Here is a 54,856-nt window from a genome sequence, read left to right on the forward strand (position 1 = left end):
TGCGGGTGGCCAGCTCGACGACCTCGTCGCGCGCGGGGCGATCGGCATAGGCCAGCTCGAGCGCGGCTTCGATCACCGCCTGCTGCTGTTCGGGCGAAGGCGCATCCGGCATCTCGGCCGGGGCGCCGGGACGCTCGGCGAGCACGCCGCGGGCGATGTCGTACATCTCCTCGCGCGTGCGCGTGATGTCGGCCTCGACGCGGGTGCGGATCTCCTGCCGGCTCAGCGGGGAGTTCAGCGCGAAGGCGAGCTTCTGGTCGTAAAGCGCCTCGCCGATGCGGAATTCGCCCTTGGCATTCGGTACCAGCACGTCCTCGAGCCAGGCCTGGTGCTCGGTGACCGCCTTGCGCAGGGTTTCGACGGCGAGGTCGAGCTTCTTGCGGTCCTCGCCCTGCAACTGGTCCGCGTTCGGCAGCACCAGGCTGTCGACGATGCTGATGAGACCGGCGTTCTGCCGCGCCACGGTCTCGGCATGGATGCGCGGGACCCGGGCGGGGTCGAGGTTGGTGCGCATCTGGGTGAACAGTGCCGGGATCTGCTGCATGCGCGCGGTGGCGGACTTCAGGCGCTCCGGCATCGGCGCGAACTCGCGGGACATCAGGCCATACAGCGCGCCGCCGGCGATGCTGTTGTAGACCTGCGGGTCCCAGGCCCAGCCCTGCAGGGTCTCGTTCGCCCAGATGTCGTAGCGCAGCTGGTTGCGCAGGATCGCGGCGTCGATCTGGTTCTCGCGCGAGAGCCCGGCGACATCGATGGCCTCGAGTTCGGCCAGGAACTTCTTCGAATGCTCGAGCGCGCGGCTGATCCCGCCCTTGCTCAGGTCGTCGATGCGGCCGTCGAAGCGGTGGTCGCCGACCTGGGTTGCCCAGACCGGCGACAGTTCCATCGCCTTGTCGAGGTAGCGCTTGGAGAAGATCTCGAACTGGCTGTCCACCTGTCCCGCGGGCCGGGACGCGGACGGGGCGGTGTGGGCGTTGTCCGGGGCGGAGGCGGGCTGGCAGGCGGCCAGCGCCACGAGGAGCGCGGACGCCAGCGGCAGGATGCGGAAACGGGTCATGGAAGGGCCTTGGTACGCAGCTCGATCGGATGCACGCAGGATACTGTGCCCCGACATGGGCTGCATGGCCCTCAGCGTTCTTCTTCCTCCTCGAACTCGACCATGGCCTCGAGTTCCTCCGACAGCAGTTCCACGGCGCGGCGGACCCGGTTGGCGGAGTAGGCATTGGAGGCTTCGACCTCGATCTCGTGCACGCCGGGGCCGGCGTCGTCGGGCAGCCCCGCCGAACTGGAGTCGGGATCGTCCATCCGCGGCATCAGGTCGGCGATCTCCTCGACGTGGTCGACGCCCTCCAGGCTGGAGAGCAGGTTGACGATGGCGCGGGTGGCGTCCTCGTTTCCGGTCACGCGCATTCGCAGCAGGGGCATGGGGGACTCCGGGGCTTCCGTTGGGGGCGGGAGGCTCAGGCTAGGAACGCCCCGGGAAAGGAGGCGTGAACACCGCCGGCGTCCGTTCATCCCGGTGCGCCCCGGGCTGGTCTAAGCTCGCCGCATGCCGACCGCGTCCAAGCCCGCCGACGAACCCCGCACCGACGGTGCCGCACGCGTCACCCTGCGCCCGCTGGAGCGCGACGACCTGCATTTCGTGCACGTGCTGAACAACAACCGCAGCGTGATGGCGTACTGGTTCGAGGAGCCCTACGAGTCCTTCGTCGAGCTGGAGGAGCTGTACCGCAAGCACATCCACGACCAGTCCGAGCGCCGCTTCATCATCGAGGGCGACATGCGGCAGCCGGTCGGGCTGGTGGAGCTGGTGGAGATCGACCACCTCCACCGGCGCGCGGAATTCCTGATCATGGTGTCGCCGCAGCACCAGGGCCGCGGGTATGCGCGCGCCGCCACCGGGCGCGCGGTGAACTACGCATTCCGCGTGCTCAACCTGCACAAGCTGTACCTGCTGGTCGACGTGGACAACGCCGCGGCGATCCACATCTACGAGAGCCTTGGCTTCAAGCGCGAGGGCGTGCTGCTGGACGAGTACTTCAGCGACGGCCGCTACCACAGCGCGATCCGGATGTGCCTGTTCCAGCACGAGGTGCTGGGCAGCGAGGCCGGCCGGCGCGACGCCTGACCGGCCGGCGCATGCTCATTCCACGGCGCGGGTCGGGATGGGCACGTTACAGAGGTCGATGTGGCCCGCGGGGCGTTTGTACCAGCCGTCGCGACGGTTGCGTCGGGCTTCGACCAGCTCATCGAACAGCGGCGTGTCGGTACGCAGCACTTCCAGCGCGCTGCGCTCGGCGTCGGGCACGTCGGATGCGAGGTGGATCGCGCGGATCGGCGTGCGCTGGCCGGCGTCCTCGTAGAAGCCCAGCGGGCCGGTGCCGCGCGGCAGCACCGACAGGCGTTCCATGCCGTCGATCACCCGGCCGACCACGGTGATGTTGCGGTCGAGCTGGCGCGGCGACTGGCCGGTGACGACGTAGAGTTCGGTACCGTTGCTGGAGTCCGCGGCGACATCGCGGCCGGCGCCGACCGCGCCGTAGCAGTGCGCCATCCAGGCGAGACCGGCTGCGGTGTCGCGGCCGGCCGGGAAGCCGCCGGCGAAACCCACCTGCGCCGCCCAGCCGTCGGCATCGGGCAGGACATGGAAGGCGAGCCCATCGGCATCGCGCTCAAACTCGGCGGGCAGGGTGGCGCGGGCCTCGCCCAACGGCTTGCGATCGGCCTCGTTTTCGGCGGCATCGCCCCACTGCACGACGAAGTTGTCCTGCGAGCGGTTGATGCTGAGGCCGTCCCAGTAGCCCTCCTTCGCCAGTTGCTCGATGTTGGCGACGTGCGCGGGGGCGAAGGCGGGCGCGAGTTCGATCACCACGCGGCCGCTGTCGAGTTCCAGGTACAGCGTGTGCGCCGGATCGGGGCGGCGCCAGTCCGAGGCCTGCGAGGCATCGAGGATCTCCTGCATCGAACGCGCCGGTGGCGCTTCCGGTTCCGCTTCCTGCGCCGCAAGGGGCAGGGCGGTGGCGAGGCAGGCGGCGAGCAGGGCGAGGGTCGGGCGACGCTGGGCCACGGCGGGACTCCGTTCGGTGGAGTCCCGATTCTGGCCCAGGCCGGGGGTCGCGGCCAGCGTCAGCCGGCGTGGCCGGCGATGAAGTCGCGGACCTTCGGGTAGACCTGGGTGCGCCAGCGTCGGCCGCTGAAGATGCCGTAGTGGCCCGCGCCCTTCACTTCGATGTGGTGGCGTTCTTCCTTCGGGATACCGGTGCACAGATCGTGCGCGGCGCGGGTCTGGCCCTGGCCGGAGATGTCGTCCAGCTCGCCCTCGATCGTCAGCAGCGCAGTGCCCTTGATCGCCGACGGGTCGACGCGCACGCCGCCGACGTCCCACTCGCCGCGCGGCAGCAGGTGCTCCTGGAAGACGATCCGCACGGTCTCGAGGTAGTACTCGGCGGGCATGTCGAGCACGGCGTTGTATTCGTCGTAGAAGCGGCGGTGCGATTCGGCATCGTCCAGGTCGCCCTTGACCAGGTGCTGGTAGTAGTCCCAGTGCGACTGCGCGTGGCGTTCGGGGTTCATCGCCAGGAAGCCGGTGTGCTGGAGGAAGCCCGGGTAGACCAGGCGGCCATGCCCGGGGTAGTTGGCCGGTACCGGGTGGATCACCGTGTTCTCGAACCACCACAGCGGCTTGGTCGTCGCCAGGTTGTTGACCTCGGTCGGGCTGAGGCGGGTGTCGATCGGGCCGCCCATCATCACCATCGTGCGCGGGACCTCCTCGCCGGCCTGCGCCATCAGCGAGATCGCCGCGAGCACCGGTACGGTCGGCTGGCAGACGCTGATCACGTGCAGGTCCTTCGCACCGATGGTGCGGATGAAGTCCTGTACGTAGGCGATGTAGTCGTCGAGCCCGAAGTCGCCCTCGGACGTCGGCACCATGCGTGCGTCGATCCAGTCGGTGATGTAGACCTTGTGGTCGCGCAGCAGGGTGCGCACGGTGTCGCGAAGCAGCGTGGCGTGGTGGCCGGACAGCGGCGCCACTACCAGCACCGGGGGCTGTCCGCGCATTTCCTGCAGGTTGCCGGCGTGGTCGGTGTAGCGCTTGAAGCGCAGCAGGCGGCAGAACGGCTTGACCGCGACCTCGCGCTCGACCACCGGATAGGTGTTGCCGTCCATCTCCATCGAGTGGATGCCGAACTCGGGCTTCTCGTAGTCCTTGCCGATCCGGTAGAGCAGGTCGAAGCCGGCGGAGACGCGCTGCGCACCCGGCAGGCTGGACAACCAGCTGGCGGGGGTGCCGAACATCTTGGCGTTGGCGTCGGCCCAGTAAGTGACGGGCGCCATCCATGCGCGGCCGAGTTCGTGCAGCTGATAGAGCATCATCGGGTGGCGTACTCCGGGAAACCGGTTACTTGCTGCGTCGCAGCATACCCGAGCCGGCGCCCGGGTTTGTGAATCCGGATGTCCGGCGCTAGGCGGGTGTCTCGAGGGCGGTGCTACCGCTGGCCAGGGCCGGAGAGAGCCACAGGTGCGACCCCAGCGGCACGAAGCCGGCCGCGGCGAAGCGTTCGCGATAGAAGCGCGCGGGGCGGCGCTTGAAGCCGAGGGTGTCGCCTTCGATCCCGTCCTCGCGACAGAAGGTTTCGAGGAAGGCGATGCCGCCGCACAACTCGGCCAGGCCGGGCAGGCCTCGGTCGAGCTCCCGTGCATCCAGGTAATGCAGCACGTCCGAGCAGACCAGCAGGTCCACCGGCGGGCAGGGTCGCAGGTGCTGGAAGTCGGCGAATCGCGCGAAGTGCAGGTTGCGACGGCGGCCGTGACGTTCGATCGCGTATCCGCTGCTGTCGAAGCCCAGGTAGGTGGCCTTTGGCCGGAGCCTGAGCAGCGGCGAGCGCCACGCGCCTTCGCCGCAGCCGACGTCGAGCACGCTGCGCAGCGGGCGCTCGAGGTGGTATTCGGCGGTCGCCACCGCCAGTGCGACCTTGCGTGCGAGGCGGGCGCGGCCGCCGATGGCCTCGGCCTTCAGCGCCGGGTCGCGGTACCAGCGGTCGAAATAGACGCGGTCGTACGCTTTGCTCATGGGAAGGCCGTCATGGGATGGCGCCGGGGCGCCTGCGACGGCATCCTAGTGCACATGACCGCCTATCTCATCACCAAGACCGCCCATCTCGTGTTCGTGATCGCGTGGATGGCCGCCGTGTTCTACCTTCCGCGCATCCTCGTCAACCTGGTCGAGGCCGGCGACGCGCCCGACGTGCGTGCGCGCTTGGTGCTGATGGGGCGCCGGCTGTACCGCTTCGGCCATGTGATGTTCGGGCTGGCGGTGGCACTCGGGCTGGCGCTTTGGCTGCACTTCGGCGTGATGGGCGGCTGGCTGCACGCCAAGCTTTTGCTGGTGGCGCTGGTGCTGGCGCACTACATCGTGGCCGGTCGCTGGCTGAAGGGCGTCGATGCGGGGCGCGCGCTTCCGTCGGCGCGCGCGCTGCGCTGGTTCAATGAACTGCCGGTGCTGCTGCTGGTCGGCATCGTCTGGCTGGTGCTGGCCAAGCCGTTCTGAGCCTGGAGCCGCTCAACGGGCCTTGAACGCCTCGAAATCGGGCAAATCCACCGGGACGCCATCGGTGTTGCATCCGCCCTGCGCGCACAGCGCCTCGCGAAGCCGTGGGGTGGCCTGCAGCATCATGTGGTGGATCGCGTTCTGCTCGATCGAACCGCGCACCGCGTCGCTGCCCGGGCCGCGTGCCCACACGCCGACGTCGTCGCCACCGTGGCTTTCGTCGACGAGCGGCAGCATGGACTCCTGCAGGTAGTCGGGGTCGCGGGTATCGACGTCGGTCAGGTCCGGCCGGCCGTTGGCCTGCCGGGCGCGCTGGACCTTGTGCATGAAGCGCTTCGGCCCTTCGGGCTGGTGCGCGGTCTCGCCGGCGTAGCCGGGGCCGTTGGCGTAGCTGAGCGTGGTGTAGGGCAGGCCGGTCGCGTCGGTCGACAACGGTTTGGCGGAGTCGCTGGCGATCGGTACCACCTTGCCGAGGATCGGGTTGCCGCGGCGCGGATAACCGACGAAGGTCAGCGTATGCGAGTGGTCGGCGGTGACCAGGACGAGCGTGTCGTCTGACGAGGTCATGTCGACCGCCGCCTGCACCGCGTCGCTCATCGCGATGGTATCGGTGAGGGCGCGGTGGGCGTTGCCGTAGTGGTTGCCGTGGTCGATGCGGCCGCCTTCGATCAGCAGCACGTAGCCCTGCGGTGCGTTCTCCAGGCGCCGGATGGCGATGCGGGTCATCTCGGCCAGGCTGGGTTCACCGGCGGCATCGCCCGCCCGGTCGTGCTCGAACTGCATGTGGCCCGGCTGGAACAACGCCAGCAGCGGCCCGTCCGCAGGGGCCGCCGCCAGCTGGCCGGCATTCCATGCGTAGTGGCCATCGGGGTGGCGGGCCTGCCAGTCGGCGACGAGGTCATGGCCGTCACGACGTGCGCCGCGAAGCGCCGGGTACTCGGGATCCGGCTGGTCGGCGCGCATGAACTTCGCGCGACCCCCGCCCATCAGCAGCTCCGGACCGTCGCCGAAGGGGGTTTCGATCATCTGGCGGGCGATGTCGGTGCAGCCGACGGCGCGTGCGGTGGCGGGCAGGTCCGCATCGGACTCCCAGTCGCGGTCGGCGGAATGGCTGAAGGTGGCGCCGGGGGTCGCATGGGTCAGGCGGGCGGTGGTGACCACGCCGGTCGCCATGCCGGCGCTCTCGGCGAGCTCCCACAGGCTCAGGAGCGGGACCTGCAGGGCGCCCTGGCAGTCCCGGCGGACCGGCTGTTGGCCGATGCTGAGCACGCCTGCCCGGGTCTTTACCCCGGTGGCCATGGCGCTCATCGTGCCGGCCGAATCCGGGGTCTGCGCGTCGGTGTTGTAGGTGCGGCTGAGCGCAGTGGCCGGGAACCGCTCCCAGGCCAGGCGATGTTCTTCGCCGGGCTGGCCCGCCCGCTGGCCGGCGAGGATGCGTGCGGCGGCGACCGTGGTGAGGCTCATGCCGTCGCCGACGAACAGGATCACGTTGCGGGCCCGTCCATCCATCGCGCCGCGCGCGGCGGCCTGAGCGGCGCCGTCGCGATACCACCACGCCGGGGTTTCACCTTCCGGGCGCTGGATCGCGGGAACCTCCACCTGCAGGGGGCCGGACGGCGGGACGACGGTGGGCGTGGTGGCGCAGGCGACGAGCAGGCAGGCAGCCCCAAGGCAGCCGGCGGGAAGGAATCGGGACATGGTGTGCGGCATCGATACGTAGCCGTACATTATGCCGGCGCACATGTTTCAGTATCGGGCGACTGGCACCCGCGGGCCTTGGACCTTGGTCGGGTTCCGGGGGCGCGGTGCCTTGAAGCGCGGCTGGAACGGGCCCATCTTGCCGGGAACAGGCAGTGATTCCGGAGGCGCCCATGGCCGGCGGATGGACCAGCGATACCTCGGTGCAGGACCAGATCGACGCGACCGTCGAGGATGCGATCAAGCGCGCGCGCAGCCAGTTGGCGCGAGGGCCGGGCCTGAGCCATTGCGAAGAATGCGAGGCGCCGATCCCGCAGGCGCGACGCGACGCGGTGCCGGGCGTACGCCTGTGCGTCCGCTGCCAGGAGGCCGAGGACCGCGATGCCCAGGCGGGGAGCGGGTTCAACCGTCGGGGCAGCAAGGACAGCCAGTTGCGCTGAGCGCCGCTTCAGAGGCGGTCGCTTCAGATGCGGTGGCTTCAGATGCGTGAGTACCGCCAGGACACCATGCGGCCGTCGCGGTAGGGCATGACCCCGTGGAACGGCCGGGGGTCCTCGTCGAACACCATGGGCAGGAAATGCCGGTCGCCTTCCCACATGGGCAGGTCCGGCAGACGCGCGATAGGCACCCATTCAAGCGTGCCTTCCGGGTTGCGCTCGAACGGCGTGCCGGTGAAGGCCGTGATGGTGAAGATGAAGCCCAGCCAGTCCTCGCCGTGCTTGCCGAAGCCGGGCCAGCTGACGCTGCCGCGCAGTTGCATCGCCTGGCAATCGATGCCCGCCTCCTCGTGGATCTCGCGACGCATGCCGGCGACGATGTCCTCGTCCGCTTCGAGCTTGCCGCCCAGCCCGTTGTATTTGCCGAGCTGGTGGTCCTCGGGACGCGCGTTGCGGTGGACCATCAGCACTTCGCCGCGGTCGGGCGAGAGCACGAAGCCCAGCGTGGCGACGATCGGCGTGTACGGCATCAGCGGCCTCCTTGGGCGGCGCGCTGCGTCTCCAGCGCCGCGTCCAGCCGGGCCTCGGCGGCATCGGCGTAGGCGGCGCAGGTCATGGGGTGCGGGTGGCGGTTGCCGGCGTCCTGGGGTGTCCAGCCGCTGGCATCGGGGTGTGGGGTGACCAGCAGGTCGCAGGGCAGGGCGCGCATCGTCGCGAAGCCCCGGCGGTAGTCATCGACGATCCGCGGATAGCGCGGGTTGTCGAGCAGGTCGTAGCCCGGTGCCGTGGCGCTGTCGGCATAGGCGATGGCCAGCGGCTTGCCGTCGCGGGTGTCGGTCCAGGTCCAGCTCGTCGAGCCGGGCGTGTGGGCCGGGGTCGCGTGCGCGGTGAAGGCCATGCCCCCCAGTTCGATCGTCTCCCCGTCCATCACGATCCTGTCCACCTCGACCGGAGGAAACACGATGCCGTCGCCGAAGTGGATGTCGTCGCTGCCGCCCCGTGCCAGCAGGACGGCGGTTTCGGCATTGCCGGCGAGCGTGGCGCCGGTCGCCCGCTTGAGCGCGGCCATTGGGCCGGCGTGGTCCCCGTGGGCGTGGCTGGTGAGCAGGTAGCGGACCTCGGCGGGGGCGATGCCCAGCCCGGCCAGGTGCTCGAGCAGCATCGGGGCGGCCTGCGGCATGCCGCCGTCGATCACCACGGCGCCGTCGTCGGTGCGGACGACCAGGGCCGCCAGGCCGGCGGTGCCGATGTACCAGGTGCGGTCGGCGATGGCGAAGGGCGCGATGGGCTGGCGCCAGCTTTCCCGCACCTCGTAGGCCTGCAATTGCGGAAGCGGTTCGGCGGCGACGAGCGTGCGCGGCATGGCCGCGAGCAGGCAGGCGGCGGCGATGGGGAGGGCGCGGGTCAACGTCGGCACGGCATCGGGTCCACGGAGAGGGGCCGCACAGTGTGGGCGAACGGGCCGGGCGGAGCCAGTCAACACGGGCGGTGCACATCGCGCGATGCACGATGGCCGGACCCTGGCGATGACGAGGTGGGCCGATGCCCGGTGAGCAACGCGAGTTGACCATGCGCTTCCTGGCCGAGCCGACCGACGTGAACTACGGCGGCAAGGTGCACGGTGGCGTGGTGATGAAGTGGATCGACCAGGCCGGCTATGCCGCCGCGGTGGGCTGGAGCGGGCGTTACAGCGTGACGGTGGCGGTGGGCGGGATCCGCTTCGTGTCGCCGATCCGCACCAGCGACCTGGTGACCGTGCGTACCCAGCTCGTCCACACCGGGACCACCAGCATGCACTTCGCGGTCGACGTGATGGCGCGCGATCCGGGACTGGTGCCGGGCGAGGCGTCGCGTCCACGCTTGTGCACGCACTGCGTCATCGTGTTCGTTGCGCTGGATGGCGTCGAGGGCCAGCCGACGCCGGTGCCGAGCTGGGTCCCGAGGAGCGAGGACGACAAGCGCCTGGCGGAGTACGCGCTCAAGGTCATGGAGCTCAGCAAGGGCATCGAGCAGACCGTGCAGCGCTACCGGGGTCCGGCGGTGCCGCCCGACGCCTGAAACGAACAAGGCCGCCCGGAGGCGGCCTTGGCGGATGCGACCCGTACGCGTCAGATGCCTTCGACGCGACGCGCTTCCATGAACTTGTTGGCCCAGTAGCCGCTGTCCAGCCGCGACACGCTGACGGTGCGGCCCGTGCGCGGCGCATGCACGAAGCGGCCTTCACCCAGGTAGATGCCAACGTGGTCGACGCGACCGCGACGCCCGAAGAAGACCAGGTCGCCGGCCACCATCTCCTGCTGGTCCTTCACTTCCTCGCCGTTGCGCGCCATCTCGCGCGACACGCGCGGCAGTTCGATGCCGAGGGCATTGCGGAACACGTAGCCCACCAGCCCGCTGCAGTCGAAGCCGCTCTCCGGGCTGGTACCGCCCCAGCGGTAGGGCGTGCCGAGCAGCGCCAGCGCCTTGCGCAGCACGGCGCCGGTACGGCCGGAGCGATCTTCGACCTGGAGGTCTTCGTCCGTGGCGGACGGTTGGCCCATCAGGCGGTTCAGGTCGTTCGCCAGCAGCAGGGCCCGGTCGGACATGCCCATGGCATCCGGGAGCATGGTGCTGGTGACGGCCGAGGGGGCATCCGCGGAGTCCGCCGCCAGCGAGGGGCTGGGCAGCTGCTGGGCCAGGGCGGGCAGGGCCAGCAGCGCGAGCAGGGCGGATGCGGAGAGGCGTTGGAGGAGCCGCGTGCGGCGGATTTCGAGGTGGCTTCGGGGGCCAGGTCGGAAGGCGTCGGATTTCACGCGGTCATCACAAAGTGGAGCAATGCGGACGATGATGCCTGCACATGGCCGTCACGTCGTTAAAAAAATCGTAAAGATCGACGTGAAAGTGTGACGCGTGCCGCGCTTCGTCCCGGCAATGGAGCCCCGGCCGACGGTCGGTTCACTCCAGGACGCGTCTGGAACCGGTGTAGTGGTCGCGCCAGTACGGCCCGTCCAGACGGTCGAGGCGGACCGTGCCGCCCGTGCTGGGCGCATGCACGAAACGTCCTTCGCCGACATAGATCCCGACGTGCGTGACGCGCCCGCCGCTGCCGAAGAACACCAGGTCGGCCGCGGCGAGTTCCTTCGGCCGGATCCGCGGCCCCTGGTAGTCGGCGAGCTGGCTGGAAGTGCGGGGCAGGTGCAGGGCGAGCATGTCCCGGTACACGTAGTTCACCAGTCCGCTGCAGTCGAAGCCGCCCTCCGGCGTGCTGCCGCCGTAGCGGTAGGGCGTGCCGACGAGGCTCAGCGCGCGCATCATCACCGCGTTGGCCGCGGCCGGGTCTTCCGGTGCGACCACGGGCCATGCCGTGGCATCGCCCGGCGGCGGTGTCCGCACCCGGTCGCCCCCGCCGCAGGCCGCCACCAGCAGCACGACGGGCAGGGCCAGGCCGAGCGGGCGGAGGGCGCCGGCTGGCGCCGGACGTGGCTTGTCGGGATAATGCGCGGTCCTGTCCACGGCCACAGCTTGGCGTCTGCACGCCGCGCGGCGCAAGCCCCGCCCCCCGCCAACGGCCCCGACCATCGAGTCCGCAACCTGCCATGAAGATCGAGAAAGACCGCGTCGTCCGCTTCCACTACACCGTTTCCGAGCAGGGCCAGGCGCCGCTGGAGAGTTCCGAAGGGCGCGACCCGCTGGCGATCCTCGTCGGCCACAACAACATCATCCCGGGCCTGGAAAAGGCGATGGACGGGCATGAGGCCGGCGACACCTTCGAGGTCGACGTGGCCGCGGCCGATGCCTACGGCGAGCGTCGCGAGGGCCTCACCCAGCGCGTCCCGAAGAAGTACTTCAAGGGCCAGAAGATCGCCGTGGGCGCGCAGACCGTGCTGCAGACCAACATGGGGCCGCGCGCGGTCACCGTGTCCAAGGTCGGCATGAGCGTGGTGGATGTCGACCTGAACCACCCGATGGCCGGCAAGGACCTGCATTTTGCGATCGAGATCGTCGATGTCCGCGAGGCGCAGGAAGAAGAGATCAAGCACGGCCACGTGCATGGCGAGGGCGGCGTCGAGCACTGACCGGCACCGCCGACGACGTCCCGACGGCCCGCCTTGCGCGGGCCGTTTTCGTTCCCGGGACCGTACACTGCACGTCCTTTGGGGCGCACGGACGACACGATGGAGCAAGGCGCATGGCGACCGGTGACGCCAGGGCAGCGGATCGAAGCGATGGACGTGCTGCGGGGGTTCGCGTTGTTCGGCATCCTGCTGATGAACATCGAGTGGTTCACCTCGCCCATGGTCGGGCGTGCCGACGGGATCGACCCCGGCCTGCATGGGCTGGCCCGTGGACTGGATGCGCTGACGTACGTGTTCGCCAGCGGCAAGTTCTGGACGCTGTTCTCCCTGCTGTTCGGAATGGGTTTCGCGGTGATGCAGGCCCGCGCCGACGCGGCCGGGCGCCCGTTCGTGCCCGTCTACCTGCGACGTACCGTGGGTCTGCTGGTGATCGGACTGGCGCATGCCTGGCTGCTCTGGGCCGGCGACATCCTGGTGGCCTATGCATTGGCGGCGCTGCTGTTGATGGCGTTCGCACGCGCTCCCGTGGCCGGTCTGTGGGCAGGGGGGGCGGCGCTGTACCTGTCGATCGCGGGACTGATGGCCCTGTCCGCGTTGGTGGCGGGCGCCCCGGGCGGGTGGGCGGACAATCCGGAGCGCCTGCGCGATGCAACCGAACAACTTGCGCTTCAGGCCGCCGAGATCCGGGCCTATGGCGCAGGGTCCTATGCGGAGGCCACGGCGTTCCGGCTGCGGTTCTTCGTTGAATACCTGCCCTCAGGGGTGCTGTTCATGCTGCCGATGGCGCTCGGCATGTTCCTCGTCGGGGCTGGCCTGGTCCGCAGCGGGGCGATGGCGGATCCAGTCGCGCATCGGGCATTGTTTCGCACGCTGGCCTTCGTCTGTGGTCCGGCGGGTCTGCTGCTCACGATCGTGGGACTCGCGATCGACCCCCAGCCGGATATGCATGGGGCGGATATTGCATCGGCCCTGTGGGCGATGACCCTGCACATGATCGGAGCACCGCTGATGAGCCTGGGCTATGTCGGTCTGGTCGTCCTCGCACCGCGACGGGGGCACGCCGGGCTGGCGGTGCTTGCGCCCGCGGGACGCATGGCCCTGACGCTCTATCTGATGCAGTCGCTGGTCTGCACCTGGGTCTTCTACGGATACGGCCTGGGACTGTGGGGCACCATGGGCCGCGTTGCGCAGGTCGTGCTGGTGCTGGCGATATTCTGCGCGCAGCTGGCGTTCGCCCATGCGTGGATGGCACGCTTCCGTCTCGGTCCTGTCGAATGGCTGTGGCGGGCATTCACCTACCTGCGATGGCCACCCATGCGTCATGTCCCGCCTTCCCACTCCGTCCGTCCCTGAGTCCGCGCATGAGCCACACGCCTGCTGAAGCCCCTTGGCCCGATGGCCGGTTCGACGTGGTCGTGGTGGGCTCGGGGGTGGTGGGGCTGGCCTGCGCGCTGGCCCTGACCGAGGCCGGACGCCGGGTCTGCGTGCTCGACGCGGGCCGGATCGGCGGCGGAAGTTCGCATGGCAACTGCGGCACGATCACCCCCAGCCACGCGCCGCCGCTTGCGGCGCCGGGCATGGTCGCGACCGCACTGCGCTGGATGTTCACGCCGGACGCACCGCTGTACATCAAACCGCGCTTCGATCCGGTGCTGTGGCGCTGGCTGCTCGCGTTCGCAAGCCGTTGCAATGAGCGCGACTGGCGCGCCAGCACGGTGGCCAAGGCGGCGATGCTCAACGACTCGCGCACGCGCCTGCAGGACTGGGTCGAGCGTTTCGGCCTGCAGTGCGAGTTCGGCGCGACCGGCGAAGACTACGTCTTCCGGGACACCGCGGAGTTCGTGCACGGGCAGAAGGAGCTGGCCCTGCTGGACGAGGTCGGCGTGCCCTGGCGCCGCATCGATGGCGAGGCGTATGAAGCGGGCGAGCCGGCGGTGAAGCCTGGCGTGGTCGGTGCGATCCGCTTCGACGGCGATGCCTCTTTGCGGCCGGATCGCTATGTCGCCGAGTTGGCCCGGGTGTTTCGCGAGCGTGGTGGCACGATCGTCGAGCACTGTGCGGTCGAGCGGATCGAGGGGGACACGGTCCATGCGACGCGCGGCGCCCTGCAGGCGCGCGACATCGTGCTGGCAGTGGGTGCGTGGTCGCCGAAGATGGCCGACGCCTTCGGCGTGCCCGCGCTCAAGGCGGTCATGCAGCCGGGCAAGGGGTATTCGATCACCTACAGCCGGCCCGCCATCGTGCCGAAGCGGCCGCTGGTGCTGATGGAGCGCTCGGTCTGCGTGACCGTGTGGGAGGACGGTTTCCGCCTCGGCAGCACCATGGAGTTCAGTGGCTACGACGGGACGCTCAACGCCAGGCGGCTCGCGGCCCTGGAACGCGGTGCCGCCGAGTACCTGCACGCACCGGTGGGCCCGGAGGTGCGCGAGCGCTGGTACGGCTGGCGCCCGATGAGCCGCGACGACGTGCCCGTGATCGACACCGCGCCGGGCCGCCCGGGACTCTGGATCGCCACCGGCCACGGCATGATGGGCGTCAGCATGAGCGCTTCGACCGGCCAGCTGGTGGCCGACCTGGTCACCGGTGCCACCCCGGCGATCGATCCGGCACCCTACCGGCTGGACCGCTTCCACCGCTGAGCCGTCGCGCGCACCGCCTTACAATGGGCAGATGGACATCTGCACCCTCCACCGCGGGAATGCGCCGCTGCTGGTCAGCCTGCCCCACGACGGCAGCCTGATCCCCGAGGCCCTGGCCGAACGCATGGTGCCGGAGGCGCGCAGGGCCCCGGACACCGACTGGCACGTGTCGCGGCTGTACGATTTCGCGCGCGAGCTGGGCGCCTCCATCCTCGTCCCGCGTTTCTCCCGCTACGTGGTCGACCTCAACCGGCCGCCTGACGATGTATCGCTGTATCCGGGCCAGAACACCACCGGTCTGTGCCCGGTGGTGCAATTCAGTGGCGCGCCGGTCTACCTGGAGGGCCAGCAGCCCGACGAGGCCGAGGTCGCGGCCCGCGTCGATACCTACTGGCGGCCCTACCATGACGCCCTGCGCGGGGAGCTCGACCGACTCAAGGCCGTGCATGCCCGCGCGGTGCTGTGGGAAGGGCACTCGATCCGCAGTGCCGTCCCGTTCCTGTTCGAGGGCCGCCTGCCCGACCTGAACCTCGGCACCGCGGCCGGCAGCAGTTGCTCGCCTGCGCTGGCGGCAAGGCTGGAAGCGGTGATGGCCGCGCAATCACGCTACACCCACGTCAGTAACGGGCGCTTCAAGGGCGGGCATATCACCCGGCACTACGGCGACCCGGCGAGCGGCATCGACGCCGTGCAGATGGAGCTGGCCCAGCTCAACTACATGGACGAGGACAGTTTCGAGTACGACGCGGGGCGCGCCGCGCAGCTGCAGCCCCTGCTCCGGCGCCTGCTCGAAGCCACGCTCTGAACCCGATGCCGTCGCGCGAGGACACCGCGGCCGACGCGGAACTGGCCCAGCCGCTGGACGTCGCACCCGCGTCTGCCGGGGACGGGGCAGGCACCCTGCACGCTGCGCCGGTGCCCAGTGTCGACCTGCGTGGCGTGCTGCTCGCCGCCTTCGGCGCGATCGCGTTCTCGGGCAAGGCGATCATCGTCAAGCTGGCCTACCGCTTCGACGTGGATGCGGTCACCCTGCTGGCGCTGCGGATGGCAGTCGCGCTGCCGCTATTCCTGGCGATGGCGGTCTGGGCGGCACGCCGATCCGCGCCCCTGGAGCGGGGCGACGGCGGGCGGATCGTCCTGCTCGGGTTCCTGGGTTACTACCTGGCGAGCTTCCTCGACTTCGCCGGCCTGGCGTACATCACCGCGACGCTGGAGCGCCTGATCCTGTATCTCAACCCGACCCTGGTCCTGCTGCTGGGGGTGTGCTTCCTCGGCCAGAAGGCCAGTCCCGCGCAATGGTGGGCGCTCGCGGTCAGCTATGCCGGCGTCGCCCTGGCGGTGGGACACGACCTCGATGTGGGCGGCCGCAACATCATGCTCGGGAGCATCCTCGTGTTCGGCAGCGCGCTGGCCTACGCGTTCTACCTGCTCGGCAGTGGTGCGCTCGTGCAGCGCGTGGGCGCGGTGCGCCTGACGGCCTACGCCAGTACCGTCGCCTGCGTGCTGTGCATCGGCCAGTTCCTGCTGCTGCGTCCGCTGGGCAGCCTGCGGCTGGCGCCGGAGGTGTACGGCCTTTCGCTGGTCAACGGCACACTGTGCACGGTGCTCCCGGTCCTGATGGTGATGATGGCGGTGGCGCGGATCGGATCGGCGCGCGCCGCGCAGATCGGCATGCTCGGGCCCGTTTCGACCATCGTCCTGAGCGTGTTCCTGCTCGGCGAACCGATGGGCCCGTGGCAGGTGGCCGGTACCGTACTGGTGCTGGCCGGCGTGTTCATGGTGGGGCGCCGTGCCTGAGCCTCAAGCGACCAGCCAGACCGTCAGCACATAGCCACCAACCGAAAGGAAGGCGAACAGCGCCGCGGCCAGCAGCAATGGTCGGGGCCCGGCTGCGCGCAGGCTGGACAGGCGGATGCCGGCGCCCAGCGCGGCCATCGCTGCGGCCAGTAGCACGGTGTCCAGCACGAGCAGGGCATCGCGCAGCGCACCGGGGATCGGCAGCCAGGTATTGGCGGCGGTCATCGCCAGGAACCCCAAAGCGAACCAGGGCATGCCGGCCGCCAACCCGCCGCTCGCCTCGCCGGGTGCGCGGCGCCAGCCGAGCAGCAGCAGGAAGGGCACCAGCATCAGCACCCGGGCCAGCTTCACCACCACGGCGGTGTCGGCGGCGCCGTCGCCGACCTGCTGGCCGATCGCCACCACCTGGGCGACTTCGTGCACGGTCGCACCGGTGTAGATGCCGAACAGGCGGGGCTCCAGGCCGGTCCACGCCTGCAGCAGGGGGTACAGGAAGACATTGAGGGTGCCGAACACCACCACGGTCGCTACCGCCACCGCCACCTTGTGCGGTTCCGCGCGTAGTGTGCGCTCGGTCGCGAGCACGGCGGCGGCCCCGCATATCGCACTGCCGGCGGCGGTCAGCAGCGCCGTCTCCCGGTCGAGGCCCAGCCAGCGACGGCCCAGCCACAGGCCGAGCGAAAGCGTGCCGACGACCATGACGACGTCGAGCAGCAGCACCGCCGCGCCCAGACCGAGCAGGTCGCCGAGGTCGAGCCGCAATCCGTAGAGCACCACCCCGAGGCGTAGCCAGTGACGTTGGGCGATGCCCAGGCCCGGCGCGAACCGGGTGCCGGTGCGCGCGCCGGCCAGCTGGCCCCAGACGATGCCGAGGACAATCGCCAGCGTGAGTCCGCCGAGGTGCAGCCGCGCGAGTGGCGTCGAGCTGGCGAGCGCAAGGGCCGACAGGCCAATGCCCAGCGCCAGCAACTGGCCGGGGAGGGTGGGCAGGGAAAAGGCGCGACGCACGGCGGGTCCGGATGGCGGGGTGGCGCCACGGTAGAGGAATCGATTGCCCGACAAAATCAAATAGTGATTGACTATGTGTTCTATTGAGTAGAACGGTAATGCCCTCTATGTCGAACGAGTCCCGCGCCCCCGGTTTCGGCGCGCGCCAGCTCCGGGTGTTCTGCGCGGTGGCTCGCGAGGGCGGTGTACGCCGTGCCGCCGAGGTCCTCCACCTGAGCCAGTCTGCGGTCAGTGCTTCGCTGGCCGAGCTGGAGCGGCAGCTCGGTGCGCCGCTGTTCGACCGGGTCGGGCGCGGCCTGCAGCTCAACGGCGACGGCCGTGCGCTGCTGCCGCGCGCGGAGGACGTCCTGTCGCGGATCGCGGACATCCAGCATGCCTTCGACCCGGAGGGCCCCGCGCTGGCCGGTGAACTGCGGGTCGGGGCCAGCAACACCGTTGGCAACTACATGGTGGCCGACCTGCTGGGGAGTTTCGTACGCGCGCATCCGGCGGTGCGACTGCGCCTCGAGGTCGACAACACGGCGGCCATTTCCGCTGCGCTGGCGCGGTTTGCGCTGGACGTTGGCGTGGTCGAAGGGCCGACCCACCGGCCGGAGCTGGTCGAACATCGCTGGCGGCGGGACTGCCTGGTGGTGTGCGCGCCGCAGGGGCACGTGCTGGCGGGCCGGCGATTATCGCCCGACGACCTGCAGGGTGAGCGCTGGGTGCTGCGGGAGGCGGGATCGGCCAGTCGCGAGCAGTTCGAGCAGGTCGCCGCAGGCGCGCTCGGGCCCATCGACGTGGCGATCGAGCTCGGCCAGAACGAAGCGGTCAAGCAGGCGGTGCTGGCCGGCCTCGGCCTGGCCTGCCTCCCGGGAGTGGCCCTGCGCGGTGCGGCCGGCGAGGGGCTCGTGGTGCTCGAGACGCCCTTCCTCGACCTGGAGCGCTGGCTCAGCGTTGCCGTGCACCGCGACAAGCACCGCGACCGCGTGCTGACGGCGTTCCTCGAGGGCCTGGGCGTGGCCCCGCCCCGCTGAGCGGACCTCGGGTACGGACGCGCGCTAGACCTCCAGCGTCGCCAGGTCGCCCTTGCTCTCCAGCCACGCCTTGCGGTCGGGCGCGCGCTTCTTCGCCAGCAGCATGTCCATCAGCGAAGACGTGCCGTCGGCATCCTCGACGGTCAGCTGCACGAGCCGGCGCGTGTCGGGGTGGATGGTCGACTCGCGCAGCTGCGAGGGGTTCATCTCGCCGAGGCCCTTGAAGCGGGTCACGCTGACCTGGCCACCGGAGCCCTTCTTCTTCTCCGCTTTCTCGCGTTCGATCTTCTCGAGGATGATCCGCTTCTCTTCCTCGTCCAGGGCGTAGTGCACCTGCTTGCCCTGGTCGATGCGGAACAGCGGCGGCATCGCCACGAACACGTGGCCGGCAGCGACCAGCGCGGGGAAGTGGCGCAGGAACAGCGCCGACAGCAGGGTGGCGATGTGCAGGCCGTCGGAGTCGGCGTCGGCCAGGACCACGACCTTGCCGTAGCGCAGGCCGCTGATGTCGTCCTTGCCCGGGTCGCACCCGATGGCGACGGCCAGGTCGTGCACTTCCTGCGAGGCCAGCACGCTGTTGGACGAGACCTCCCAGGTGTTCAGGATCTTGCCGCGCAAGGGCATGATCGCCTGGAAATCTTTGTCGCGCGCCTGCTTGGCGCTGCCGCCGGCCGAGTCGCCCTCGACCAGGAACAGCTCGGTGCGCGACAGGTCCTGGCTGGTGCAGTCGGCGAGCTTGCCGGGCAGGGCGGGGCCCTGGGTGACCTTCTTGCGGGTCACCTGCTTCTCGGTCTTCAGGCGGGCGGACGCGCGCTCGATCGCCAGCTGGGCGATCTTCTCGCCCAGTTCGACATGCTGGTTGAGCCACAGACTGAAGGCGTCGTGCGCGGCGCCTTCGACGAAGCCCGCGGCCTGGCGCGACGACAGCCGCTCCTTGGTCTGGCCACTGAACTGCGGGTCGGTCATCTTCACCGACAGCACGAAGGCCACGCGGTCCCACACGTCCTCCGGCGCGAGCTTGACGCCGCGAGGCAGCAGGTTGCGGAAATCGCAGAACTCGCGCAGCGCATCGGTGAAGCCGGTGCGAAGGCCGTTGACGTGGGTACCGTGCTGGGCGGTCGGGATCAGGTTGACGTAGCTCTCCTGCACCAGTTCGCCGTCCGGTACCCAGGCCACCGCCCAGTCGGCGGTCTCGGTGTCCTTGGCCAGGTGGCCGACGAACAGGTCAGGCGGCAGCAGCTCGCGCTCGACCAGTTCGCCGCGCAGGTAGTCACGCAGGCCGTCTTCGTAATACCACTCGAACGACTCCCCGCTGGCCGCGTCGTTCAACTTCACGGTCAGGCCCGGGCACAGCACCGCCTTGGCGCGCAGCAGGTGGCGCAGCGCGCGCAGGTTGAACTTCGGCGTGTCGAAGTACTTCGGGTCCGGCCAGAAATGCACGCGGGTGCCGGTGTTCTTGCGGCCAACGCTGCCGACCACCTCCAGCGGGCTGTGGCGGTCGCCGTCCTTGAACGACATCCGGTACTCGTTGCCGTCGCGCTTGATGAAGACGTCGACATGCTTCGACAGCGCGTTGACCACGCTGACGCCGACGCCGTGCAGGCCGCCGGAGAAGGTGTAGTTCTTGTTGCTGAACTTTCCGCCCGCATGCAGGCGGGTCAGGATCAGCTCCACGCCGGGGATGCCTTCCTCGGGATGGATGTCGACCGGCATGCCGCGGCCGTCGTCGGCGACCTCGCAACTGCCATCGGCGTGCAGGGTGACCTCGATCGACTTCGCATGCCCCGCCAGGGCCTCGTCGACCGCGTTGTCGATGACCTCCTGCGCCAGGTGGTTCGGCCGCGCGGTGTCGGTGTACATGCCGGGACGGCGCTTGACGGGGTCCAGGCCGGACAGGACTTCGATATCGGCGGCGTTGTAGCGGGAGCTCATTCGGGTCGGGCAGGGGCAGTCGGTGCGTCAGGCGATGGTCGGGTGCCGGCCCCCGAAATTCAACCGCGCGAAACACGACCCGCTGTGCTAGGCGCGCGCCACGATACGCGCCGGCCGCGAGTGCGCCGCAAGGGCCGGCAAAGTCCGGGCCAGGACCGGACAGGCATTACCGCCTTCCCGGCAGGGCTGACGCACCCTCAGTCGAGCGCGGGTGCCGCGACGCCGGCCATCCCGCCCTGGGCCGACGGCAGGTCGACGGTGACCTTGTGGATCTCGCCGGTGAACCGGAACGGCACCTCATAGGTACGGACGACCGGCGTGCCAGCGTCCTCTCCAATGTCGAGGGTCTCGTCGGCCGACACGCGGGCGGGAATGGTGCGGTCGATCCGACCCTCGGCGACGCGGCTTCCATCGACCGACAGCACCACGTTGCCGCCCTTGCCGACGCCACCGCCGTCATACGTGAAATCCATCACGATGGTGTGCCGGCCCGCGGCGAGCGGCTGCGCGCCCTGTACGGTGGTCTTGTGCTCCGGGTAATGGGACAGCGCATAGGCGTAGGTGGGTTTGCCGTCCTGCAGCATGAGCGCGTTGCCACCGAACCAGCCGCCCTGGGTCATGATGATGCCGTTGGCGCCCCCTTGCGGGACCTCGATGTCGGCCGTGATCCGGAACGAGGTGTTCTTCATGTTCGGCGCAAGCGCCTCGGTGATGCGGGTGGTGCCTTCGTAGAAGTCGAAGCGGGTACGGCCCTCGTTGTGCTTGGGCCGGTTCTCCGGATCCACCCGCTCAATGTAGCGGTCGTCCAGCGGGAACACCTGGTTCCGGCCGGCCTCGGCCAGGAACAGCTGGCGCAGCTCCTGCAGCTTGGCCGGGTTTTCCGCGGCCAGGTTGCGCGACTGGGTGAAGTCCTCGTCGAGGTGGTACAGCTCCCACTCGTACTCATTGAAGGGATCGGCATGGGCATCGCCACGGCCGACCCAGGGCAGGCGCTTGGGCGTGGTGTTGGCGATCCAGCCCTCGTGGTAGATGGCCTGGTTGGCCACGATCTCGAAGTACTGGGTGGTGTGGCGTTCGCGCGCGCCCGGGTCGTTGAAGGCGTAGACGAGGCTGCTGCCGTTCATCGGCACCTGGCGGATGCCGTTGATGGTCTCGGGCGCCGGCAGCCCGGCCGCCTCCAGGATGGTGGGGACGATGTCGGTGACGTGGGTGAACTGGCTGCGGATGGCGCCCGGGTCCTTGATGTGGCCCGGCCAGCGGATGGCCATGCCGGTGCGGGTGCCGCCCAGGTGCGAGGCGATCTTCTTGTCCCACTGGAACGGGGTGTTCATCGCATGCGCCCAGCCATGCGAGTAGTGGTTCTGGAACCACATGCCGCCGAACTCCTCGATGTTCTCGACCATGTACTCGGGCCGGTCCATCACGTTGTTGCCCAGCACGGTAATCTCGCTGGTGATGCCCACGCCGGTGGGATCCTCGGCGCTGGAGCCGTTGTCGCCCATGATGTAGATCACCAGGGTGTTGTCCAGCTCGCCCATGCGCTCCAGCGCGTCCAGGACCCGGCCGACCTGGTAGTCGGAATGGGCCAGCGCCGCCGCGTAGACTTCCATCTCGCGCGCCACCACCCGCTTCATGTCGGGCGAAAGCGAATCGAAGCGGGTGTAGTCGTCCGGGGTGGGGTTGAGCACCGCGTTGGCGGGGATGATGCCCAGCTGCTTCTGGCGCTCGAAGGTCTGCTCGCGCAGCACGTCCCAGCCCATGTCGAACTTGCCCTTGAAGCGGTCACGCCACTCCTTGGGGGCGTGGTGCGGGGCATGGGCGGTGCCGGGCGTGTAGTAGGCGAACAGCGGCCGGTCTGGCCACACCGACTTGCGGGTCTGCATCCACTGGATGGCATGGTCGGCCATGTCGGCGTCGAAGTGGTAGCTGTCCTCGCGCCCCAGATAGGGGTCCACCGGCTTGGTGTTCTCGTACACGGCGGGCCTGAACTGGTGCGCGTCCGCGCCGAGGAAACCGTAGAAGTACTCGAAGCCCAGGCCGGTCGGCCACAGGTCGAACGGACCGGCCGGCGAGGTCTGCCAGTCCGGCACGTTGTGGTTCTTGCCGAACCAGGCGCTGCCGTAGCCATTGGCGGTGAGGATCTCGCCGATGCTGCCCACGCTGCGCGACATCAGGCTGTGGTAGCCCGGATACGGCGTGGAGAACTCCATGATGATGCCGGTCGAGGCCACGTGGTGGTTGCGGCCGGTGATCAGCGCCGCCCGGGTTGGCGAACACAGGGCGGTGGTGTGGAAGCGGTTGAAACGCAGACCCTCGTTGGCAATGCGGTCGAAGGTCGGGGTCGGCACCGGCCCGCCGAAGGTCTCGGTGGCGCCGAAGCCGACGTCGTCCATCATCACCAGAAGGACATTCGGCGCACCTTCCGGCGCCGCGATCTCCTTGGGCCAATGCGCGGGATCCGACCCGGCAACCGTCGGCGCCAGCTTCAGGTCCGGGGCATACGGCTCGATCGGCAGGTGACGGCGGTCCGGCCATCCGGGAGTGTTGGCCGGCGGGCTCGGGTCGAAGCCGCTGGCCTGCTGCGCGACGGTCGGCAGGGACGCCGAGCAGGCCAGCAGGCCGGCCGCGAACGCGGCCAGGAACGAGCGCGGGGACGCGGACCGACGCGCCGGGCGGTCAGCGGCGGGTGCGTGGTGTGCGGATGGCGTGGCCATGGCGGGTCCTTGGATGGCGAGGGAGCGCGGCGATGCAGCGCCTGAACCGTCGGTTCAGCTTGCGCTCCCGCCATTCTTCAAGACGGGGGTGACGTGCCCGTGAAACGGCCGGCCGGTACCCAGGAGGGCGGCAACCGCGGCGCCGGAACGGTCGCAGTCGACACGCCCACCCGGTAGACTATGGCTTTCCAGCGGCAGTAAAACGCATGACTCCCCTGATCTTCGTCACCGGCGGCGTGGTGTCTTCCCTTGGCAAGGGCATCGCGGCGGCCTCGCTGGCGGCCATCCTCGAAGCGCGCGGCCTGCGCGTGACGATGATGAAGCTCGATCCCTACATCAACGTCGACCCGGGTACCATGAGCCCGTTCCAGCACGGCGAGGTGTACGTCACCGACGACGGCGCCGAGACCGACCTGGACCTCGGCCACTACGAGCGTTACGTCCGCACCCGGCTGAGCCGGAAGAACTCGGTCACCACCGGCCGCATCTACGAGAACGTCATCCGCAAGGAGCGCCGCGGCGACTACCTCGGCGGCACCGTGCAGGTGATCCCGCACATCACCGACGAGATCAAACGCTGCATCGCCGAGGCGACCGAGGGCTACGACGTGGGCCTGGTCGAGATCGGCGGCACCGTCGGCGACATCGAGTCGCTGCCCTTCCTCGAGGCGATCCGTCAGATCCGCGCGGAGCGCGGCCCGGACAAGGCCTTGTTCATGCACCTCACCCTGGTGCCGTGGATCGCCGCCGCCGGCGAGCTCAAGACCAAGCCGACCCAGCACTCGGTCAAGGAGTTGCGTTCCATCGGCATCCAGCCGGACGTGCTGCTGTGCAGGTCCGAGCAGCCGCTGCCGGACAGCGAGCGCCGCAAGATCGGCCTGTTCACCAACGTGTCCGAGCGCGCGGTGATCTCCGCGGTCGACCTCGACAACATCTACCGCATGCCGCAGCGCTTCCATGAGCAGGGCCTCGACACCCTGATCGTCGAGCGCCTCCGCCTGGCCTGCAACGCGCCAGACATGTCCGAGTGGGACGCGGTGCTGGATGCCAGCGAGAACCCGGTCGACGAGGTCACCATCGGCGTGGTCGGCAAGTACGTCGACCACCAGGACGCGTACAAGTCGGTGGGCGAGGCGCTCAAGCACGGCGGCCTGCGCCAGCGTACCCGCGTCCGCCTGAAGTGGGTCGAGTCGACCGACGTCGAGCGCGACGGCGACCGGGCGCTCGAGGGCGTGCACGGCGTGCTGGTCCCCGGCGGCTTCGGTGACCGTGGCTTCGAAGGCAAGGTCATGACCGCCCGCCACGCGCGCGAGCACAAGGTGCCGTACTTCGGCATCTGCTACGGCATGCAGGCGGCCGTGGTCGACCATGCCCGCCACGTCGCCGGCCTGGCTGGCGCCAACAGCACCGAGAACGACAAGACCTGCCCGCACCCCGTGATCGGCCTGATCACCGAGTGGCGCACCGCGACCGGCGAAGTCGAGAAGCGCAGCGAGGAGAGCGACCTCGGCGGCACCATGCGGCTGGGCCTGCAGGAGCAGCGGGTCAAGCCGGGCACCCTGGCCCACCGCCTATACGGCAAGGACGTGGTCGGCGAGCGCCACCGCCACCGTTACGAGTTCAACAACCGCTACCTCAACCAGCTCGAGAACGCCGGGCTGGTGTTCAGCGCGAAGTCCATGGACGAGACGCTGGTGGAAATGGTCGAACTGCCGCAGGATCGGCATCCATGGTTCCTGGCCTGCCAGGCCCACCCGGAATTCCTGTCCACGCCGCGCGACGGCCACCCGCTGTTCGTCGGCTTCATCCGCGCCGCGCGCGAGTACAAGGCCAACGAGGGCGCCGCGGGCGGCCTGCTGAAGGAGGCGAACGCATGAAGCTGTGTGGATTCGAGGTCGGCCTCGACAAGCCGTTCTTCCTGATTGCCGGGCCCTGCGTGATCGAGTCGATGCAGCTGCAGCTCGACACCGCCGGCACCCTCAAGGAGATCACCTCCGGGCTCGGCATCCCCTTCATCTTCAAGTCCAGCTTCGACAAGGCCAACCGCACCTCCGTGTCTGGCTTCCGCGGCCCCGGCATGGAAGAGGGGCTGAAAGTGCTGGCCGAAGTGAAGAAGCAGCTCGGCGTGCCGGTGCTGACCGACGTGCACGAGTACACCCCGATGGACGAAGTGGCCTCGGTCGTCGACGTGCTGCAGACGCCGGCCTTCCTGTGCCGGCAGACGGACTTCATCCAGAAGGTCGCTTCGGCGGGCAAGCCGGTCAACGTCAAGAAGGGCCAGTTCCTCTCCCCGTGGGAGATGAAGCACGTCGCCGAGAAGGCGCTGGCGACCGGCAACACCGACATCATGGTCTGCGAGCGCGGCGCCAGCTTCGGCTACAACAACCTGGTCAGCGACATGCGCTCCCTCAGCGTGATGCGCGACACCGGTTGCCCGGTGGTGTTCGATGCGACCCATTCGGTGCAGTTGCCCGGCGGTGCCGGCGGCAAGAGCGGTGGCCAGCGCGAGTTCGTGCCGGTGCTCTCGCGCGCCGCGATGGCGGTCGGCATCAGCGGCATCTTCATGGAAACCCACCCCGATCCCGACAAGGCCCTGTCCGACGGCCCGAATGCCTGGCCGCTGCCGAAGATGCGCGCGCTGCTGGAGACGCTCAAGCAGATCGACGAGGTCACCAAGCGCAACGGCTTCCTCGAGCAGGCCTGACCCACCGAATCCCTTTTCCAGAGACGCATTGACGACCCCATGACCCAGATCGCCAAAGTCCACGCCCGCGAGATCCTCGACAGCCGGGGCAACCCCACCCTTGAAGCCGAGGTGACCCTCGCCGACGGCAGCTTCGGCCGCGCGATGGTGCCGTCGGGCGCCTCGACCGGCACCAAGGAAGCCGTCGAACTGCGCGATGGCGACAAGACCCGCTACCTGGGCAAGGGCGTTCGCCAGGCCGTCGAGAACGTCAATACGGTGATCGCAAAGGCGCTGGACGGCTTCGACGCCAACGACCAGGCCGGCCTCGACCGCCGGATGATCGACCTCGACGGCACCGAGAACAAGGGTCGCCTGGGCGCCAACGCGCTGTTGGGCGTTTCGCTGGCGAATGCGCATGCGGTGGCGGCCTCGCGGAAGCAGCCGTTGTGGCAGCACCTCGCCCATGGCCGTCCGGGCGTCCTGCCGGTGCCGATGATGAACATCATCAACGGCGGTGCGCATGCCGACAACAATGTCGACCTGCAGGAGTTCATGATCCTGCCGGTGGGCGTGGACAGCTTCTCCGAGGCGCTGCGTGCCGGCACCGAGGTGTTCCATGCGCTGAAGTCGGTGCTCAAGGGCCACGGCCTCAGCACCGCGGTCGGCGACGAGGGCGGCTTCGCCCCGGACCTGCGCAGCAACGAGGAAGCGCTGGAAACCATCCTCGAGGCGATCGGCAAGGCCGGCTACAAGGCGGGCGAGGACATCCTGCTGGGCCTCGACGTGGCTTCCAGCGAGTTCTTCGAGAACGGCAAGTACAACCTGACCGGCGAGGGCAAGCGCCTGACCCCGGACCAGTTCTCCGACTTCCTCGCCGGCTGGTGCGCGCAGTACCCGATCATCACGATCGAGGACGGCATGGCCGAGGACGACTGGGACGGCTGGAAGCAGCTGACCTCGGCACTCGGCAACAAGGTGCAGCTGGTCGGCGACGACCTCTTCGTCACCAACCCGCGCATCTTCAAGGACGGCATCGACCAGGGTGTCGGCAACGCGATCCTGATCAAGGTCAACCAGATCGGCACCCTGACCGAGACGCTGGAAGCCATCGCGATGGCGGACGCGAACCGCTATGCGGCGATCGTCTCCCACCGTTCGGGCGAAACCGAGGACACGACCATTGCCGACATCGCCGTGGCGACCACTGCGACGCAGATCAAGACCGGTTCGCTGTGCCGCAGCGACCGCGTGGCCAAGTACAACCAGCTGCTGCGCATCGAGGAGCAGCTGGGCGCCGCCGCCCGGTACGCCGGTCGCGACGCCTTCGTGTCGCTGAAGAAGTAAGCCATGGCCCAGGAGGCGGGCAAGCGCTGGTTGCCGGTGCTGCTGCTGTTGCTGGCAGTGCTGCTCGCCTTCCTCCAGGTCCAGTTGTGGAGCGGTGAGGGTGGCCGTGACACCGTGGCCGGCCTCGAGGACCAGGTGGCGAAGCAGACGCAGGACAACGCCTCGCGCGAGCAGCGCAATGCCGCGCTGGCCGCCGAGGTCGCCGATCTCAAGAACCTGGCCTCCGGCGGCGAGGCCGTCGAGGAGCGCGCGCGCAGCGAGCTGGGCATGATCAGGCCCGGCGAGGTGTTCTACCGCGTGGTCGAAGAAGGAACGCCGGCACCGGTGCCGCCGCCGGACCCGGACTCGCCATGACCTCCGGCGTGTGGGCGGTGGTACCGGCGGCGGGGGTGGGGCGCCGGTTCGGTGGCGATCGGCCCAAACAGTATCTCGAAGTCCAGGGCAAGCCCCTGCTCGTGCATGCGCTGGACGCATTGCTGCGGCACCCGAGGGTCGCCGGTGCCGTGGTCGCGCTGGCCGAATCCGATGGGTTGTGGCCCGGTTGGACCGAGCGGCAGGGCAAGCCGGTCGTCCGCTGCGTCGGCGGCGGCGAGCGCGCGGATTCGGTCCTCGCGGCGCTGCGGGCGCTGTCCGGCAAGGCCAGCGACCAGACCCTGGTGCTGGTACATGACGCGGCGCGCCCGAACCTGGCCCTGGACGATCTCGACCGCCTGATCCGGACGGCGGATGCGCACCCCGACGGTGCCATCCTGGCCGCGCCGGTGCGCGATACGCTGAAGCGGAGCGATGCGGACGCGCGGATCCTCGGCACCGAGCCACGCGAGGCGCTCTGGCGCGCGCTCACGCCCCAGGCCTTCCGGCGTGGAGCGCTGACGCATGCGCTGGAGGCCGCACGCCAGGCCGGCATCGTGCCGACCGACGAGGCGATGGCGATGGAGCGCATGGGGCTTCGGCCGTGCCTGGTGGAAGGCCGCGATGACAACATCAAGGTCACGACACCCTCGGACCGGGCGCTGGTCGAATTCCTCCTGGCGGATCCTGCACTCCGCGCAACACGGTGAACGCCGCAGGGAGGCGTGACGTGCCGACCACGCCGGCCCTGACAGAATCGACGGCACGCAACCAGGAACCGCGCATGCGTATCGGCCAGGGATTCGACGTCCACGCTTTCGGTGAAGGCGACCACATCATGCTCGGCGGCGTACGCGTACCGCACGACCGCGGCGTCCTCGCGCATTCGGACGGCGACGTGGTGCTGCATGCGCTCTGCGACGCGATGCTCGGGGCGTTGGCGCTGGGCGACATCGGCGAGCATTTCCCGCCCAGCGACCCGCGCTGGAAGGGCGCGGACAGCACCGACTTCCTGCGCCACTGCGACGCGCTGCTGCGCGAGCGCGGCTGGAGGGTCGGCAATGCCGATGTCACTGTGGTGTGCGAGCGCCCCAAGGTCGGCCCGCACGCGCTCGCGATGCGCGAGCGGATCGCGGGCGTGCTCGGAGTGCCCGCCGACACCGTGAGCATCAAGGCGACGACCACCGAGACGCTGGGCTTCACCGGGCGTCGCGAGGGCATCGCCGCGCAGGCCATCGTCCTGGTGCGCGCCCTTTGAAACCGGAAGGAGGCCACGTGAAGTCCTGCATCCATGCCATCGCCATCCTGACCAGCGAGCGCGCGCGTATCCAGGATCCGCGGGTGCGTGCGCTGGCGGACGACATCATCGAGGCCCAGCGGCGCGAGATCGACGGGATGGAGGCGCTGATCGAAGACCTGGACGCCCGGCCTTGAGCGCTGCCGACGATCCGCGTCCCCGGGCCTTGCCCCGGGCGCACGGGGAGGCCGTGCTTTCCGCCACGCTGCGGAACCGCGCCGAGGATTTCATTGTCGAAGAGTTGCCGGGTTTCGAGCCCAGTGGCGAGGGCGAGCACCTGTTGCTGACTCTCGAGAAGCGCGGCATGAACACGGCGTTCGTCGCCCGCCGGCTTGCGGAATGGGCCGGCATCGACGAACGCGGGATCGGCTATGCCGGCTTGAAGGACCGGCACGCGGTGACGCGCCAACGGTTCAGCGTGCACCTGCCGCGTCGGCAGGCGCCACCGCTGGGTGCGCTCGAGCATGGCTCGGAGAATGAAGCGCTGCGCGTGCTGGACCATGCCTGGCACGCTCGCAAGCTGCCGCGCGGGGGCCTCGCCGGCAACCGCTTCGTGCTCGTGCTGCGCGACGTCGTGGGGGCACCGGCGGCGATCGAGGCCCGGCTGGCGACTCTTGCCGGACGGGGCGTCCCGAATTACTTCGGCGAGCAGCGATTCGGCCGGGGTGGCGACAATCTCCATGCTGCCCTGTCCATGTTCGCCGGTCGACGGGTTGGCCGTGAGCAACGCACCATGCTGTTGTCGTCGGCGCGTTCCGCGCTGTTCAACCGCGTGCTGGCGGCCCGCGTGGCGGCCGGGTGCTGGGACCGTCCGCTTGATGGGGAGGCCTGGATGCTGGACGGGAGCCGGAGCGTGTTTGGCCCGGAGCCCTTCACCGAGGTACTTGCGGGCCGGTTGGCGGCGTTCGACATCCATCCCAGCGGGCCGTTGTGGGGCCGGGGGGCGCTGCGCAGCACGGGAGAGGCCGCGCGGATGGAACTCGAAGCGATGGCGCCCGCCCCGGGCGATGCCTTGCGCGACGGGCTTGAGCGCGCCGGGCTGAAACAGGAACGCCGGGCATTGAGGTTGCGTCCCGAGGAGCTGTCGTGGCGCTGGCTGGAGCCCGACTGCCTGGAGCTGGCGTTCTCGTTGCCTGCAGGTACCTACGCGACCACCGTATTGGCGGAACTGGGCGACGTGGTCGACGTGGCGACCCGTCGCTGAGGACCGTTCGTCGGACGCGCGACCCTTGGCACTGTGATGTCCGGCCGGGGAGGTGTATCTCCGAAAGGCAGGCTCGATATCGGGTCGGGCCGGGCACGCAGGTGCCCTGAACCGGAGGGATCGTCATGAACGCCAGGTTCCGTGTGTTCGTCCTCATGTTGTCCACCCTGGGTCTCGCGGCCTGCGCCAGTGCGCCGGTCGAACGTACCGCGCAGGCGCCGGAGCGCGCGCCCACCATCATGGATACCGACGAGGCTTACGTGGCCTATGTCGAGCGCATCGCCCGCCGCCGGGGGCTGGAAGTGCACTGGGTGAACCTGCCGCGGGCGCAGGTGAAGCCCGAAGAGTAACCCGCGCAAACCGGGCGAGACCGCGAACTCCGCGGCCGCTCAACGCGGCGCGCGCGGTGCCAGCAGCACCAGCACCGCGCCGGTTCCTCCCTGCGCCGCCGGCGCGGAGTGGAAGCCCAGGACGTCGCTGCGGTGGCGCAGCAGGCGATCGACCATGTTCTTCAAAACGGGCGCTCCCTCGCTCTGCCGGCCCTTGCCGTGGATGAGCCGCACGCAGCCCAGCCCGTCGCGGTGCGCATCCGCCATGAAGGCGCGCAGCTGGCGTTCCGCGGTGCGCGCATCGAGGCCATGCAGGTCCAGCTCATCCTGCGGGGCAAGCTCACCGCGCTTCAGTCGCTGGTAGACCGCCCTGGGCAGCAGGTCACGGCGATAGGCCAGCGTGGCCGCGGCGTCGAGGACCGGCAGGTCGCCGCCGCGCTTGAAGGCCTCCGCGGCATCCAGTTCGTCCAGCTCGGCCATGCGCGCACGGGGTTTCGGCCTGGGGCGTCCGGGCGGCTCACTGCGCGGCTTGAGGTCGCGGACCGGTCCGACCGCATCCCTGAACAAGGCGAGATCGTCTCCGTCGACGGGCGGCTTGGGTTCGGGCGGGCGGGAGCGCTTCATGCCACGAGCGTACCGCCTTGCGACGACGCTTCAAGCAGCGGCGGCCGGCCGCGTCCATCGGCTATCATGGTCGCTTGTGGGAGGCGCGCCCGATGCGCTGCCTTTCCACCCCCGGTCACCATGTCCGTGCCGCCTGACCGGCGGTTGCAAGGGAGTCCATGCGAGTTCTGGTTTCAAACGACGACGGCGTCGACGCGCCCGGCATCCAGGTCCTGGCGCGGGGGTTGCGCGCCGCCGGCCACGAGGTCTTCATGGTCGCGCCCGATCGCGACCGCTCCGGCGCCAGCAACTCGCTGACCCTCGACGCCCCGATCCGGGTGGTGCAGCTGGACGACCACACGTGGCGCGTCCACGGCACCCCGACCGACTGCGTGCACGTCGCGATCACGGGAATGCTCGAGACGGAGCCGGACATCGTCGTGTCCGGCATCAACAACGTCGCCAACCTCGGGGACGACGTCATCTACTCCGGCACCGTCGCCGCGGCAATGGAGGGGCGCTTCCTCGGTCTCCCCGCCGTGGCGATGTCGCTGAACAGCGCCGATCATGCGCCACGCCACTTCGAGACGGCGGCGCGGGCGGCGGCGGAGATCATCGCGCGCCTGGGTTCGGATCCGCTCCCGGCCGATACCATCCTCAACGTCAATGTCCCGGACCTGCCCTGGGAGGCCGTCCGCGGCTTCGAGGTGACCCGCCTGGGCAACCGGCACCGGGCCGAAGCCTGTGTCCCGCAAACCGACCCGCGGGGCCGTCGCTGGTGGTGGATCGGCGCGGCGGGTCCGGAGCAGGACGCGGGCCCGGGCACCGACTTCCACGCGCTCCGGACCGGCCACATCGCGATCACGCCGATCCTCGTCGACCTGACCCGCTACCAGGCCCTGGACCAGGTCGCGCAATGGGTGGACGGCCTGGGCACCACCCTCGCGACGGGTGGAACGGGGGCGGAAGCGTGAGCGTGCGGATGCGCCTCCAGCCCGAAGCGATCGGCTCGGGCATGACCTCCCAGCGCGTGCGCGACCGGCTCGTGCAGCGGCTGCGGGACGAAGGCATCCGCGACGAGCGCGTGCTCAACGCAATCCGCACCGTTCCCCGGCACCTGTTCGTGGACGAGGCACTGGCCACGCGTGCCTACGAAGATACGGCGCTGCCGATCGGCCACGGCCAGACCATTTCCCAGCCCTGGGTGGTGGCACGCATGACCGAGGCGCTCATGTCCGTGGCGCCCGGGCGCGTGCTGGAGATCGGCACGGGTTCCGGCTACCAGGCGGCGATCCTCGCCGCCCTGGGACTCGAGGTGCATACCGTGGAGCGCATCGGCGAGCTCCTGCGCGTGGCCCGCAAGCGCTTCAGGTCGCTGGGGCTGAACGTGCGCAGCAAGCACGACGACGGCAGGATCGGCTGGCCGGAGAACGGCCCCTTCGATGCGATCCTCGTCACCGCCGCGGCGCCGGCCCTGGTCGATGCACTGGGCCACCAGCTGGCGACCGGTGGCGTGCTCGTGGCTCCGGTGGGGGGCGCCACGTCGCAATCCCTGGTGATGTTGCAGAAGCAGCCCGACGGACGCTTGCAGTCGCATGACCTGGGTCCGGTGGTGTTCGTGCCGCTGCTGTCGGGGATGGTCGATTGAGCTCCTTCTCCTGGCGGGCGAACGCCCGCCCGTATCCCGGCGACGCACGGAGCGCCACGCGATGAAGCTGTTCGGCCCCATCTACGACCGCTGCCTGGTGTGGGCGGGCCATCGCCATGCCCCGCGCTACCTCGCTGCGCTGAGCCTCTCGGAATCGATCTTCTTCCCGATCCCGCCCGACGTGATGCTGGCACCGATGACCCTGTCGACGCCGCATCGCTGGCTGCGCCTGGCCGCCATCTGCACGATTGCCTCGGTGATCGGTGGCCTGCTCGGCTATGTACTGGGACACTACGCACTCGATGCGATCTGGCCCTGGATGCTCAAGCTGGGCTGGGACGCGCCGTTCGCGCGCGTGCAGGCGCTGTTCGAACAGTACGGGTTCTGGATCGTGTTCGTGGCGGCGTTCACGCCGATTCCCTACAAGGTGTTCACGATCGCTTCGGGTGCGACCGGCATCGGCCTGATACCGTTCGTGCTGGGTTCGACGATCGGGCGCGGCATCCGCTTCTTTCTCGTCGCCGGCCTGGTGGCCTGGGGTGGTCCGCGGCTCGAACAGACGCTGCGGCGCTATATCGAGATCCTGGGCTGGGCCGTGGCGGTCCTGGTACTGGTCGCGGTCGCCTGGATGGAACTGCGCGCCTGACGTCGTGTCGAACAGGGGATGGGGTCGCCCCGTTGCCGCCCCCGATTCAATCCGGAGACCGGGACAACGCGTATGAGCCAGCTTTACCGCACCCTTGCAATCGGCCTGATGGCCCTGGTCGTCGCGGCGTGCTCCAGTTCCGTGGTGCGCGAAGGTGGCAGCGCCGGTGGACCGGTGACGACATCGCAGGCCAAGCCCGGCGCGACCGTCGTCGTACGGCGAGGGGACAATCTCTATCGCATCGCGACCGACAACGGCATCACCCTGAAGGACCTGGCCGCCTGGAACGGCATCAGTGCCCCCTATACGATCCATCCCGGCCAGCGGCTGCGCCTGTACCCAGGTGGCGGCTCGACCGCATCCACGACCGCCTCCACGCGTCCGCCCGGCTCACGCCCGGCCACCGCCACCGCCGGTGCTGCATCGCGTCCCGCGACCCCGCCGCCGGCACCGGTCGACAGCGGCCTGTCGTGGCGCTGGCCGGCGGAAGGCGAGTTGATCGGCCGGTTCGCCAGCGGTGATCCGACCCGCCAGGGCATCGACATCGCGGGCAGTGGTGGCGCCGCGGTGCGGGCCGCCGGGGACGGCGTCGTGGTGTATTCGGGTTCGGGCCTGGTCGGCTACGGTGAACTCATCATCATCAAGCACAACGACCAGTGGCTCTCCGCGTACGGCCACAACCGGAGTCGCCTGGTCAACGAAGGCGCCGTGGTGAAGGCGGGCCAGCAGATCGCGGAGATGGGCCGCAGCGGCGCGTCCCGCGACATGCTCCATTTCGAGATTCGCTACAACGGCAAACCGGTCGACCCGATGTCCTACCTTCCGCGCCGCTGAACGCCGCGCACCGCCGGGCGGGGTCATCCAGGCAGGATGAAGCCCGCCACCACCCGGCGCCCCTCGCCGGCCAGCACGCTGAACGTGCGCGCGGCGGCGTCGTTGCGCATCGCTTCGAGGCCGATCCCGCGGGTCATGCAGGTCGCCATGGTCTCGGCAGGGGGAAACACCTGGGTCGCGCCGGTGCCGAGGATGACCACTTCCGGGTCCAGCGCCAGCAGGGGGGCCAGGTCGTGCGCGCGCAGCGCCGCGGCCACGGTCACGGGCCAGTCCTCGACCAGACGGTCGGGCGCGATGATGAAACTCGCCCCCAGGATCCGGTCGTTGACCCGCGCCTGGGCGCCGTCGGCGCCCCGGAGGGTGAACTCGTGATCGGGCAGTTCCAGGTTGAGCGGCATTGCAGGCGGCGCTTCAGGGACGGGGCAACACGATCTGGCGCTTCTCGCTGCTCTGCCGGTACAGCACCGCGGTATGGCCGATCTTCTGCACCAGCGCCGCGCCGGTGCGCTCCGCCAGCGTGTCGATCATCTCCGCACGCTGCTCGCGGTCCTCGGCGGCGACCTTCACCTTGATCAGTTCGTGGTGTTCGAGTGCGTTCGCGACCTCGGCCACGACCGCATCGGTGATGCCCTTTCCACCGACCTGCAACATCGCCTTCAGGTCGTGGGCCTGGCCGCGCAGGAAACGGGTCTGGGCGGCGGTCAACGGGGTCGGCATGGGGGTCACGTGAAGGGGCGTCCAAGGGCGATCAGGGTATCATGTCGCCCGATATCCAGACCGAAAGGACAGGGCTCCCCCGCGCCCATGGCCACCCGCAGCAAGAGCAGCCAGCGCTGGCTCAAGGAACACTTCTCCGACCCCTTCGTGAAGAAGGCGCAGGCCGAGGGCATGCGCTCGCGCGCCGCCTACAAGCTGGAGGAGCTGGTCGCCCGCGACCGGTTGCTCAAGCCGGGCATGACCGTGGTCGACCTGGGCGCGGCCCCCGGCGGCTGGTCGCAGTGGGTCCGGCAGGAGATGGACCGCATGGACGCCAGCCGGCCTGGCCGGGTGATCGCGCTCGACATCCTGGACATGCCGCCGCTGGCCGGCGTGGAGTTCCTGCAGGGCGATTTCAGGGAAGACGAAGTGCTGGCTGGCCTGGAAGCCTCGCTCAATGGCCAGCCGGTGGACCTTGTGCTGTCCGATATGGCCCCCAATAAGAGCGGTGTGGACGCGGTCGACATGCCGCGTGCGATGTATCTGTCCGAGCTGGCGATGGATTTCGCTGACCGCCACCTGAAGGTGGGCGGCGACTTCCTGATCAAGCTCTTCCACGGCGTCGGCTTCGACGAGTACGTTCGTGAGCTGCGTCGTCGTTACGACAAGGTGGTCATCCGCAAGCCGGAGGCCTCCCGCAAGCGTTCGCCGGAAGTCTATGCATTGGCACGGGGCAGGCGGGCAGCGATGAAGTAAGGTGGGGGCGCCGGCTGGACAGGCGGCCCATGATTTCCAGACCGGCCCGCTGAACGGGGCGGATACAGGTGGATGAATGAACGACTTGGCCAAGAATCTGCTGCTCTGGGTGATCGTCGCCATCGTGTTGATGGTGGTGTTCCAGGCATTCGGCCCACGCACGGCGGCGACGGAGAACCTCGCGTACGACCAGTTCGTCCACCAGGTGCAGAACGACCGCGTGGCCAAGGTCAAGATCGCCGAGGACCGCACCACCATCACCGGTGAACGCAAGGACGGCAGCAGCTTCACCACGCACAGCCCGGGCGACAAGGACCTGGTGAACGACCTCCTCGACCACAACGTGGCCATCGAGCAGGTGCCGCCGGAGACCGGGCCGTCGCTGGTGTACATCGTGGTACAGCTGTTGCCCTGGCTGCTGTTCATCGGCATCTGGATCTATTTCATGCGCCAGATGCAGCAGGGCGGTGGAAAGGGTGCGATGAGCTTCGGCAAGTCGCGCGCCAAGATGCAGGGCGAGAACGAGGTCAAGGTGAATTTCACCGATGTCGCCGGTTGCGACGAGGCCAAGGAGGAAGTCGGCGAGCTGGTCGAGTTCCTGCGTGACCCCTCCCGTTTCCAGAAACTCGGCGGCAAGATCCCGCGCGGCGTGCTGATGGTCGGCCCGCCCGGCACCGGCAAGACCCTGCTGGCCCGCGCGATCGCCGGCGAGGCCAAGGTGCCGTTCTTCAGCATTTCCGGTTCCGACTTCGTCGAGATGTTCGTCGGCGTCGGCGCCAGCCGCGTGCGCGACATGTTCGAGCAGGCGAAGAAGCACGCGCCGTGCATCATCTTCATCGACGAGATCGACGCGGTCGGCCGCCATCGCGGCGCCGGCCTCGGCGGCGGACACGACGAGCGCGAGCAGACCCTCAACCAGCTGCTGGTCGAGATGGACGGCTTCGAGGGTGGCGAGGGCGTGATCGTGATCGCCGCGACCAACCGTCCGGACGTGCTTGACCCGGCGCTGCTGCGCCCGGGCCGGTTCGACCGCCAGGTCGTGGTCGGCCTGCCCGACGTCAAGGGCCGCGAACAGATCCTGCGCGTGCACATGCGCAAGCTGCCGATCGCCGACGACGTCGACCCGATGACCATCGCGCGCGGCACGCCGGGCTTCTCCGGTGCCGACCTGGCCAACCTCTGCAACGAGGCGGCGCTGTTCGCCGCGCGCGAGAACGCGCGCGAGGTCCGCATGGAGTTCTTCGACAAGGCGCGCGACAAGATCCTGATGGGTGCCGAGCGCCGCTCGATGGCGATGAGCGAGGACGAGAAGAAGCTCACCGCCTACCACGAGGCCGGTCATGCCATCGTCGGTCGCGTCGTGCCGGAGCACGATCCGGTCTACAAGGTCACGATCATTCCGCGCGGCCGTGCGCTGGGCGTGACGATGTATCTGCCGGAAGGCGACAAGTACTCGATGAACCGCGTCGCGATCGAATCGCAGCTGTGTTCGCTGTACGGCGGACGCGTGGCCGAAGAGCTCATCTTCGGGGCGGACAAGGTCACCACCGGTGCGTCCAACGACATCGAGCGTGCGACCAAGATGGCCCGCAACATGGTCACCAAGTGGGGCTTGTCCGACGAGATGGGGCCGATCGCCTACAGCGAGGACGAGGACGAGGTATTCCTCGGCCGTTCGGTCACGCAGCACAAGAACGTATCGGACGAGACTGCGCGCAAGATCGACACCGTGGTCCGGGGCATCCTCGACAAGGCGTACGGCGAGAGCACACGCATCCTCCAGGACAACCTGGACAAGCTGCACGTGATGGCCGAGGCGCTGCTGCAATACGAGACCATCGACGCGCACCAGATCGACGAGATCATGGCCGGCCGCGAGCCGGGCCCGCCGAAGGACTGGGTCAAGTCCGGTCGCGTGAACAAGGACGATGCCGATCCGACGCCGCCCGGCGCGGTGGTCGGGCCTGCCGCGCAGACCTGATCCAGCCGGCACGGAAAACGAAGGGCCGGGAGGCTGAGCTCCCGGCCTTTTTCGTTTGCGCTTCGAAACACGCCGGCGTGGAGCGCGGGCTGGCATGATGCGGGCATCCTCTTGAACCGGATGGCTCCATGTTCGACCTGTCGCCACGTCTCGACTGCAAGGGCCGCGTCCTTGAACTCGATCGTCCCCGCGTCATGGGCATCGTCAACGTCACGCCCGATTCGTTCTCCGATGGTGGCGAACATGCGACGACCGACGCGGCGGTGGCACACGCGCTGCGGCTGGTGGAGGAGGGCGCTGACCTGCTCGACATCGGCGGGGAGTCGACGCGGCCCGGTGCCGCGGACGTATCGCTCGACGAGGAACTGGCGCGCGTTGTCCCGGTGATCGAAGCGCTGGCGGCGCAGGTCGACGTGCCCTTGTCGATCGACACCTCCAAGCCCGAAGTGATGGAAGCGGCGGTGGCTGCCGGCGCCGGGATGATCAATGACGTGTACGCGCTGCGCCGCGAGGGTGCGCTCGAGACCGCGGCGGCGGTCGGCGTCCCGGTGGTGTTGATGCACATGCAGGGCGACCCACGGTCGATGCAGTCCGCGCCCGACTACGACGACGTCGTGGCCCAGGTCCACCGGTTCCTCGCCGAGCGGATCTTCGCGGCCGAGATGGCTGGCATCGACAAAAAGCGCATCGTCGTCGACCCGGGCTTCGGCTTCGGCAAGACGCTCGAGCACAACCTTGCCCTGCTGGCAGGACTGGAGCGCTTCGGCGAGCTGGGGGTTCCGGTCCTGGCCGGCCTGTCCCGCAAGCGCGCGATCGGCGACCTGACCGGTCGCGAGGTGGCACGCGACCGCGTGTACGGCTCAGTGGCGGCGCACCTGGTTGCCGCGCAACGCGGTGCGCGCATCGTGCGCGTGCACGACGTCGCCGCGACGGTCGATGCGCTGAAGGTATGGGCGGCGGTCGATGCCGTTCCCACACCCCGCGCGTCGGGTCGGGCGGCGATGCCCGCGTGGCCCGACGAGGATTGACATCCCACGTTCGATCCTGTCTCCGGATGCGGCAGTCAGGTGCATGAACGGGTGGTCAAAAATTCGCCATACAGGCCGTGGGCCGCGTGGCTGCGGCGTATCGCGGTGTTGTCCACAGGTTCGTACGTGCGCTTGTCCACAGGGTCTGTGAACAACCCGGGCTGAACGAAATCCGCATCTGCGTTAGGCTGGCCCATTCGCGCGTCGCCCGGGGCGGCGCCCATTCGCTTCAAGTCACGGGGGAACCTGTTGCCTATGACAGCCAGCACGCCGCTTCTGGTTACGTTCTCGATCTACCTCGCCGCCGTCGTCCTGATCGGCCTCGTCGCGTGGAAGTCGACCAAGAATTTCGACGATTACATCCTGGGCGGCCGTTCGCTCGGTCCCTTCGTGGTCGCACTCGCGGCCGGCGCCTCCGACATGAGCGGCTGGCTGCTGATGGGCCTGCCCGGCGCGATGTACCTGGGCGGGGTCTCGGAAGGCTGGATCGCGTTTGGCCTGGTGCTGGGGGCCTGGATCAACTGGAAGTACATCGCCGGACCCTTGCGCGTCTACACCGAGCGGACCGGCAACGCACTGACGATCCCCGACTATTTCACCCATCGCTTCCAGGACCGTGACCGCATCCTGCGCGTCCTGTCGGCGCTGGTGATCCTGGTGTTCTTCGCGGTCTACTGCGCCTCGGGCGTGGTCGCCGGTGCGCGCCTGTTCGAGTCCGTCTTCGGGCTGCCCTACAACCAGGCCCTGTGGTGGGGGGCGGGTGCCACCATCCTGTACACGTTGATCGGCGGATTCCTGGCGGTCAGCTGGACCGACACCCTGCAGGCGACGTTGATGTTCTTCGCCTTGCTGCTGACGCCGGTGATCGTGATCATGACCAGCGGGGGCTACGAGGCCAGCATGGCCCTGATCCGGCAGGCCGACCCGGGCAACCTTGACTGGTTCCGCGGCGGCGAGCTGGGCTTCATCGGCATCGTCTCGCTGCTGGCCTGGGGCCTGGGCTACTTCGGCCAGCCGCACATCCTGGCGCGCTTCATGGCGGCCGACAGCGTCCGCACCATCCCCGCCGCCCGCCGCATCGGCATGGCGTGGATGATCCTGTGCCTGGCCGGCTCGCTGGCGGTGGGCTTCTTCGCAATCGCCTACTTCGCCGCCAACCCCGGGCAGGCCGCGGGGGTGAACGAGAACTCCGAGCGGGTCTTCATCGAACTGGCCAACCTGCTGTTCAACCCGTGGGTGGCCGGAGTGCTGCTTTCCGCGATCCTCGCCGCAGTGATGAGCACGCTGTCGTGCCAGTTGCTGGTGTGCTCCAGCGTGATGACCGAGGACTTCTACCGCGGGTTCATCCGCAAGGCCGCGAGCCAGCGCGAGCTGGTCTGGGTGGGGCGCATTTCGGTAGGACTGATCGCCCTGCTCGCGTTGTGGCTGGCCCGCGATCCGGACAGCCGCGTGCTGGGCCTGGTCAGTTACGCCTGGGCCGGGTTCGGTGCTGCATTCGGGCCGGTGGTGCTGTTTTCCCTGTTCTGGGAACGCATGACCCGCAACGGTGCGCTTGCCGGCATCGTGCTGGGCGCGGGCACGGTCATCGCGTGGAAGCAGATTGCCGTACAGCAGTACGGCTCCGGGCTTTACGAGATGGTGCCGGGCTTCATCGTGGCGACCCTGGGCATCGTGATCGTCAGCCTGCTCGATCGCACGGGCCCTTCGGACGAGATGAAGGCCACCCACCAGCAGGTCCGTGCCTCGCTGCACGAAACCGGGTACTGACGGCTGGCATCCGCCATGGTGGCCGGGACTTCGCGCGGCGACGCCCGGCCACCGGCCATCTGCCTGATGGGCCCGACGGCCTCGGGCAAGACCGCGCTGGCGGTCGACTGGGCCGAACGCCTGGGAGGAGAGGTGGTCAGCGTCGATTCGGCGCTGGTCTATCGACGCCTCGACATCGGGTCGGCCAAGCCCAGTGAGGAGGAGCGCCGGGGCGTTCCCCACCACATGCTCGACCTGCGCGAGCCCTGGCAACCGTACTCGGCAGCGGAGTTCGCGGCGGATGCGCGCCGGGCAATGGACGACATCCATGCACGCGGGCGCGTCCCGATCCTGGCCGGTGGCACGGGCCTGTACTTCCATGCGCTATTGCGGGGCCTGTCGCCGATGCCCGAGGCCGATCCGGCCACCCGCCTCGCGATCGAGGCTGAAGCGGCCGAGCGCGGTTGGCCGGCCTTGCATGCGGCGTTGGGCCAGATCGATCCGAAGGCGGCCGCCCGCATCCATGCCACGGATGCCCAGCGCATCCAGCGTGCGCTTGAGGTATGGCGCCTGAGCGGGCGCCGCATCAGTGACTGGCAGGCCGAGCGTCCGGCCCGGCTGCCGTATCGCGTACTCAAGCTGGTGCTGTGTCCCCGGGACCGCGGCACCCTGCATGCGCGGATTGCACGGCGGTTCGATGCGATGCTTGCCGCGGGCTTCCTCGACGAGGTGCGTGCGCTGCGGGCGTTACCGGACCTGGAGTGCCATGTCGCGCCGCTGGACCTGCCGGCGCTGAGGGCCGTCGGCTACCGGCAGGCCTGGGAATACCTGGACGGCACAGGTGACGCCGCCGCCTTCCGCGATCGCGGCATATTCGCCACCCGGCAACTGGCGAAACGCCAGATCACCTGGCTGCGTGGGCAGCTCGATGCGCGCTGGTTCGACCCGGAAGGCGACCGGGACCGCCTCAAGGCCGCGCGGGTCCTGTTCATGCCCGGTGCCGGCTGAAGGCTCGCCGGAATCTGCCAAGCGCGCCCGCCCGCGAGGGTGCAAACTTGCGCTACCATCAGCCGGCCGCTGCCATGGGGAGTGATGGCGGTGGGTCCTTCCAGTCGGGCCCTCCTTATAACTAGAACGCGATCGGGGAAAATTTGATGTCCAAGGGACAATCCTTGCAGGATCCATTCCTGAATGCACTTCGGCGCGAGCGCGTGCCGGTTTCGGTTTACCTGGTGAACGGCATCAAGCTGCAGGGCACCATTGAATCCTTCGACCAGTTCGTCGTGCTGTTGCGCAACACCGTCAGCCAGATGGTCTACAAGCATGCGATCTCCACCGTGGTGCCTGCGCGCAACGTGCGCGTGGGTCCGGGTGGCGGTTACATCCAGACCGGACAGGGCGAGGGTGGCAGCGCTGGCGGCGATGACGAGGTCGATGACTGAGTTGCCGGACGGAGCGATGAACGCGCGTGTTTGAACGATCCCGCAAGGGCGAGCATGCGCTGCTGATCCAGCCCCATGCCGGTGGCCCGCCGGACGAGGAGCTGCTGGAAGAATTCGCGGACCTGGCCCGTTCCGCCGGCGCCAGCGTCGCGGCGTTGGTGACGGCGCGCATCGACCGTCCGAACCCCGCCACGCTGATCGGCAGTGGCAAGCTGGAGGAAGTGCGCGCCGCGGCGGATGCCAGCGGAGCCGACCTCGTGCTGGTCAATCATCCCTTGAGCCCGGTGCAGGAGCGCAACCTCGAGCGCGCGCTGCAGCGTCGTGTCGTCGACCGGACCGGCCTGATCCTCGACATCTTCGCCCAGCGGGCGCAAAGCCACGAAGGCAAGCTGCAGGTGGAACTGGCGCAATTGCGCCATCTCGCGACGCGCCTGGTGCGCGGCTGGACCCACCTGGAGCGCCAGCGCGGCGGTTCCATCGGTCTTCGAGGCCCCGGTGAAACCCAGCTGGAGACCGATCGCCGGTTGCTCCAGAAGCGCGTTGACATCCTGCAGAAGCGCCTGGAGAAAGTGGACGTCCAACGGGCCCAGATGCGCCGCGCCCGGGTGCGCAGCGAACTTCCGCGCGTTGCCCTGGTGGGCTACACCAACGCGGGCAAGTCGACGCTGTTCAATGCCTTGACCGGTGCGGAGGCCTATGCCGACGACCGTCTGTTCGCCACCCTCGACCCGACCGTGCGTCGCCTCGAGTTGTCCGGGGGGAGCGTGGTACTGGCCGACACGGTGGGCTTCGTACGGGACCTGCCGCATGAGCTGGTCGCTGCGTTCCGCTCCACCTTGTCGGAAGCACGCGAGGCCGACCTCCTGCTGCATGTCGTGGATGCGGCCGATCCGGCCCGGCACGAGCGCATCGCGCAGGTGGACCAGGTCCTGGCCGAGGTCGGGGCGGGCGACCTGCCGCAGGTGCTCGTGTTCAACAAGATCGATCGTCTCGACGTCGCCGCCGAGGGTGAACCCGGACAGGTCGAGGTGTTTGCGCCTCGTATCGACCGGCCCGCGCAGGGACGTGTCCGGGCATGGCTGTCGGCCCGAGACGGGCAGGGTATGGACCTGCTGCGCGAAGTGCTGGCGGAGGCGCTCGAGCTGCGCCACGTCGTGGGCCGGGTAAGGGTGCCGCCGGAGGCCGCGCGCCTGCGCGCCCGCCTGCACGAGCTGGGCGCCGTCCGCACCGAGGTGGCGGACGAACAGGGCTGGGAGATCGACGTCGACATCGCGATCAGTGACCTGCAAAGGGCATTCGCGCAGCCCCATGGAGAATGGTTGCGTCCGCTGGTGGAGGCGGCCGGCGTTGCCGGCGACGAAACGGAAGACTGGGCCTGAGCCCACCAGGCCGGTGCTGCCCCTTGCTTGAGCGGCACCCGGCCCCCACCTAGAATCGAGCGATGCCGAACGCCGGGCCCTCCCGCGCCCGGCCACGATCCACCAACTGGAGCAGGCATGGCCTGGAACACCCCCGGCAGCAACAATTCCGGCAACCGCCCGACGCGTTCACCCTCGGGCGGGGGCTTCGACGCGGTCCTCGATGCGATCCGCAACCTCTTCGGCGGCGGCGGCGCCGGTGGCATCGGCCGCTGGCTCCTGCTGCTGTTCGGCCTGTGGTTGGTGTTCAACTGCTTCGTGCTGATCGCGGAGACCCAGCGCGGCGTCGTGCTCCGCTTCGGCCAGTTCTCCCGCGTCCTGCAGCCGGGTCCGAGCCTGAAGCTGCCATGGCCGATCGAAACGGTGGAGAAGGTGGACGCCACCCGGATCCGCACCATGACCAACAACGTGCCGGTCCTGACCAGCGACGAGAACATCGTCCACGTCGAGATCAACGTGCAGTACCAGGTCAGCGATCCGAGGCTGTACAAGTTCGGCACCCGCGATGCGGACGAAGTGCTGCGCCAGGCGGCCCTCAGTACCATGCGCGAACAGGTCGGCCGGTCCACGCTCGACACGGTGCTGGGCGCGCGCAACGCGTTGGCGGTGTCCTCGCGCGAGCAGTTGCAGGCGTCGTTGGATGCCTACCGTACCGGGCTGCTGGTGACCGAGCTCAACCTGCCCAACGCACGTCCACCGGAACAGGTCAAGCCCGCGTTCGACGATGTCAACAGCGCCCAGCAGGAGCGCGAGCGCCTGATCAGCGAGGCACGTGCCTATGCCGCGAAGGTGGTACCCGAGGCCCGCGGCAAGGCGGCGCAGGTCCGGACCGCCGCGGAGGGCTACAAGACCGCCACGGTCGCGCGTGCCGAGGGTGATGCCGAGCGCTTCTCCCTGCTGGTCGACGAGTACGCCCGCGCGCCGGAGGTTACCCGCAAGCGCCTGTGGCTGGAAACGGTCCAGCAGGTGCTGGGGCAGAACCAGAAGATCATCGGCGGCGATTCCCGGCAGCTGATATACACCCCGATGCGCGGCAGCGCAGGCACGGGCAGCACGCCCCCGGTGTCCCCCGAAGCGCTCGCGCCCGTCGTCAGCACGCCGGAATCCACCGGCCGCGGCTCGCGCACCAGTCGCGAGTCCCGTCCCACTGGCCGAGAGGAGGGCCGTTGATGAAAGCGCCCATCTGGATCGCCGTGATCGTACTGGCCCTGTTCGGCCTGCTGGGGTCGGTCTTCATCGTCAAGGAAGGCGAGACCGCCCTGGTCCTGAACCTCGGCCGCGTTTCGCGTGCCGACCTGGGGCCGGGTCTGCACTTCAAGGTGCCGCTGGTCGAGAACGCGATGGTGTTCGACCGCCGCCTGCAGGTGCTCGATGCCTCGCCCGAGCGTTACCTGACCTCCGAACGGAAGGACGTGGCCGTCGACTTCTTCTCGCTCGGCCTGATCGACGACGCCACCGCATTCTTCCGTGCGACCGGCGGCGACGAGAGCGTCGCCGTGGCGCGCCTGGTGCCGATCGTCAAGGATTCGCTGCGCAACGAGATCAACGCCCGCACGCTGCAGGCGGTGGTGTCCGGGGACCGCTCGGAAATCATCGAGGCGCAGCTGGACAAGATCAACGTGGGTGCGGCCACCCTTGGGGTGAAGATCGTCGACCTGCGCATCAAGCAGATCGACCTGCCCACCGACAGCGAGGTCATCACCAACGTATACGCCCGCATGAGCGCACAGCGCCGACAGGTCGCCAGCGCGCTGCGCGCCGAGGGCGAGGAACAGGCGCTGGAGATCCGGGCCGAGGCCGACCGCGAGCGGACCGTGATCCTGGCCGAAGCCGAGCGTGATGCCCAGCGCCTGCGGGGCCAGGGCGATGCCGAGGCGACCCAGACGTATGCGGTCGCCGCCAACAAGGACCCTGCGTTCTATGCATTCCAGCGCAGCCTGGAAGCCTACCGGCATGCCTTCGCGGACGGCGAGGCACTGATGGTGCTCGACCAGGACGACCCGTTCCTCCAGTACCTCGAGGACGACCGCTGAGCCGAGTGCGAAGCCCCGGTCGGCCGCGCGGTCACTGATGACGGAACTGCTCTCAGCCCTGTGCCTGGTGGCCGTGCTCGAAGGCCTGCTCCTGTTCGCCGCGCCGCGGGGCTGGAAGCAGGCGGCCGAGCAACTGCAGGCCCTGCCGGATCGCCAGCTGCGCCTGATCGGCGCGGCATGCGTCGGAGCCGGCCTGCTCGCGCTGTGGTGGATCCGCGCGGGCGCCGAACCCGCCATTGGCTGAATCGTCCTGGGCGCGGCGCTCCCCGGGCCACTGGCCTCCCGCCCTCGAAACCCGGATAATGCACAAAAGCCGGACGGGCCTGCTCCGATGTGAGCCGCCCGCCGGCTTTTTCCGTGTCCGCCCCCGTGGTGGATCGGCGCTTGGCCGCGTGTTGGCGCGGCTACCCCCAACATCTGCGGAGTACAACCGTCATGGGTCAGTCAGTCGTCGTTCTCGGTGCCCAGTGGGGCGATGAAGGCAAAGGCAAGATCGTCGATCTGCTGACCGAGGAAATCGGGGCCGTCGTCCGCTTCCAGGGGGGCCACAATGCCGGCCATACCCTGGTCATCAACGGCAAGAAGACCGTCCTGCACCTGATTCCCTCGGGCATCCTGCGCGAAGGCGCGCTGTGCCTGATCGGCAATGGCGTGGTGCTGAGCCCGGCGGCGCTGCGCAAGGAAATCGACGAGCTCGAGGCGACCGGCGTGGACGTGCGCTCGCGGCTGAAGATCAGCCCGGCGACGCCGTTGATCATGCCGTACCACATCGCCTTGGACCAGGCGCGCGAAAAGGCCGCCGGCGGCAAGGCCATCGGCACCACCGGCCGTGGCATCGGTCCGGCCTACGAGGACAAGGTGGCGCGTCGCGGCATCCGCGTGGCTGACCTGCACTACCCCGACCAGCTGGCCGAGAAGCTGCGCACGGCACTGGATTACCACAACTTCGTGCTGACGAAGTACCTCGGCGTCGACGCGGTCGACTACCAGAAGACCCTCGACGAGGCGCTCGAGTTCGGCGAGTACGTGCAGCCGATGAAATCGGACGTCGCCGGGATCCTCCACGACCTGCGCAAGCAGGGCAAGCGCGTGCTCTTCGAGGGCGCGCAGGGCTCCCTGCTCGATATCGACCACGGCACCTACCCCTACGTGACCTCGTCCAACACCACCGTGGGCGGCGCGCTGGCCGGCGCGGGCGTGGGCGCCGACGCGATCGACTACGTGCTGGGCATCTGCAAGGCCTACGCCACCCGCGTGGGTGGCGGTCCGTTCCCGACCGAACTGCACGACGAGATCGGCCAGGGCATCCGCGATCGCGGACAGGAATACGGTGCGACCACCGGCCGACCGCGCCGTTGCGGCTGGATCGACATCGTCGCGCTCAAGCGTGCGGTCGCGATCAACGGCATCACCGGCCTGTGCATCACGAAGCTCGACGTGCTCGACGGCATGGAGTCGCTCAAGATCTGCATCGCCTACGAGTACCGGGGCAAGCGCACCGAGTACGCACCGCTCGACGCGGCCGGCTGGGAAGAATGCACCCCGGTGTACCTGGAGTTCCCCGGCTGGGAAGAGAACACCCACGGCATCACCGAATGGGACCAGCTCCCCGCGGCGGCCCGTGCTTACCTGCGTGCGCTGGAAGAGCTGGCGGGTTGTCCGCTGGCGATCGTGTCCACCGGTCCGGACCGCGCCCACACGATGGTCCTGCAGGATCCCTTCGCCTGACCGGGACAGGGCGCGGATAAAAAGGAAGAGCCGCATCGCTGCGGCTCAGTCGGGAACGCGTTCGTCCCGGGTCCGGGGCGAACGGAAAGAGCAGGGAACGCGATAGGGGCGGGTGGTGACCCGTTGGAGCCGCATGCGCCTGCCAAGGCCACCGCATCGGGGGAGAGTGCGGTGGGAGGGTGACGTCAGGCGGTCATGCGGGGTGCGGAGCAACGGGGCGAGAGCCCTCGCCTCGATCCGACGGGCGAATATGGTCCTTCCATGGGCAGACTCCCTTGCGATCCCTGTATCTGCATGATTGATGCGTGTCGCTTGGGCAGCGCACGGGATGTGCCGTGCCCGCACTACGCCCCTGCACTGTGGCAGACCCGGCGGGTAAAGGGAAAGTCGGATTCCTGATGGATTTATTCACCTGGCGTATGACGCGGCTTGGCCTTCCTCGCCGCTGCGTTGCGTTGGCCGGGTTGAAGAACAGGGACAGGGATCCAGACCCCGGGTGTGCAGGCCGGCCGCGCGATCGACGCGGTGTGTCTCCACCCGGGCCATTTCGGGTTCCACCCCGGCGCGGGGCAGCGTCGCGGGCCGCAAGCAAAGGAGTGTTCCATGGCGACCGTGTACAGGATCCACCCGGCCATCGGCATTGCCCGGCTGGGCAACAGCCCCGACGAATTCTTCATCGGCCCCGAGCGTTCCGGCGAACGGCCCGAGCCGAACGGCGGTTTCAAGGACGCGGAGTGCCGCGTCAAGCGGCAGGCCGCCCGGTTCCGTATCTTCGCCCACCACGACGACGACACCGTGGCGGAAATCACCGATGCGGAGGCGGAGATCGAGTGGCGGGTCCATGTCGCGAACCGGAAGGCAGGTTTCCCCGGCCGCGGCAACAGCGAGCCTGCCGGGGATCTGGTGATCGACCCGGGACCGCGCTCGACGGACGGTCCCAACCAGGCACGCAGCTTCGACGGCGGCAGCATACGTTTCAGCGGCACCGCGACCACCAGCGTGCCGTTGGGCGAAATGCGCACCGATACGGCCAATCGACTGCTGGTGCTCGGCGGCAGCGGTCGCGCGGCCTCCCCGGCGGGAAACGGCATCGCGAACTTCTGGGGAAACCCGGGCTGGTACGACGACATCGCCGATGGCGCCGTCAGTGCCACCATCCGGCTGCGTTCCGACAACAGCACGCCCGCGGTCGAGGGGGCCTGGGTCATCGTGGCGCCGCCCAAGTTCGCGCCGCACCAGGACAGCATCACCACCCTGTACGACCGCCTGCTGCAGGCAATGGTCGATGCCGGCCTCGCGCCCGCGCCGGCGAGCACGTCGTACACACGCGACGTGCATCCCCTCCTGCAGCGGACCCGCGACATCGAGTGGGTCAAGAACACCCACGTGCATGCCTGGAGCGAGCCGGTCACCTCGGCCCCGCTTCGACAGGCCATCTTCAGCCGCCTGTCGCCGGGCGACATGCCCCAGCTTGCCGGCAGTGATCGCGACATCACGCCGATACAGCGGGCGCACATGGAGCGGTGGAAGGACGACAACTACACGAACGACTGGGTCGGTCCGCCGGTGGCCGAATCGGTGGTGACACCCTCGGGCATGGACCGTGCCGCGCTGGATGCGTGCGTGGGCGCGTCGTTCTTCCCCGGCATCGAAGCAGGCGGCAAGGTGCCGTCGGAGCGGCCGATCCTGGACCCCGCGAACTACAGCAGTGCCTTCCGCATCGATCACGGCTCGGTGCTGCCGGGGACGATCAGTGCTTCGATGGCGCTGCCCTGGCAGGCGGATTTCTATGCCTGCTCCGACAGCTGGTGGCCCGTGCCCCGGCCCGGAAGCGTGTTCCCGGCAGGTGCGGCGTCGCGCGAGAGCTGGACGCGTGGCATCGGCAATTACATGGACATGGTCGACAGGTGGCACAGCCTCGGCTTCGTGGTGGAGCAGGGCGACAGCCACGCGGAGGTGGAGCGTTGCGACACTGCCAGCATCCATCTGCTGACGCCGACGCTCGACTTCATCGACGTACCGCAGGGACCGATGGGCATGGTGCGGGAAATGGCGCTGGCGATCACCTTCGAAGTGATCTCCCCCAGCGCCGCGGTCACCCTGGAATACGCGCCCGGCGGTGCGCCTGCCCATCCACAGCTGATCCCCTACAACACGAGCGTCAGCGTGCCGGCGACGTCGGGTTCGGGCGTGGCGACTGCGCGCCTGTGGCTGATCTACCGCACCGGCGCCCTCAACAGCAGCCTTCCCACGCAGGTGCTCACCGTCCGCGAGCCCGGCAGCGGACAGACCTGGGACATCACGGTGGACGCGAACACCATCGCCCGGAAGACCGCTGGCGTGGCGCTGGTGCTGGATCGATCGGGCAGCATGGCGGAAGATCGCGGCGACGGCACCAGCAAGCATGCCTCCCTGCAGCAGGCGGCCGAGACCTTCGTCGACCTGATGCTCGAAGGCGACGGAGTGGGGCTGGTGCGATACGACCACGACGCCCAGCCGGTGGAGCCGGTGGGCATGCTGGGCAGCGGTGGGCTCTCGGACAGCCACCGCAGTGCTGTCATCGATGCCATCCGCGGCAACGCGTTCGATCCGGCGGGCGCGACCTCCATCGGTGACGGCCTGCACGAGGGACGCCTGTTGCTGGATGCCGCCAGCGGTACCTACGACACCGAGGCCCTGGTGGTCCTGACCGACGGCAAGGAGAACAGCAGTCGCTACATTGCCGACGTCGCCGCGGACATCGACCAGACCACCTACGCGATCGGACTGGGAACCCCGCAGAACACCAGCGCCGCGGCGCTCCAGAACGTGTCGGGCAACACCGGCGGCCACCTGCTGGTGACCGGTGCGATCGACACGGATAACCGCTTCCGCCTCCAGAAGTACTTCCTGCAAGTGCTGGCCGGCGTTTCGAACGCGGAGGTCGTGCTGGACCCCGACGGGCGATTGCACAAGGGTGCGGTGCACCGCATTCCGTTTCGCCTGAGCGGGGCCGACTCGGGCGTCGACGTGATCCTGCTGAGTCCGGGCGTGGAAACAATCGATTTCCGCCTGCAGACGCCGACCGGCCAGATCATCGAGCCCTGGCGGGCCGTCCAGGAACCGGCGATGCGCTTCTCGCTCGGCCGCGATGCCGCGCACTATCGCCTGACGCTGCCGACCCAGCTTCTCGCAGGACGCTATGACCACGAAGGCACCTGGCACGTGCTGCTCGCGCTGGGCCGCCCCCAGCTCAAGCCCGATCGCACCCATGAGGACGGTATCCATGCGGAGCTCCTGCACGGCATGCACGCGAGGCCGCAAGCCGCGCGATCGCGGCCGGACATGGCCGATTACGACGAGCGGGCCCGGCGGTACCGGCTGGCAATGGAAGCGAATGCCCCCGACGCCATCGCGGCGGCGGCGCCTGCGGAGCGCGACAGGACACACGAGGGTGCGGTGGATGCACCGCAACGTCATGGGGTGCCATACAGCGTCATCGTGCATGCCTGGTCCAGCGTGTCGCTTCGCGCGGATATCGAGCAGTCGGGCCATGCACCGGGGGCGCGTATCGACCTGCGTGCCACGCTCACCCGTGCGGGCATTCCGCTCGACGATGATGCGGAGGTATGGGCGGAGGTGCACACGCCCGGTGGTGTCGAGCGTCGCGTGCCTCTTGAGCGCACCGACGCCGGCGATGGATATCACGGGCAGTTCGTTGCCGGGACGGCGGGGACCTGGCCCGTGCGCGTGCGCGCCAGCGGCAAGGGCCCCGATGGCCATCCATTCACGCGTGAGCGCAGCCTCACGGCGGTGGTCTGGAGAGGCGGCGACCGCGACGCGAACGATGGCATGGGTCCGGGCGTACGCGAGCTGCTGGACACGCTGCGCGAGCGCGACCAGCGACTGTGCGCACTGATGGCGTGCCTGCTGTCCAGACGGGAGGGCAGTATCAGTCCGGAGCTGGAAAAGCGCCTGCACGAAGCCGGCTTCGACCTGGCCGCGGTACGCAAGTGTCTGGCGGCCTACTGCCGCGGCTCACGGGTCCCGGGCGAGGGCAAGGGATAGGCCATGGACCCGGATGATCGCAAGCGGCCCTGGGATGCAGTGGTCGTCGGTGCGGGGCCGGCAGGCGCGGCCACAGCGCTGCGGCTCGCGCGCCGGGGCCTCTCCGTCGCATTGCTGGAGCGTAGCGACTTCTCCCGGCCGCGCATCGGTGAGTCGCTTGCCCCGGGCGTCTGGCAACGCTTGCAGGCGCTCGACAGCTGCGCGGCGTTCGAGGCGCTTGCCCCGGCCCCGTCATGGGGCGTCCGGAGCCAGTGGAGTGGCGAGCCCGTCCAGCAGCATTCGTACATGGGACTCGTCCATGCATGCGGGTGGCATGTCGACCGTGCGGCCTTCGACCGCATGCTGGCGGAACAGGCAGCGGTTGCCGGCGCATGCCTGCGCTTGCGAACGCGGGCGCTGAGGATCCATGCCACGGCATCCGGATGGTCGCTTGACGTCGAGACCACGGAGGGCGCCGAGCCGCACGCCCGTGCCTCACGCCGGTATGCGGTGCGGGCGCGCTGCTGGATCGATGCGACGGGCCGCAGCGCAAGGCTTGCGCGGCAGGTGGGTGCCCGCTGCATGGCATTCGATCGGCTGGTCGGCATCGCCGCGCGATGCGTGGTGGACGGTGGTCGCCGCATGCCGCAACACCTGGCGATCGAAGCCACGGAGGCTGGCTGGTGGTACTTCGCGCCGTTGCCGGGTCGCGCCTCGACCCCACCGGCCCTCCAGGCGGTGCTGATGACCGATGCCGACCTCTGCAGCGCGGCGGGCCTGCACCGCAGGCCTGCATGGCAGGAGGCATTGCAGGCGTCCATCCGGGGGAGCACCGGGGGCACGGGATCCGACATCGGCTGGGACGCCCCCCGTGTGCACTGTGCCGCTACGCAACGCGCCTGGCGGCACCCCGACAGCTGGGCCCAACCCTGGTTGGCCGTGGGAGAGGCGGGGCTTGCCGTCGACCCCCTGTCGGGAAGTGGTGTATTGCGAGCGCTCGACAGCGCCGAACGTGCGGAAGCGACGATCGTGGCGCTCCTCGAAGGCAACCGCCGGGCCGCCATCGCCGACTTCGAGCAGTCTCGAGACGCGGAATGCGAAAGCATGCTGCGCCAGCGAAGCGCCCATTACCGGGACGTCGATCGCTGGCACGGTGCACCGTTCTGGCAACGGCGCCAGCGCTGCGCGGCGTGAGAGGAGCGCGCCGCCCGCAGTGCGCGCTCAGTGGGTGCCGCCCTGCTCCTGCAACCGCTCGAAGTCATCGCGATAGCGCTCGGCAAGCTCGGTTTTCTGCGCCTCGCTGAGAATCTTGCCGGACACCTGGAAGAACTTGTTCTCCTCTTCGCGCAGGTGGTGGTGCACCTGTTCGGACAAGGCGCGCGCCTTCTCCAGCCACGCATCCCCGGACGGCTTGAGCTTGGCCAGGTCGGCCACCAGCTCATCGATCTCGTGATGCTCGTGCAATGCATGGCGGGTGGCATCCAGCCCGTTGTCGTCCATCAGCATCGGCGCGTACAGGAAGCGCTCCTCGGCGGCCTCATGCGCTTCCAGCTCGATGCGAAGCGTTTCGAAAAGCTGCTGGCGTTCCTTGGCGTCTTCGGTGCGCACCAGGCGCCGCAGCAGGCTCCGCTGGTTCTCGTGGCTGTCGCGCAGCGCGTCGTAGATGTTCTCGCTCACGCCTGCGCCACCTTGCCGATCCTGCAACGCGAGACCACCGCCCGCGTCAGTTCGGCGACTTCGTGCCACTCGATGCCGTGGGTATCCCGCATGCGCTCGCAGCGGCTGCGCAACTGCGCGTCGAGCGCGTCGCCGTCGGCATGCGGTGCTGAAAGATAGGTGCTGATCCCGAGCTGGATGGCGGGCATGTACCGCTCGAACGGAAGGCTCGCGTTGAACGCCGGATTGGCCGGGTACTCGCGGCGCCAGAAGCGGATCTCGCGATCGCTGTCGATGACGAGGCGCGGCGTGTGCTGGGGCAGGACGTTGATCTCGATCGACGTGGCGGGTACCGGGCCGTCGGCTTCGATCATGTCGGGATGGCTGAGCATGGTGGCGACCTCGAGGGTGGTGTTCATCCGGCGCTCAATCTCACGCCTGCCCCGTGAAGTCGATGTCGATGGCAGGTCGGAACCCGGCTCTTTCCTGAATGACCGCCCCTGCATTCACCGGCCGACCACGAAGCCGAATGGAGGATGGTGGAATCGATCCACGGTTGGGGGCGGAATGGCGGAAGACAACGGAACGCGCGCGCGGCAGGACGTGCCCGACGGGATGGCGCACAAGGCGAGGGTGCTTCGCTTCCTGCTGAGGTACCGGCGTGCCGGTTTGTTCAGCGGCCTCCAGCTTCCGAATGAAGAGGGTGCCGATGACGAGCAGGGGCAGCCGGAACGGTTCGCGCAGGACCTGGAGGCGCTGGGCCCCACGTTCATCAAACTCGGCCAGATGCTGTCCACGCGTCCGGACCTGGTACCGGCACCCTTCGCCTCCGCGCTCGAGCGGATGCAGGAGGACGTGGCGCCGCTGCCTTTCGAGCAGATCCGGGAGGTGGTCGAACGCGAGCTGGGTGTCTCGATCTCGCAGGCCTTCGGGAGTTTCGAGGAGGCGCCGCTGGGCTGCGCATCGCTCGCCCAGGTGCATCGTGCGACGCTGCGGGATGGCCGGCCCGTGGCCGTCAAGGTGCAGAAGCCGCGCGTCGCCCAGCAACTGCGCGCCGACCTTGATCTGCTGGAGAGCCTGGCCGTCGCGGCGGATCGCCTGACCGACGTCGGCGGCAGCGTCCGCTTCGCCGACTGGCTGGCGGAGTTCCGCAGGACGGTCATGGCGGAACTGGACTATGTCGCGGAAGCGGAAAACCTCGATCGCTTCGGCGAGCATCTCGCGCACTACCCCGAGCTGACCGTGCCGGCCCCGGTATGGGATTACACCCGTCCGCGCCTGCTGGTCATGGCGCTGGTGGACGGAGTGCAGGTGGGTCAGGTGTCCGGGCTGCGGCGCACCGAGGAGTCGATGGCGCCGCTCGCCAGCGCGCTGGTGCGCGCCTATCTCGACCAGACCTTCGTCCACGGGGAGATCCACGCCGATCCCCACCCGGGCAACCTGCGCGTCACGCCCGACGGGAAGCTGGCGGTGTTCGACCTCGGCATGGTGGCCAACGTGCCACCGCGCCAGCGCGACCGCCTGATGAAATTGCTGTTCGCCGCGGTGGACGGCCGCGGCGAGCAGGTGGCCGACGAACTCATGGCGCTGAGCATCCGCCTGCCGGACTTCGACGAGGCACGCTTCACGCGTGAAGTCGCGCAGTTGGTCAGCCGTTATGCGGCCCATCCGGCATCCATGGCCGAGGGCGGCGTCGTGCTCGAGCTGGTGCGCATTTCCGCCGTCACCGGCCTGCGCACGCCGCCGGAGCTGAGCCTGTTGGGCAAGACGCTGTTGAACCTCGACGCGGTGCGAATGCAGTTGTCGCCGGAGCTGGATACCCGAGCGCTGGTGGAGGACCACCTCCAGCACGTCATGCGCGCGCGCCTGCGCAAGTCGCTGTCGTCCCCCAACCTGGCGGCGGAACTGATGGAGCTCCAGACCCTGGTGCGCGATGGTCCGCGCAAGCTCACGGACATCCTGTCCTTGCTGGCCGACAATCGCCTGCAGGTGCGGATGACCGGGCTGGAGGAGTCGCACCTGATGGAAAACCTGCAGAAGATCGCCAATCGCATCTCGGCCAGCGCGATCGCCGCTGCCCTGATCCTGGCGTCATCGCTGTTGATGGGCGTGGAGAGCGGACCCCGGCTCTGGGGGTATCCGGCGCTGGCGTTGGTGCTCTTCGTCATGGCAGTGCTGCTCGGCCTCACCCTGGTCGCCAGTGCGCTGCTGGGTGATCGTCGCGCGCCCGTCCGGGAGGAACGCCCTCCACGCTGAGGCCATCCCCCGTCCGGTGGCCCGCATCCAAGCTCGTCGAAGGAGTACCTGCATGGCAAGTCGCAAGAAATCGTCCGGAACCGTCGCGAAGAAGGCCGTGAAGTCATCGAGGGCATCCACCCAGGCCCGGGTGGGCGCAGCACTCGGCGATGACGCCCGCGTCGCGGCCGCCGTGGCGCGGCGGCATCGCGGATTGCAGGCACGTGCGGAGCGGGTGAACGAAGCGGCGCGGAAGTCGGCATCTTCCAAGGACAGGAAGAAGCCCGTGCAGGCCGGTGCGCGTTCCCAGCCGGTCAACCCGATG

The 54,856-nt window shown here is 69.0% G+C and carries 56 protein-coding genes (2 of these 56 running past the window's edge); 38 read left to right on the forward strand and 18 right to left on the reverse strand.

The window, feature by feature from the left end:
* Both H4F99_RS13665 and H4F99_RS13670 read right to left on the reverse strand, forming a co-directional pair.
* A protein-coding gene (locus tag H4F99_RS13665; protein ID WP_182670418.1) for a DUF885 domain-containing protein crosses the window boundary here: on the reverse strand, positions 1-1,057 show its 5' portion. The gene continues 761 nt to the left of window position 1, outside the view; only the first 1,057 of its 1,818 coding nucleotides appear in the window; its start codon is at positions 1,055-1,057; its stop codon lies beyond the left edge, outside the window.
* Positions 1,058-1,128: 71 nt separating this feature from the next.
* Entirely contained in the window at positions 1,129-1,425 is a 297-nt protein-coding gene (locus H4F99_RS13670; RefSeq protein ID WP_182670420.1) for a hypothetical protein, read from the reverse strand.
* 124 nt (positions 1,426-1,549) lie between these two features.
* On the opposite strand from H4F99_RS13670, the gene speG reads away from it, so the two are divergent.
* Positions 1,550-2,128: a spermidine N1-acetyltransferase gene (gene speG, locus H4F99_RS13675; protein ID WP_182670421.1), complete on the forward strand. Its 579-nt coding sequence runs from the start codon at positions 1,550-1,552 to the stop codon at positions 2,126-2,128.
* 15 nt (positions 2,129-2,143) lie between these two features.
* Here the strand turns inward: speG and H4F99_RS13680 are convergent, their stop codons facing one another.
* From H4F99_RS13680 to H4F99_RS13690, 3 genes are all read right to left on the reverse strand, one after another.
* A complete protein-coding gene (locus H4F99_RS13680; protein WP_425488029.1) occupies positions 2,144-3,067 on the reverse strand; it encodes a peptidylprolyl isomerase in 924 nt (307 codons plus the stop codon).
* 59 nt (positions 3,068-3,126) lie between these two features.
* Positions 3,127-4,371, reverse strand: a complete 1,245-nt coding sequence (locus H4F99_RS13685) for a polyhydroxyalkanoate depolymerase (RefSeq protein WP_182670544.1) — start codon at positions 4,369-4,371, stop codon at positions 3,127-3,129.
* A gap of 91 nt (positions 4,372-4,462) precedes the next feature.
* On the reverse strand, positions 4,463-5,071 hold the full coding sequence (locus tag H4F99_RS13690; protein ID WP_182670423.1) for a class I SAM-dependent DNA methyltransferase: 609 nt from the start codon (positions 5,069-5,071) through the stop codon (positions 4,463-4,465).
* A 54-nt stretch (positions 5,072-5,125) separates the two neighbouring features.
* Here H4F99_RS13690 and H4F99_RS13695 point away from each other — a divergent pair, with 54 nt between their 5' ends.
* Complete coding sequence (locus H4F99_RS13695) at positions 5,126-5,548, forward strand: CopD family protein (RefSeq protein WP_182670425.1); 423 nt, start codon at positions 5,126-5,128, stop codon at positions 5,546-5,548.
* Positions 5,549-5,560: 12 nt separating this feature from the next.
* On the opposite strand, the gene H4F99_RS13700 is transcribed toward H4F99_RS13695, so the two are convergent.
* Positions 5,561-7,246: an alkaline phosphatase gene (locus H4F99_RS13700; protein WP_246372205.1), complete on the reverse strand. Its 1,686-nt coding sequence runs from the start codon at positions 7,244-7,246 to the stop codon at positions 5,561-5,563.
* Positions 7,247-7,419: 173 nt separating this feature from the next.
* Here H4F99_RS13700 and H4F99_RS13705 point away from each other — a divergent pair, with 173 nt between their 5' ends.
* Positions 7,420-7,686 (forward strand): DksA/TraR family C4-type zinc finger protein, encoded by a 267-nt coding sequence (locus tag H4F99_RS13705; protein WP_182670427.1) that lies wholly within the window; start codon positions 7,420-7,422, stop codon positions 7,684-7,686.
* Positions 7,687-7,724: 38 nt separating this feature from the next.
* Here the strand turns inward: H4F99_RS13705 and H4F99_RS13710 are convergent, their stop codons facing one another.
* Positions 7,725-8,213 (reverse strand): NUDIX hydrolase, encoded by a 489-nt coding sequence (locus H4F99_RS13710; RefSeq protein WP_182670429.1) that lies wholly within the window; start codon positions 8,211-8,213, stop codon positions 7,725-7,727.
* Complete coding sequence (bla, locus tag H4F99_RS13715; protein ID WP_182670548.1) at positions 8,213-9,046, reverse strand: subclass B3 metallo-beta-lactamase; 834 nt, start codon at positions 9,044-9,046, stop codon at positions 8,213-8,215. The genes H4F99_RS13710 and bla overlap by 1 nt, the downstream gene beginning before the upstream one ends.
* A gap of 179 nt (positions 9,047-9,225) precedes the next feature.
* Here bla and H4F99_RS13720 point away from each other — a divergent pair, with 179 nt between their 5' ends.
* Complete coding sequence (locus H4F99_RS13720; RefSeq protein WP_182670431.1) at positions 9,226-9,741, forward strand: acyl-CoA thioesterase; 516 nt, start codon at positions 9,226-9,228, stop codon at positions 9,739-9,741.
* A 50-nt stretch (positions 9,742-9,791) separates the two neighbouring features.
* On the opposite strand, the gene H4F99_RS13725 is transcribed toward H4F99_RS13720, so the two are convergent.
* Both H4F99_RS13725 and H4F99_RS13730 read right to left on the reverse strand, forming a co-directional pair.
* Positions 9,792-10,475: a C40 family peptidase gene (locus H4F99_RS13725; protein ID WP_343064224.1), complete on the reverse strand. Its 684-nt coding sequence runs from the start codon at positions 10,473-10,475 to the stop codon at positions 9,792-9,794.
* A 142-nt stretch (positions 10,476-10,617) separates the two neighbouring features.
* Complete coding sequence (locus H4F99_RS13730; protein WP_425488031.1) at positions 10,618-11,211, reverse strand: C40 family peptidase; 594 nt, start codon at positions 11,209-11,211, stop codon at positions 10,618-10,620.
* A 47-nt stretch (positions 11,212-11,258) separates the two neighbouring features.
* On the opposite strand from H4F99_RS13730, the gene H4F99_RS13735 reads away from it, so the two are divergent.
* From H4F99_RS13735 to H4F99_RS13755, 5 genes are all read left to right on the forward strand, one after another.
* Positions 11,259-11,738, forward strand: a complete 480-nt coding sequence (locus tag H4F99_RS13735; protein WP_182670435.1) for an FKBP-type peptidyl-prolyl cis-trans isomerase — start codon at positions 11,259-11,261, stop codon at positions 11,736-11,738.
* Positions 11,739-11,837: 99 nt separating this feature from the next.
* A complete protein-coding gene (locus H4F99_RS13740; RefSeq protein WP_182670436.1) occupies positions 11,838-13,091 on the forward strand; it encodes a DUF418 domain-containing protein in 1,254 nt (417 codons plus the stop codon).
* Positions 13,092-13,099: 8 nt separating this feature from the next.
* Positions 13,100-14,377 carry an NAD(P)/FAD-dependent oxidoreductase gene (locus tag H4F99_RS13745; protein ID WP_182670438.1) on the forward strand — a complete coding sequence of 426 codons (1,278 nt, stop codon included), beginning with the start codon at positions 13,100-13,102 and terminating at the stop codon, positions 14,375-14,377.
* Between the two features lie 31 nt (positions 14,378-14,408).
* Positions 14,409-15,182, forward strand: a complete 774-nt coding sequence (gene hutG, locus H4F99_RS13750; RefSeq protein ID WP_182670440.1) for an N-formylglutamate deformylase — start codon at positions 14,409-14,411, stop codon at positions 15,180-15,182.
* Positions 15,183-15,187: 5 nt separating this feature from the next.
* Entirely contained in the window at positions 15,188-16,174 is a 987-nt protein-coding gene (locus tag H4F99_RS13755; protein WP_182670442.1) for a DMT family transporter, read from the forward strand.
* Between the two features lie 3 nt (positions 16,175-16,177).
* Here the strand turns inward: H4F99_RS13755 and H4F99_RS13760 are convergent, their stop codons facing one another.
* A complete protein-coding gene (locus H4F99_RS13760) occupies positions 16,178-17,182 on the reverse strand; it encodes a putative sulfate exporter family transporter (protein ID WP_182670444.1) in 1,005 nt (334 codons plus the stop codon).
* Positions 17,183-17,289: 107 nt separating this feature from the next.
* On the opposite strand from H4F99_RS13760, the gene H4F99_RS13765 reads away from it, so the two are divergent.
* Positions 17,290-18,198, forward strand: a complete 909-nt coding sequence (locus tag H4F99_RS13765) for a LysR substrate-binding domain-containing protein (RefSeq protein WP_182670445.1) — start codon at positions 17,290-17,292, stop codon at positions 18,196-18,198.
* 24 nt (positions 18,199-18,222) lie between these two features.
* Here the strand turns inward: H4F99_RS13765 and parE are convergent, their stop codons facing one another.
* Positions 18,223-20,130: a DNA topoisomerase IV subunit B gene (gene parE, locus H4F99_RS13770; protein WP_182670447.1), complete on the reverse strand. Its 1,908-nt coding sequence runs from the start codon at positions 20,128-20,130 to the stop codon at positions 18,223-18,225.
* Between the two features lie 197 nt (positions 20,131-20,327).
* Positions 20,328-22,844 (reverse strand): arylsulfatase, encoded by a 2,517-nt coding sequence (locus tag H4F99_RS13775; RefSeq protein WP_182670449.1) that lies wholly within the window; start codon positions 22,842-22,844, stop codon positions 20,328-20,330.
* A gap of 206 nt (positions 22,845-23,050) precedes the next feature.
* On the opposite strand from H4F99_RS13775, the gene pyrG reads away from it, so the two are divergent.
* The 9 genes from pyrG (at position 23,051) to H4F99_RS13820 (ending at position 30,076) form a co-directional block, all read left to right on the forward strand.
* Positions 23,051-24,721 (forward strand): CTP synthase, encoded by a 1,671-nt coding sequence (gene pyrG / locus H4F99_RS13780; RefSeq protein WP_182670451.1) that lies wholly within the window; start codon positions 23,051-23,053, stop codon positions 24,719-24,721.
* Positions 24,718-25,548, forward strand: a complete 831-nt coding sequence (gene kdsA / locus H4F99_RS13785) for a 3-deoxy-8-phosphooctulonate synthase (RefSeq protein WP_182670453.1) — start codon at positions 24,718-24,720, stop codon at positions 25,546-25,548. Before pyrG ends, kdsA begins: the two co-directional genes overlap by 4 nt.
* 39 nt (positions 25,549-25,587) lie before the next feature.
* Positions 25,588-26,874, forward strand: a complete 1,287-nt coding sequence (eno, locus tag H4F99_RS13790; RefSeq protein WP_182670454.1) for a phosphopyruvate hydratase — start codon at positions 25,588-25,590, stop codon at positions 26,872-26,874.
* A 3-nt stretch (positions 26,875-26,877) separates the two neighbouring features.
* A complete protein-coding gene (gene ftsB / locus H4F99_RS13795; protein ID WP_182670456.1) occupies positions 26,878-27,228 on the forward strand; it encodes a cell division protein FtsB in 351 nt (116 codons plus the stop codon).
* Positions 27,225-27,935: a 2-C-methyl-D-erythritol 4-phosphate cytidylyltransferase gene (ispD, locus tag H4F99_RS13800; protein WP_182670458.1), complete on the forward strand. Its 711-nt coding sequence runs from the start codon at positions 27,225-27,227 to the stop codon at positions 27,933-27,935. Before ftsB ends, ispD begins: the two co-directional genes overlap by 4 nt.
* 74 nt (positions 27,936-28,009) lie before the next feature.
* Positions 28,010-28,483, forward strand: a complete 474-nt coding sequence (gene ispF, locus H4F99_RS13805) for a 2-C-methyl-D-erythritol 2,4-cyclodiphosphate synthase (RefSeq protein ID WP_182670461.1) — start codon at positions 28,010-28,012, stop codon at positions 28,481-28,483.
* 17 nt (positions 28,484-28,500) lie between these two features.
* Positions 28,501-28,659 (forward strand): DUF305 domain-containing protein, encoded by a 159-nt coding sequence (locus tag H4F99_RS13810; RefSeq protein WP_343064225.1) that lies wholly within the window; start codon positions 28,501-28,503, stop codon positions 28,657-28,659.
* Positions 28,656-29,726 carry a tRNA pseudouridine(13) synthase TruD gene (gene truD / locus H4F99_RS13815; RefSeq protein WP_246372208.1) on the forward strand — a complete coding sequence of 357 codons (1,071 nt, stop codon included), beginning with the start codon at positions 28,656-28,658 and terminating at the stop codon, positions 29,724-29,726. Before H4F99_RS13810 ends, truD begins: the two co-directional genes overlap by 4 nt.
* Before the next feature lie 125 nt (positions 29,727-29,851).
* Positions 29,852-30,076, forward strand: coding sequence for a hypothetical protein (locus H4F99_RS13820; protein ID WP_182670463.1), 225 nt, complete (start codon positions 29,852-29,854; stop codon positions 30,074-30,076).
* Between the two features lie 39 nt (positions 30,077-30,115).
* Here the strand turns inward: H4F99_RS13820 and H4F99_RS13825 are convergent, their stop codons facing one another.
* The gene (locus H4F99_RS13825) at positions 30,116-30,679 is read right to left on the reverse strand and encodes a Smr/MutS family protein (protein ID WP_182670466.1); all 564 of its coding nucleotides are present in this window, start codon (positions 30,677-30,679) and stop codon (positions 30,116-30,118) included.
* 158 nt (positions 30,680-30,837) lie between these two features.
* On the opposite strand from H4F99_RS13825, the gene surE reads away from it, so the two are divergent.
* From surE to H4F99_RS13845, 4 genes are all read left to right on the forward strand, one after another.
* Entirely contained in the window at positions 30,838-31,632 is a 795-nt protein-coding gene (surE, locus tag H4F99_RS13830) for a 5'/3'-nucleotidase SurE (protein WP_182670468.1), read from the forward strand.
* On the forward strand, positions 31,629-32,306 hold the full coding sequence (locus H4F99_RS13835) for a protein-L-isoaspartate(D-aspartate) O-methyltransferase (RefSeq protein WP_182670470.1): 678 nt from the start codon (positions 31,629-31,631) through the stop codon (positions 32,304-32,306). The genes surE and H4F99_RS13835 overlap by 4 nt, the downstream gene beginning before the upstream one ends.
* A gap of 61 nt (positions 32,307-32,367) precedes the next feature.
* A complete protein-coding gene (locus H4F99_RS13840) occupies positions 32,368-32,952 on the forward strand; it encodes a YqaA family protein (RefSeq protein ID WP_182670472.1) in 585 nt (194 codons plus the stop codon).
* 72 nt (positions 32,953-33,024) lie between these two features.
* Positions 33,025-33,786 (forward strand): peptidoglycan DD-metalloendopeptidase family protein, encoded by a 762-nt coding sequence (locus H4F99_RS13845; RefSeq protein WP_182670475.1) that lies wholly within the window; start codon positions 33,025-33,027, stop codon positions 33,784-33,786.
* A gap of 23 nt (positions 33,787-33,809) precedes the next feature.
* On the opposite strand, the gene H4F99_RS13850 is transcribed toward H4F99_RS13845, so the two are convergent.
* Both H4F99_RS13850 and yhbY read right to left on the reverse strand, forming a co-directional pair.
* Positions 33,810-34,184, reverse strand: coding sequence for an Mth938-like domain-containing protein (locus H4F99_RS13850; RefSeq protein WP_182670477.1), 375 nt, complete (start codon positions 34,182-34,184; stop codon positions 33,810-33,812).
* A gap of 13 nt (positions 34,185-34,197) precedes the next feature.
* A complete protein-coding gene (yhbY, locus tag H4F99_RS13855; protein ID WP_182670480.1) occupies positions 34,198-34,503 on the reverse strand; it encodes a ribosome assembly RNA-binding protein YhbY in 306 nt (101 codons plus the stop codon).
* An 87-nt stretch (positions 34,504-34,590) separates the two neighbouring features.
* Here yhbY and rlmE point away from each other — a divergent pair, with 87 nt between their 5' ends.
* From rlmE to H4F99_RS13920, 13 genes are all read left to right on the forward strand, one after another.
* Entirely contained in the window at positions 34,591-35,238 is a 648-nt protein-coding gene (gene rlmE / locus H4F99_RS13860; RefSeq protein WP_182670483.1) for a 23S rRNA (uridine(2552)-2'-O)-methyltransferase RlmE, read from the forward strand.
* 76 nt (positions 35,239-35,314) lie between these two features.
* Positions 35,315-37,219: an ATP-dependent zinc metalloprotease FtsH gene (ftsH, locus tag H4F99_RS13865; RefSeq protein ID WP_182670485.1), complete on the forward strand. Its 1,905-nt coding sequence runs from the start codon at positions 35,315-35,317 to the stop codon at positions 37,217-37,219.
* A 128-nt stretch (positions 37,220-37,347) separates the two neighbouring features.
* Positions 37,348-38,247 (forward strand): dihydropteroate synthase, encoded by a 900-nt coding sequence (folP, locus tag H4F99_RS13870; protein ID WP_182670487.1) that lies wholly within the window; start codon positions 37,348-37,350, stop codon positions 38,245-38,247.
* 255 nt (positions 38,248-38,502) lie between these two features.
* On the forward strand, positions 38,503-40,014 hold the full coding sequence (gene putP / locus H4F99_RS13875; RefSeq protein WP_182670489.1) for a sodium/proline symporter PutP: 1,512 nt from the start codon (positions 38,503-38,505) through the stop codon (positions 40,012-40,014).
* Between the two features lie 15 nt (positions 40,015-40,029).
* Complete coding sequence (gene miaA / locus H4F99_RS13880; protein WP_182670491.1) at positions 40,030-41,001, forward strand: tRNA (adenosine(37)-N6)-dimethylallyltransferase MiaA; 972 nt, start codon at positions 40,030-40,032, stop codon at positions 40,999-41,001.
* 146 nt (positions 41,002-41,147) lie between these two features.
* The gene (gene hfq, locus H4F99_RS13885) at positions 41,148-41,435 is read left to right on the forward strand and encodes an RNA chaperone Hfq (protein WP_182670493.1); all 288 of its coding nucleotides are present in this window, start codon (positions 41,148-41,150) and stop codon (positions 41,433-41,435) included.
* Between the two features lie 26 nt (positions 41,436-41,461).
* Complete coding sequence (hflX, locus tag H4F99_RS13890) at positions 41,462-42,814, forward strand: ribosome rescue GTPase HflX (protein ID WP_182670495.1); 1,353 nt, start codon at positions 41,462-41,464, stop codon at positions 42,812-42,814.
* Positions 42,815-42,931: 117 nt separating this feature from the next.
* A complete protein-coding gene (gene hflK, locus H4F99_RS13895) occupies positions 42,932-44,023 on the forward strand; it encodes an FtsH protease activity modulator HflK (protein ID WP_182670497.1) in 1,092 nt (363 codons plus the stop codon).
* Positions 44,023-44,886, forward strand: a complete 864-nt coding sequence (hflC, locus tag H4F99_RS13900; protein WP_182670499.1) for a protease modulator HflC — start codon at positions 44,023-44,025, stop codon at positions 44,884-44,886. Before hflK ends, hflC begins: the two co-directional genes overlap by 1 nt.
* A gap of 37 nt (positions 44,887-44,923) precedes the next feature.
* On the forward strand, positions 44,924-45,130 hold the full coding sequence (locus H4F99_RS13905; protein ID WP_182670501.1) for a DUF2065 domain-containing protein: 207 nt from the start codon (positions 44,924-44,926) through the stop codon (positions 45,128-45,130).
* A gap of 191 nt (positions 45,131-45,321) precedes the next feature.
* Complete coding sequence (locus tag H4F99_RS13910; protein ID WP_182670503.1) at positions 45,322-46,614, forward strand: adenylosuccinate synthase; 1,293 nt, start codon at positions 45,322-45,324, stop codon at positions 46,612-46,614.
* 603 nt (positions 46,615-47,217) lie between these two features.
* Complete coding sequence (locus tag H4F99_RS13915) at positions 47,218-50,661, forward strand: LodA/GoxA family CTQ-dependent oxidase (protein ID WP_182670505.1); 3,444 nt, start codon at positions 47,218-47,220, stop codon at positions 50,659-50,661.
* A gap of 3 nt (positions 50,662-50,664) precedes the next feature.
* Positions 50,665-51,834 (forward strand): NAD(P)/FAD-dependent oxidoreductase, encoded by a 1,170-nt coding sequence (locus H4F99_RS13920; protein ID WP_182670507.1) that lies wholly within the window; start codon positions 50,665-50,667, stop codon positions 51,832-51,834.
* A 27-nt stretch (positions 51,835-51,861) separates the two neighbouring features.
* Here the strand turns inward: H4F99_RS13920 and H4F99_RS13925 are convergent, their stop codons facing one another.
* Both H4F99_RS13925 and H4F99_RS13930 read right to left on the reverse strand, forming a co-directional pair.
* Complete coding sequence (locus H4F99_RS13925) at positions 51,862-52,317, reverse strand: hemerythrin domain-containing protein (RefSeq protein ID WP_182670509.1); 456 nt, start codon at positions 52,315-52,317, stop codon at positions 51,862-51,864.
* Positions 52,314-52,715 carry a hypothetical protein gene (locus H4F99_RS13930; RefSeq protein ID WP_182670511.1) on the reverse strand — a complete coding sequence of 134 codons (402 nt, stop codon included), beginning with the start codon at positions 52,713-52,715 and terminating at the stop codon, positions 52,314-52,316. Before H4F99_RS13930 ends, H4F99_RS13925 begins: the two co-directional genes overlap by 4 nt.
* 148 nt (positions 52,716-52,863) lie before the next feature.
* Between H4F99_RS13930 and H4F99_RS13935 the strand changes: the two genes are divergently transcribed.
* Both H4F99_RS13935 and H4F99_RS13940 read left to right on the forward strand, forming a co-directional pair.
* Positions 52,864-54,552, forward strand: a complete 1,689-nt coding sequence (locus H4F99_RS13935) for an ABC1 kinase family protein (RefSeq protein ID WP_182670514.1) — start codon at positions 52,864-52,866, stop codon at positions 54,550-54,552.
* 52 nt (positions 54,553-54,604) lie between these two features.
* Positions 54,605-54,856, forward strand: the 5' portion of a protein-coding gene (locus H4F99_RS13940) for an SDR family oxidoreductase (protein ID WP_182670516.1). 831 nt of this gene lie beyond the right edge of the window; only the first 252 of its 1,083 coding nucleotides appear in the window; the start codon lies at positions 54,605-54,607; the stop codon falls past the right edge of the window.

Source organism: Marilutibacter penaei, assembly GCF_014145395.1.
Taxonomy (GTDB): Bacteria; Pseudomonadota; Gammaproteobacteria; order Xanthomonadales; family Xanthomonadaceae; genus Marilutibacter; species Marilutibacter penaei.

Excerpts from the sequence above, each read along its gene's own strand:
- H4F99_RS13670 (WP_182670420.1), bottom strand. The coding sequence starts at position 1,425 with ATGCCCCTGCTGCGAATGCGCGTGACCGGAAACGAGGACGCCACCCGC.
- speG (WP_182670421.1), top strand. The coding sequence starts at position 1,550 with ATGCCGACCGCGTCCAAGCCCGCCGACGAACCCCGCACCGACGGTGCC.
- H4F99_RS13685 (WP_182670544.1), bottom strand. The coding sequence starts at position 4,371 with ATGCTCTATCAGCTGCACGAACTCGGCCGCGCATGGATGGCGCCCGTC.
- H4F99_RS13690 (WP_182670423.1), bottom strand. The coding sequence starts at position 5,071 with ATGAGCAAAGCGTACGACCGCGTCTATTTCGACCGCTGGTACCGCGAC.
- H4F99_RS13695 (WP_182670425.1), top strand. The coding sequence starts at position 5,126 with ATGACCGCCTATCTCATCACCAAGACCGCCCATCTCGTGTTCGTGATC.
- H4F99_RS13700 (WP_246372205.1), bottom strand. The coding sequence starts at position 7,246 with ATGTCCCGATTCCTTCCCGCCGGCTGCCTTGGGGCTGCCTGCCTGCTC.
- H4F99_RS13705 (WP_182670427.1), top strand. The coding sequence starts at position 7,420 with ATGGCCGGCGGATGGACCAGCGATACCTCGGTGCAGGACCAGATCGAC.
- H4F99_RS13710 (WP_182670429.1), bottom strand. The coding sequence starts at position 8,213 with ATGCCGTACACGCCGATCGTCGCCACGCTGGGCTTCGTGCTCTCGCCC.
- bla (WP_182670548.1), bottom strand. The coding sequence starts at position 9,046 with ATGCCGCGCACGCTCGTCGCCGCCGAACCGCTTCCGCAATTGCAGGCC.
- H4F99_RS13720 (WP_182670431.1), top strand. The coding sequence starts at position 9,226 with ATGCCCGGTGAGCAACGCGAGTTGACCATGCGCTTCCTGGCCGAGCCG.
- H4F99_RS13735 (WP_182670435.1), top strand. The coding sequence starts at position 11,259 with ATGAAGATCGAGAAAGACCGCGTCGTCCGCTTCCACTACACCGTTTCC.
- H4F99_RS13740 (WP_182670436.1), top strand. The coding sequence starts at position 11,838 with ATGGAGCAAGGCGCATGGCGACCGGTGACGCCAGGGCAGCGGATCGAA.
- H4F99_RS13745 (WP_182670438.1), top strand. The coding sequence starts at position 13,100 with ATGAGCCACACGCCTGCTGAAGCCCCTTGGCCCGATGGCCGGTTCGAC.
- hutG (WP_182670440.1), top strand. The coding sequence starts at position 14,409 with ATGGACATCTGCACCCTCCACCGCGGGAATGCGCCGCTGCTGGTCAGC.
- H4F99_RS13755 (WP_182670442.1), top strand. The coding sequence starts at position 15,188 with ATGCCGTCGCGCGAGGACACCGCGGCCGACGCGGAACTGGCCCAGCCG.
- H4F99_RS13765 (WP_182670445.1), top strand. The coding sequence starts at position 17,290 with ATGTCGAACGAGTCCCGCGCCCCCGGTTTCGGCGCGCGCCAGCTCCGG.
- parE (WP_182670447.1), bottom strand. The coding sequence starts at position 20,130 with ATGAGCTCCCGCTACAACGCCGCCGATATCGAAGTCCTGTCCGGCCTG.
- H4F99_RS13775 (WP_182670449.1), bottom strand. The coding sequence starts at position 22,844 with ATGGCCACGCCATCCGCACACCACGCACCCGCCGCTGACCGCCCGGCG.
- pyrG (WP_182670451.1), top strand. The coding sequence starts at position 23,051 with ATGACTCCCCTGATCTTCGTCACCGGCGGCGTGGTGTCTTCCCTTGGC.
- kdsA (WP_182670453.1), top strand. The coding sequence starts at position 24,718 with ATGAAGCTGTGTGGATTCGAGGTCGGCCTCGACAAGCCGTTCTTCCTG.
- eno (WP_182670454.1), top strand. The coding sequence starts at position 25,588 with ATGACCCAGATCGCCAAAGTCCACGCCCGCGAGATCCTCGACAGCCGG.
- ftsB (WP_182670456.1), top strand. The coding sequence starts at position 26,878 with ATGGCCCAGGAGGCGGGCAAGCGCTGGTTGCCGGTGCTGCTGCTGTTG.
- ispD (WP_182670458.1), top strand. The coding sequence starts at position 27,225 with ATGACCTCCGGCGTGTGGGCGGTGGTACCGGCGGCGGGGGTGGGGCGC.
- ispF (WP_182670461.1), top strand. The coding sequence starts at position 28,010 with ATGCGTATCGGCCAGGGATTCGACGTCCACGCTTTCGGTGAAGGCGAC.
- H4F99_RS13820 (WP_182670463.1), top strand. The coding sequence starts at position 29,852 with ATGAACGCCAGGTTCCGTGTGTTCGTCCTCATGTTGTCCACCCTGGGT.
- H4F99_RS13825 (WP_182670466.1), bottom strand. The coding sequence starts at position 30,679 with ATGAAGCGCTCCCGCCCGCCCGAACCCAAGCCGCCCGTCGACGGAGAC.
- surE (WP_182670468.1), top strand. The coding sequence starts at position 30,838 with ATGCGAGTTCTGGTTTCAAACGACGACGGCGTCGACGCGCCCGGCATC.
- H4F99_RS13840 (WP_182670472.1), top strand. The coding sequence starts at position 32,368 with ATGAAGCTGTTCGGCCCCATCTACGACCGCTGCCTGGTGTGGGCGGGC.
- H4F99_RS13845 (WP_182670475.1), top strand. The coding sequence starts at position 33,025 with ATGAGCCAGCTTTACCGCACCCTTGCAATCGGCCTGATGGCCCTGGTC.
- H4F99_RS13850 (WP_182670477.1), bottom strand. The coding sequence starts at position 34,184 with ATGCCGCTCAACCTGGAACTGCCCGATCACGAGTTCACCCTCCGGGGC.
- yhbY (WP_182670480.1), bottom strand. The coding sequence starts at position 34,503 with ATGCCGACCCCGTTGACCGCCGCCCAGACCCGTTTCCTGCGCGGCCAG.
- rlmE (WP_182670483.1), top strand. The coding sequence starts at position 34,591 with ATGGCCACCCGCAGCAAGAGCAGCCAGCGCTGGCTCAAGGAACACTTC.
- ftsH (WP_182670485.1), top strand. The coding sequence starts at position 35,315 with ATGAACGACTTGGCCAAGAATCTGCTGCTCTGGGTGATCGTCGCCATC.
- folP (WP_182670487.1), top strand. The coding sequence starts at position 37,348 with ATGTTCGACCTGTCGCCACGTCTCGACTGCAAGGGCCGCGTCCTTGAA.
- putP (WP_182670489.1), top strand. The coding sequence starts at position 38,503 with ATGACAGCCAGCACGCCGCTTCTGGTTACGTTCTCGATCTACCTCGCC.
- miaA (WP_182670491.1), top strand. The coding sequence starts at position 40,030 with ATGGTGGCCGGGACTTCGCGCGGCGACGCCCGGCCACCGGCCATCTGC.
- hfq (WP_182670493.1), top strand. The coding sequence starts at position 41,148 with ATGTCCAAGGGACAATCCTTGCAGGATCCATTCCTGAATGCACTTCGG.
- hflK (WP_182670497.1), top strand. The coding sequence starts at position 42,932 with ATGGCCTGGAACACCCCCGGCAGCAACAATTCCGGCAACCGCCCGACG.
- hflC (WP_182670499.1), top strand. The coding sequence starts at position 44,023 with ATGAAAGCGCCCATCTGGATCGCCGTGATCGTACTGGCCCTGTTCGGC.
- H4F99_RS13905 (WP_182670501.1), top strand. The coding sequence starts at position 44,924 with ATGACGGAACTGCTCTCAGCCCTGTGCCTGGTGGCCGTGCTCGAAGGC.
- H4F99_RS13910 (WP_182670503.1), top strand. The coding sequence starts at position 45,322 with ATGGGTCAGTCAGTCGTCGTTCTCGGTGCCCAGTGGGGCGATGAAGGC.
- H4F99_RS13915 (WP_182670505.1), top strand. The coding sequence starts at position 47,218 with ATGGCGACCGTGTACAGGATCCACCCGGCCATCGGCATTGCCCGGCTG.
- H4F99_RS13920 (WP_182670507.1), top strand. The coding sequence starts at position 50,665 with ATGGACCCGGATGATCGCAAGCGGCCCTGGGATGCAGTGGTCGTCGGT.
- H4F99_RS13930 (WP_182670511.1), bottom strand. The coding sequence starts at position 52,715 with ATGAACACCACCCTCGAGGTCGCCACCATGCTCAGCCATCCCGACATG.
- H4F99_RS13935 (WP_182670514.1), top strand. The coding sequence starts at position 52,864 with ATGGCGGAAGACAACGGAACGCGCGCGCGGCAGGACGTGCCCGACGGG.